At 64.7% G+C, this 56437-nt stretch carries 54 protein-coding genes, 3 tRNA genes and 5 pseudogenes (2 of these 62 running past the window's edge); 38 read left to right on the top strand and 24 right to left on the bottom strand.

Annotated features, from left to right (window positions below):
* On the bottom strand, positions 1–2232 hold the 5' portion of the coding sequence (locus K368_RS27615) for a hypothetical protein (protein ID WP_155935214.1). 1983 nt of this gene lie to the left of the window's left edge; 2232 of the gene's 4215 nt are visible here — the first part of the coding sequence; it begins with the start codon at positions 2230–2232; its stop codon lies beyond the left edge, outside the window.
* A 615-nt stretch (positions 2233–2847) separates the two neighbouring features.
* Between K368_RS27615 and K368_RS26810 the strand changes: the two are divergent.
* Positions 2848–3015 (top strand): annotated as a pseudogene (locus tag K368_RS26810) (IS3 family transposase); the annotation flags it as partial.
* Positions 3016–3039: 24 nt separating this feature from the next.
* Here the strand turns inward: K368_RS26810 and K368_RS26195 are convergent.
* Together K368_RS26195 and K368_RS27115 are read right to left on the bottom strand one after the other, a co-directional pair.
* Positions 3040–3706: pseudogene (locus K368_RS26195) on the bottom strand (IS3 family transposase).
* Between the two features lie 30 nt (positions 3707–3736).
* Positions 3737–4033 (bottom strand): DUF6538 domain-containing protein, encoded by a 297-nt coding sequence (locus K368_RS27115; RefSeq protein WP_197031029.1) that lies wholly within the window; start codon positions 4031–4033, stop codon positions 3737–3739.
* Between the two features lie 219 nt (positions 4034–4252).
* On the opposite strand from K368_RS27115, the gene K368_RS26800 reads away from it, so the two are divergent.
* The 9 genes from K368_RS26800 (at position 4253) to K368_RS0116790 (ending at position 13413) form a co-directional block, all read left to right on the top strand.
* Entirely contained in the window at positions 4253–4519 is a 267-nt protein-coding gene (locus K368_RS26800; protein WP_155935212.1) for a hypothetical protein, read from the top strand.
* Entirely contained in the window at positions 4516–4704 is a 189-nt protein-coding gene (locus K368_RS0116835; RefSeq protein ID WP_027173341.1) for a hypothetical protein, read from the top strand. Before K368_RS26800 ends, K368_RS0116835 begins: the two co-directional genes overlap by 4 nt.
* 788 nt (positions 4705–5492) lie before the next feature.
* On the top strand, positions 5493–6077 hold the full coding sequence (locus K368_RS0116820; protein WP_155935210.1) for a hypothetical protein: 585 nt from the start codon (positions 5493–5495) through the stop codon (positions 6075–6077).
* A 950-nt stretch (positions 6078–7027) separates the two neighbouring features.
* Positions 7028–7681 carry a recombinase family protein gene (locus tag K368_RS0116815; RefSeq protein ID WP_027173339.1) on the top strand — a complete coding sequence of 218 codons (654 nt, stop codon included), beginning with the start codon at positions 7028–7030 and terminating at the stop codon, positions 7679–7681.
* 109 nt (positions 7682–7790) lie between these two features.
* Complete coding sequence (locus K368_RS24905) at positions 7791–8069, top strand: hypothetical protein (RefSeq protein ID WP_036266430.1); 279 nt, start codon at positions 7791–7793, stop codon at positions 8067–8069.
* 2 nt (positions 8070–8071) lie between these two features.
* Positions 8072–8659: a hypothetical protein gene (locus K368_RS0116805; RefSeq protein ID WP_027173338.1), complete on the top strand. Its 588-nt coding sequence runs from the start codon at positions 8072–8074 to the stop codon at positions 8657–8659.
* A complete protein-coding gene (locus K368_RS24900; protein WP_051439904.1) occupies positions 8652–10058 on the top strand; it encodes a phage terminase large subunit in 1407 nt (468 codons plus the stop codon). Before K368_RS0116805 ends, K368_RS24900 begins: the two co-directional genes overlap by 8 nt.
* 23 nt (positions 10059–10081) lie before the next feature.
* Positions 10082–10768 (top strand): hypothetical protein, encoded by a 687-nt coding sequence (locus tag K368_RS0116795; RefSeq protein ID WP_155935208.1) that lies wholly within the window; start codon positions 10082–10084, stop codon positions 10766–10768.
* Between the two features lie 11 nt (positions 10769–10779).
* The gene (locus K368_RS0116790; protein WP_197031027.1) at positions 10780–13413 is read left to right on the top strand and encodes a phage tail length tape measure family protein; all 2634 of its coding nucleotides are present in this window, start codon (positions 10780–10782) and stop codon (positions 13411–13413) included.
* Here K368_RS0116790 and K368_RS0116785 read toward each other — a convergent pair.
* Positions 13410–13652, bottom strand: a complete 243-nt coding sequence (locus K368_RS0116785; protein WP_027173335.1) for a hypothetical protein — start codon at positions 13650–13652, stop codon at positions 13410–13412. The two genes, K368_RS0116790 and K368_RS0116785, sit on opposite strands and share 4 nt — an antisense overlap.
* 118 nt (positions 13653–13770) lie before the next feature.
* Between K368_RS0116785 and K368_RS0116780 the strand changes: the two genes are divergently transcribed.
* Both K368_RS0116780 and K368_RS26795 read left to right on the top strand, forming a co-directional pair.
* Positions 13771–13983, top strand: a complete 213-nt coding sequence (locus K368_RS0116780) for a hypothetical protein (protein WP_155935206.1) — start codon at positions 13771–13773, stop codon at positions 13981–13983.
* An 85-nt stretch (positions 13984–14068) separates the two neighbouring features.
* Entirely contained in the window at positions 14069–14680 is a 612-nt protein-coding gene (locus tag K368_RS26795; protein WP_155935204.1) for a hypothetical protein, read from the top strand.
* A 432-nt stretch (positions 14681–15112) separates the two neighbouring features.
* Here K368_RS26795 and K368_RS26790 read toward each other — a convergent pair whose 3' ends face one another.
* On the bottom strand, positions 15113–15310 hold the full coding sequence (locus tag K368_RS26790) for a hypothetical protein (protein WP_155935202.1): 198 nt from the start codon (positions 15308–15310) through the stop codon (positions 15113–15115).
* A gap of 11 nt (positions 15311–15321) precedes the next feature.
* Positions 15322–15552 carry a helix-turn-helix transcriptional regulator gene (locus K368_RS0116775; protein WP_027173333.1) on the bottom strand — a complete coding sequence of 77 codons (231 nt, stop codon included), beginning with the start codon at positions 15550–15552 and terminating at the stop codon, positions 15322–15324.
* Positions 15553–15964: 412 nt separating this feature from the next.
* Here K368_RS0116775 and K368_RS26785 point away from each other — a divergent pair, with 412 nt between their 5' ends.
* Genes K368_RS26785 through K368_RS0116750 form a run of 5 tightly spaced genes read left to right on the top strand, consistent with a single transcriptional unit; the run spans position 15965 to position 18668 of the window.
* Positions 15965–16507: a hypothetical protein gene (locus K368_RS26785; RefSeq protein ID WP_155935200.1), complete on the top strand. Its 543-nt coding sequence runs from the start codon at positions 15965–15967 to the stop codon at positions 16505–16507.
* Positions 16504–16734: a hypothetical protein gene (locus tag K368_RS24895; protein WP_036266427.1), complete on the top strand. Its 231-nt coding sequence runs from the start codon at positions 16504–16506 to the stop codon at positions 16732–16734. The genes K368_RS26785 and K368_RS24895 overlap by 4 nt, the downstream gene beginning before the upstream one ends.
* Positions 16731–17438, top strand: coding sequence for a hypothetical protein (locus K368_RS0116760; protein ID WP_027173331.1), 708 nt, complete (start codon positions 16731–16733; stop codon positions 17436–17438). The genes K368_RS24895 and K368_RS0116760 overlap by 4 nt, the downstream gene beginning before the upstream one ends.
* Positions 17439–17440: 2 nt before the next feature.
* The gene (locus tag K368_RS0116755; RefSeq protein WP_027173330.1) at positions 17441–17629 is read left to right on the top strand and encodes a hypothetical protein; all 189 of its coding nucleotides are present in this window, start codon (positions 17441–17443) and stop codon (positions 17627–17629) included.
* A complete protein-coding gene (locus K368_RS0116750; RefSeq protein ID WP_027173329.1) occupies positions 17619–18668 on the top strand; it encodes a site-specific integrase in 1050 nt (349 codons plus the stop codon). Before K368_RS0116755 ends, K368_RS0116750 begins: the two co-directional genes overlap by 11 nt.
* 40 nt (positions 18669–18708) lie before the next feature.
* On the opposite strand, the gene K368_RS0116745 is transcribed toward K368_RS0116750, so the two are convergent.
* A tRNA-Gln gene (locus tag K368_RS0116745) sits at positions 18709–18782 on the bottom strand.
* A gap of 580 nt (positions 18783–19362) precedes the next feature.
* Here K368_RS0116745 and glpD point away from each other — a divergent pair.
* Together glpD and glpK are read left to right on the top strand one after the other, a co-directional pair.
* Complete coding sequence (gene glpD, locus K368_RS0116740; RefSeq protein ID WP_036267081.1) at positions 19363–20889, top strand: glycerol-3-phosphate dehydrogenase; 1527 nt, start codon at positions 19363–19365, stop codon at positions 20887–20889.
* A 35-nt stretch (positions 20890–20924) separates the two neighbouring features.
* The gene (gene glpK, locus K368_RS0116735; protein WP_027173327.1) at positions 20925–22430 is read left to right on the top strand and encodes a glycerol kinase GlpK; all 1506 of its coding nucleotides are present in this window, start codon (positions 20925–20927) and stop codon (positions 22428–22430) included.
* A gap of 55 nt (positions 22431–22485) precedes the next feature.
* On the opposite strand, the gene K368_RS0116730 is transcribed toward glpK, so the two are convergent.
* Positions 22486–22559 (bottom strand) — tRNA-Cys (locus K368_RS0116730).
* Between the two features lie 206 nt (positions 22560–22765).
* Here K368_RS0116730 and K368_RS0116725 point away from each other — a divergent pair.
* A tRNA-Asn gene (locus K368_RS0116725) sits at positions 22766–22841 on the top strand.
* A gap of 288 nt (positions 22842–23129) precedes the next feature.
* Here K368_RS0116725 and K368_RS27110 read toward each other — a convergent pair.
* The gene (locus K368_RS27110; protein WP_197031026.1) at positions 23130–23711 is read right to left on the bottom strand and encodes a hypothetical protein; all 582 of its coding nucleotides are present in this window, start codon (positions 23709–23711) and stop codon (positions 23130–23132) included.
* A gap of 1004 nt (positions 23712–24715) precedes the next feature.
* On the opposite strand from K368_RS27110, the gene K368_RS26780 reads away from it, so the two are divergent.
* Complete coding sequence (locus K368_RS26780) at positions 24716–24925, top strand: hypothetical protein (protein ID WP_027173326.1); 210 nt, start codon at positions 24716–24718, stop codon at positions 24923–24925.
* 1538 nt (positions 24926–26463) lie between these two features.
* Here the strand turns inward: K368_RS26780 and K368_RS0116710 are convergent.
* The gene (locus K368_RS0116710) at positions 26464–26907 is read right to left on the bottom strand and encodes a hypothetical protein (RefSeq protein WP_245259604.1); all 444 of its coding nucleotides are present in this window, start codon (positions 26905–26907) and stop codon (positions 26464–26466) included.
* Positions 26908–26917: 10 nt separating this feature from the next.
* Between K368_RS0116710 and K368_RS0116705 the strand changes: the two genes are divergently transcribed.
* The 3 genes from K368_RS0116705 to K368_RS0116695 all read left to right on the top strand — a co-directional run bounded on the left by K368_RS0116705 (position 26918) and on the right by K368_RS0116695 (position 29625).
* Positions 26918–27121, top strand: a complete 204-nt coding sequence (locus K368_RS0116705; protein ID WP_027173324.1) for a hypothetical protein — start codon at positions 26918–26920, stop codon at positions 27119–27121.
* Between the two features lie 535 nt (positions 27122–27656).
* On the top strand, positions 27657–29129 hold the full coding sequence (locus K368_RS0116700) for a DUF2252 domain-containing protein (protein WP_027173323.1): 1473 nt from the start codon (positions 27657–27659) through the stop codon (positions 29127–29129).
* Between the two features lie 118 nt (positions 29130–29247).
* A complete protein-coding gene (locus K368_RS0116695) occupies positions 29248–29625 on the top strand; it encodes a hypothetical protein (RefSeq protein ID WP_027173322.1) in 378 nt (125 codons plus the stop codon).
* 70 nt (positions 29626–29695) lie between these two features.
* On the opposite strand, the gene K368_RS0116690 is transcribed toward K368_RS0116695, so the two are convergent.
* The 4 genes and pseudogenes from K368_RS0116690 to K368_RS0116680 form a co-directional block, all read right to left on the bottom strand.
* Positions 29696–29971 carry a hypothetical protein gene (locus K368_RS0116690; protein ID WP_027173321.1) on the bottom strand — a complete coding sequence of 92 codons (276 nt, stop codon included), beginning with the start codon at positions 29969–29971 and terminating at the stop codon, positions 29696–29698.
* Positions 29972–29997: 26 nt separating this feature from the next.
* Entirely contained in the window at positions 29998–30252 is a 255-nt protein-coding gene (locus K368_RS0116685) for a hypothetical protein (RefSeq protein ID WP_027173320.1), read from the bottom strand.
* A 29-nt stretch (positions 30253–30281) separates the two neighbouring features.
* Positions 30282–30371 (bottom strand): annotated as a pseudogene (locus tag K368_RS27450) (thermonuclease family protein); the annotation flags it as partial.
* A 379-nt stretch (positions 30372–30750) separates the two neighbouring features.
* Positions 30751–31404 carry an SOS response-associated peptidase gene (locus K368_RS0116680; RefSeq protein ID WP_027173319.1) on the bottom strand — a complete coding sequence of 218 codons (654 nt, stop codon included), beginning with the start codon at positions 31402–31404 and terminating at the stop codon, positions 30751–30753.
* Between the two features lie 71 nt (positions 31405–31475).
* Between K368_RS0116680 and K368_RS0116675 the strand changes: the two genes are divergently transcribed.
* The 3 genes from K368_RS0116675 to K368_RS26170 all read left to right on the top strand — a co-directional run bounded on the left by K368_RS0116675 (position 31476) and on the right by K368_RS26170 (position 33714).
* Positions 31476–32354 (top strand): SDR family oxidoreductase, encoded by an 879-nt coding sequence (locus K368_RS0116675; RefSeq protein WP_027173318.1) that lies wholly within the window; start codon positions 31476–31478, stop codon positions 32352–32354.
* 314 nt (positions 32355–32668) lie between these two features.
* Positions 32669–33223 (top strand): DUF2059 domain-containing protein, encoded by a 555-nt coding sequence (locus K368_RS0116665; RefSeq protein WP_027173316.1) that lies wholly within the window; start codon positions 32669–32671, stop codon positions 33221–33223.
* 257 nt (positions 33224–33480) lie between these two features.
* Positions 33481–33714 carry a hypothetical protein gene (locus tag K368_RS26170; RefSeq protein WP_245259602.1) on the top strand — a complete coding sequence of 78 codons (234 nt, stop codon included), beginning with the start codon at positions 33481–33483 and terminating at the stop codon, positions 33712–33714.
* Between the two features lie 219 nt (positions 33715–33933).
* Here K368_RS26170 and K368_RS27445 read toward each other — a convergent pair whose 3' ends face one another.
* Complete coding sequence (locus K368_RS27445; protein ID WP_245259713.1) at positions 33934–34176, bottom strand: hypothetical protein; 243 nt, start codon at positions 34174–34176, stop codon at positions 33934–33936.
* A gap of 18 nt (positions 34177–34194) precedes the next feature.
* Positions 34195–34380 (bottom strand): annotated as a pseudogene (locus tag K368_RS27610) (KilA-N domain-containing protein); the annotation flags it as partial.
* Positions 34381–35264: 884 nt separating this feature from the next.
* Here K368_RS27610 and K368_RS0116655 point away from each other — a divergent pair.
* The 8 genes and pseudogenes from K368_RS0116655 to K368_RS0116620 all read left to right on the top strand — a co-directional run bounded on the left by K368_RS0116655 (position 35265) and on the right by K368_RS0116620 (position 45393).
* On the top strand, positions 35265–36566 hold the full coding sequence (locus tag K368_RS0116655) for a glycosyltransferase family 1 protein (protein WP_027173314.1): 1302 nt from the start codon (positions 35265–35267) through the stop codon (positions 36564–36566).
* A gap of 399 nt (positions 36567–36965) precedes the next feature.
* Entirely contained in the window at positions 36966–39170 is a 2205-nt protein-coding gene (locus K368_RS0116650) for a polysaccharide pyruvyl transferase family protein (protein WP_027173313.1), read from the top strand.
* A gap of 229 nt (positions 39171–39399) precedes the next feature.
* Positions 39400–40698 carry a glycosyltransferase family 1 protein gene (locus K368_RS0116645; RefSeq protein WP_027173312.1) on the top strand — a complete coding sequence of 433 codons (1299 nt, stop codon included), beginning with the start codon at positions 39400–39402 and terminating at the stop codon, positions 40696–40698.
* A 70-nt stretch (positions 40699–40768) separates the two neighbouring features.
* Complete coding sequence (locus K368_RS0116640) at positions 40769–41770, top strand: NAD-dependent epimerase/dehydratase family protein (RefSeq protein WP_027173311.1); 1002 nt, start codon at positions 40769–40771, stop codon at positions 41768–41770.
* Between the two features lie 150 nt (positions 41771–41920).
* Entirely contained in the window at positions 41921–42163 is a 243-nt protein-coding gene (locus K368_RS0116635) for a hypothetical protein (protein WP_036266422.1), read from the top strand.
* A gap of 413 nt (positions 42164–42576) precedes the next feature.
* Entirely contained in the window at positions 42577–44331 is a 1755-nt protein-coding gene (locus K368_RS0116630; protein ID WP_027173309.1) for an outer membrane beta-barrel protein, read from the top strand.
* 149 nt (positions 44332–44480) lie between these two features.
* Positions 44481–45000 (top strand): annotated as a pseudogene (locus K368_RS27680) (cysteine hydrolase family protein).
* 27 nt (positions 45001–45027) lie between these two features.
* Positions 45028–45393, top strand: coding sequence for a hypothetical protein (locus K368_RS0116620; RefSeq protein WP_197031025.1), 366 nt, complete (start codon positions 45028–45030; stop codon positions 45391–45393).
* 116 nt (positions 45394–45509) lie between these two features.
* Here K368_RS0116620 and K368_RS0116615 read toward each other — a convergent pair whose 3' ends face one another.
* The 6 genes from K368_RS0116615 to K368_RS0116590 form a co-directional block, all read right to left on the bottom strand.
* Positions 45510–46103, bottom strand: coding sequence for an AprI/Inh family metalloprotease inhibitor (locus tag K368_RS0116615; protein WP_018043853.1), 594 nt, complete (start codon positions 46101–46103; stop codon positions 45510–45512).
* Positions 46104–46263: 160 nt separating this feature from the next.
* Positions 46264–47517: a cytochrome P450 gene (locus tag K368_RS0116610; protein ID WP_027173307.1), complete on the bottom strand. Its 1254-nt coding sequence runs from the start codon at positions 47515–47517 to the stop codon at positions 46264–46266.
* Positions 47514–48809, bottom strand: a complete 1296-nt coding sequence (locus tag K368_RS0116605) for an FAD-dependent oxidoreductase (RefSeq protein WP_027173306.1) — start codon at positions 48807–48809, stop codon at positions 47514–47516. Before K368_RS0116605 ends, K368_RS0116610 begins: the two co-directional genes overlap by 4 nt.
* Positions 48806–49048: a ferredoxin gene (locus tag K368_RS0116600; RefSeq protein WP_027173305.1), complete on the bottom strand. Its 243-nt coding sequence runs from the start codon at positions 49046–49048 to the stop codon at positions 48806–48808. Before K368_RS0116600 ends, K368_RS0116605 begins: the two co-directional genes overlap by 4 nt.
* A gap of 82 nt (positions 49049–49130) precedes the next feature.
* Positions 49131–49643, bottom strand: a complete 513-nt coding sequence (locus K368_RS0116595; protein ID WP_027173304.1) for a GNAT family N-acetyltransferase — start codon at positions 49641–49643, stop codon at positions 49131–49133.
* Complete coding sequence (locus K368_RS0116590) at positions 49640–50467, bottom strand: DUF3750 domain-containing protein (protein WP_245259600.1); 828 nt, start codon at positions 50465–50467, stop codon at positions 49640–49642. The genes K368_RS0116595 and K368_RS0116590 overlap by 4 nt, the downstream gene beginning before the upstream one ends.
* Positions 50468–50605: 138 nt before the next feature.
* Between K368_RS0116590 and K368_RS0116585 the strand changes: the two genes are divergently transcribed.
* Positions 50606–52765: a TonB-dependent receptor gene (locus tag K368_RS0116585; protein ID WP_027173302.1), complete on the top strand. Its 2160-nt coding sequence runs from the start codon at positions 50606–50608 to the stop codon at positions 52763–52765.
* Between the two features lie 153 nt (positions 52766–52918).
* Positions 52919–53158: a hypothetical protein gene (locus K368_RS0116580; RefSeq protein ID WP_018043860.1), complete on the top strand. Its 240-nt coding sequence runs from the start codon at positions 52919–52921 to the stop codon at positions 53156–53158.
* Between the two features lie 157 nt (positions 53159–53315).
* On the opposite strand, the gene K368_RS0116575 is transcribed toward K368_RS0116580, so the two are convergent.
* Together K368_RS0116575 and K368_RS0116570 are read right to left on the bottom strand one after the other, a co-directional pair.
* The gene (locus K368_RS0116575) at positions 53316–53690 is read right to left on the bottom strand and encodes a DUF6481 family protein (protein WP_027173301.1); all 375 of its coding nucleotides are present in this window, start codon (positions 53688–53690) and stop codon (positions 53316–53318) included.
* Positions 53691–53904: 214 nt separating this feature from the next.
* Positions 53905–54114 carry a cold-shock protein gene (locus tag K368_RS0116570; protein WP_018043862.1) on the bottom strand — a complete coding sequence of 70 codons (210 nt, stop codon included), beginning with the start codon at positions 54112–54114 and terminating at the stop codon, positions 53905–53907.
* A 667-nt stretch (positions 54115–54781) separates the two neighbouring features.
* On the opposite strand from K368_RS0116570, the gene K368_RS0116565 reads away from it, so the two are divergent.
* A protein-coding gene (locus K368_RS0116565) for an autotransporter assembly complex family protein (RefSeq protein WP_036266416.1) crosses the window boundary here: on the top strand, positions 54782–56437 show its 5' portion. Its footprint extends 282 nt past the window's final position; 1656 of the gene's 1938 nt are visible here — the first part of the coding sequence; the start codon lies at positions 54782–54784; its stop codon lies beyond the right edge, outside the window.

Genomic DNA, 56437 nt, shown 5'->3' with positions numbered 1-56437 from the left:
CGCCGTGAGTTGCGCCTCGGTGCCGACGCGCAGGACGATGCTTCCCGGGGCCGGCGTGCCAAAATTCGCATCGGTGGCAGGCGCCGTACCGCCGCTCCCGGCCGGAAGGGCGAGTGCAGCGGACAGCACCGACTGGTTGCCCGAGGCGTCGGCAGCCATGGCCACGACGGGGCCGGTGCCGGCATCCGGCGGGGTATCGGGTGTCAGGGTGAACGTACCATTCGAGGTGGCGGTGGCAGTGCCGAGCTGAAGTAGGATGCCGGCTTGCGGCTGTAGTTGATAGAGGGTGACGGAGCTGCCGGCCTGAGTCTGCCCGGACAAGATCAGCGAGCCATCCGCACCGGTTGTCTCGGCCAACCCGGTCGGTGCCGGCATCGCCTGGGTCATGGTCAATGTAGAGCCGCCCTGGCCATCGCTCGCCACGGCAAAAGTAGCCCCTGCATTCAGGCCTTCGATCTGGACCGACTCCGCCTGCGTGCCGTTCGAGACCGTGACCTGTGTCGCGGTCTGCCCGTCCGTGGCCATCGCTCCGCCGACCGTTCCGACCGTGACCTGGGTCGCACCGGCGAGACCTGCGAAGTCTATTCGGTCGCCGGTTTGCATACCGCGCAGGCCGGTGTCGAGAAGGCCGCTGCCAGTTAGGGCAGAATCATCCACGCGTAAGGTCGCGCCGTCGCCCGCATCTCCGAAGGCGATGGTACCGGTGGCGCCTGCGGCCTGCTTTACCGTGAGCTCTAGCGTGGTGCCGTCATCGATGACGATGCCGCCCGAGAGGTCTTCATCCCCCGTAATCGCGACGGTACCGCCGCCCGTGGCCGCCACCACTGCCGCCCCGCCCTGACCGCTCGGATCACCGGTGCTGGACTGATCGGAAATTCCCCCGTTGAGGGCTGTCGTCTCACCTGGCTTGGCGAAGGCCGTCAGGACCTGATTGCCCGAAAGAAAGATCGAATCTCCGTATCCCTGGCCACTCCCTCCACCGCTCGCACCCTGGCCACCGGTCGCCGTGTCACCGGTGAAGCTGCCGCCTTCGATACTGATCTTGCTGGTGCCGTCAGCGAATGCACCGCCGCCAAGGCCCGCGCCGCCACCACCGCCTTCCGTGGCACCGGCACCGCCACCGAAACCGCCCTGGCCTGGGTCGACGCCCATGATGCCTACGGCGCCACCACCCCCGCCACCGCCACCGCCGTAGCCGGCGCCACCACCACCACCACCGCCGCCGCCGCCATACCCGCCACTGCCGCCGACGTCGTCGCTGTCGCCACCCCCGGCGCTTCCGGCGCCACCACCTCCCCAGCCGCCCTGAACGCCATTGGCGCCGAGGCCTCCACCGAAGCCTGCTGCGTCATTGTTGGCGGATGTGCCATCGTCCAAGCCCATGCCGCCATCTGCGCCGGTGAGGATGGAACTGTGCCCACCAGGTCCGCTCGCACTCCCCATCGCCGCAGTGCCGAGGCCACCGCCACCGCCGCTGCTGCCGTCCCGCCCATCGTCCTCGTCGGCCGGAACTGCGAGGTCGAGGTGCTGGCCGAGATCGCCGAGCACACCGCCGACGCTCGAATGCCAGGCGCTTCCCGCTCCCCCAACGCCGCCCATGCCACCGCCGCCGCCATATCCCGCGCTCCCCAGCAGGGCGCCAGCCTCCCTCGCACCGCCTTGTCCGCCAGCGGCGGCGTCGTTCGTGAACGAGACGTCATCGAGGGCGATCGCCGCATGGTTCACCGCAAGTACGCCGCCACCAAGACCCGCGCCACCACCGCCGCCAGACTTGCCAATGCCGCCGGCGCCCCCCTGTGCCACGGCGTCCTGAATAGTAAGGTCTTTCAGGAGAGCTTGTGTATCGTCCACCATCAGGCCGCGGTAAGTATCGGCACCGTCGAGCACATGTCCTTCGCCGTCGATCCGAACCACGCCGAGGGGCTGGTTCAGCGCCGGAAGATCCGAATTGAGGGTGATGTCGGCCGTGACATGAATCGCGTAGTTGCCGGGAGAAGTATTGACCGTCTCAATGGCGGCGGCGAGCTGGGCTTGATTCGCGACCGAGAGGACTTGCACTGCCTCATGGGTGGGGAGGATCGAAGGCGCCGTGGGCGTGCCGTCCGGGTTCCAGGTGGTGCCAGGTTGCAGCGTCGACACCTGCTCATCCGGTAACCCCTTGGCGATCGGATAGAGCAGGATGCCCGCCCCGACTGCGGCAGCAAACGGCCCGGCATCGCCACCGATCCTCACCACGTCTCCAAGGTACCCAAGTGCTCTAATGAAAGTTGCGGCTCCCTCTGGTGACAATGAGCTCGCGAAGTTGGCTGCCCAGTCATTGAAGCCTTGAGCGAACGCCGATCTAGTCCCGAAAGCCTCCGCATCCCTCAGGATCATGGAGCCATAGCCGCTCGAGTCGTCGAGCACGCTGTCTTCGCCTGCCTCCCCGACACTACTCTCGGAAACAGTGCGAGACGGGACGGTCGATGGGGCGCCGTTAGGCCCGACTGCCCTCCGGAGTCCCTGCAAAAGGATGCTGACTTCTGTGCCGCCGGCGGTCGTATTGACGGCCTCCTGTACAGTCCCGCCCTCAGGATTTGCCTGATTGTTGATAGTCACGCCAGACATGCTCGAACCTTTCGTCGTCACGTCTGGGGATGCGGGCCACCTTTAAAGCCCGTTCCTGAAGCGACGAGGCAACGTCGCAGCCAGACCTTGATAAACAATTGAATGCCGCAGCTCGATTGACGCCAAGGTGAGCGGAACATTAAGAAAATGACATGCGATGAATTCTTGTGCATGTGACCTGACCGGCTAGCTTTGGACTGGGCTGATTGAGAGGATCAGCCAGGACCGAAGGAGCTGGACATGAAGCGAGGTCAGAAGACGGGTGCGGAGCAGGTGGTTCTGAAGCTGCGGCAGATCGAGGTTCAGAAGGCGCAGGGCAAGAGTTTGGCAATAGCGTGCCTAGAGGCGGATATCTCCAAGCAACGTGACTATCGCTGGCGCAAGGAGTACGGCGGCCTGCAGATCGACTGACTGATCCTCCCCCCCCCGGTTTCACGGACACGGGGGTTGGCTCGCGTTCCGTTCGGCCTGCTCGGGCGTGATGCAGCCGAGGGCCGAGTGGATGCGCTGTCGATTGTAATAGCCTTCGATGTAGGCGAACACGTCCCGTCTGGCCTCGTCCCGGGTCGCCCATCGTCGCTGGTGGACGAGTTCGACCTTAAGGGTGTGGAAGAGGCTTTCCATCGGGGCGTTGTCGTAGCAGCAGCCGGTTCGGCTCATGGAGGGTGTCGCCTTCATGTCGGCAAGCTGCGCTCTGTAGGCCTCGGCGGCGTATGGGCTGCCGCGATCCGAGTGACAGATGAGCCCAGCGGCCGGTCGCTGCCGTTGGGTCGCCATCATCAGGGCGACCGATGTCAGCTCGGTCCGCTTTTAGGACGTCGCGCTCCATGCGCGTCCGGTCGAGTTCACGCCGCAGACGGGCGATCGCGACCGCCTGATCGGACGGCGATGACACCGGGCTCATCGGCGCGGTTCCTGGCAATCCCGCTGGCCGCGGTGGCGGGCAGCCGCCCATCAGCGCCGTGCGCCATTGCCTCAGCATCGACGGTTGGATCCCGAGTTCGGCGGCGATCTGCATCTGCGGCCGGCCGCTGCTTTCCAGCAGCGCCACCGCCTCGCGTTTGAACTCCGGGGTGAACTCGCGTCTCGTCTTTGCCATCAAACACCTTCCCCGCCCGCAAGGAGCGTATCAGAGGTGTCCGTGAAACCGGGGGAGGATCACTCGATCGAGAATCAGCCCGTAAAAATCCTGTACGAGGCGGGCGAGTTGGGCGTCGGTCAGCATCGGCGTCGCGTTCAGGGTCGAGAAGATACTCTTTGACGCGACGTATAGCTGACAGGCCCTTAGCTTGGCAGTCCGCGCGTCCGATGTCCCGAGGCTGCGCACCATTTCGTTGAGGCGCAAGGTCGCTCGCAGGCCGGTCGGTACGCGTCGGCGGAAATGAAAGGTTCGTCCACGCAGGACGACATTCGCGATCGGTGCCACTCCGCTCCTTCGGCACCTGGCTGGGTACCTTGTGTAGCAGCGGTGTGTAGCAACAGGCTCACTCCGCAGGGCGACTGCGCGAGGAGCTCAATGATCTGAATGACTTAGGTGTGACAGTGGCTGGGGGACGAGGATTCGAACCTCGACTAGAGGAGTCAGAGTCCCCCCTGCCCCATTGAAATAACAACGCTTTTTCTCCGAACGAGGAGAAAAGCGGTAATGCAATATCAAAGGGTTAGAAGCGGAATCCCGACCGATATCGAGCGGGAAAATGGCCCAGAAACAAAGAACGCCGTCGCGGGGGTTGGAGCCCGCAACGGCGCGAAACAGAAGGTCTCGGGTAAAGACTTCGGCGCAGAGGCTACAGTTCAGCGCCCTGCCCTGGCAAGCTGCTTCGTCGCACTGATCGAGCAGGATGGTACGGTCTCCGGCGTCTTCCACTGCCGCAACCAGGTGCGCGCCTTCCTACGGGGAGGCTACGCATGAGCGATATCGCCGCCGTGCTCGCCTGCGTCATCATCGAAACAAGACGCCTTCAGTGGCGCCACCGCGATGATCTGATCTGTTGGGCTATGGAACCCTACTTCGGTGCCACACGGGCCGAGGCTGAACGCGCGTTTCTGATCGCTGCCGAGATCTTCACGGTCGATCAGCTCGTTCCGGCGGGGTAACTCATTGGGCGCGGTTACCCTCATACAGAAATGGCAGCTGCTTCAGGCCATCATCGAGGACGATGCGCTGTCGCTCAAGGCGAAGGTGGTCGCTGCCCGTCTGCTTCATCACCACAACACCCAGACCAGCCAGTGCACACCCTCCTATGACACGCTTGCACGCGGTGCTGGCTTCGAGCGTCGTTCCGCCATTCGGGCGGTCGAGGAACTTGAGAAGTCAGGCTGGATTCGGGTCTCCCGGGTGAATGGTGGAGCCTCTAATGCGGCTAAAGGATTCGTAACCAACTCGTTCATGCCCTGCTTTTCACGGCTCGAATCAGGCCACCCCCCAGTGTCCAGCCAGACACTCCCCCCCGGTGTCCAGCCAGACACTGGGGGGAGTGCCCAGCCAGACACTACCCCGGTGTCCAGCCAGACACCCCCCGGAGTGTCCAGCCAGACACCCAAACAAGAGAAAGGAGAAACCGGGAAAGGAAACCGGGAGTCTCCCCCTACCCCCTCACCCTTCGCCGAGTTCTGGGATGCCTATCCCAAGCAAGAGGGCGAGGACGCCGCTCGTCGGGAATATGATCGGGTGCTGAAGGATCAGCGTGCCACTCATCATCAAATTATGGAAGGCGTCACAGCCTACGCTGCGGCCCGCGAGGGCGAACCCGCTCAGTACACCACAAGCCCCGGGCGATGGCTGAAGGACGGGCGGTGGCGAGACAGGCCAACTCCCGCCACCTTACCGCGCCGTGGCGGCTTCAGTGCGACTCGTGACTGGCTCCCCGCGAGGATGGACGTTGATGAGTAGCGAGATCACGAAAGCAAACACAGCAGTTCCCGTACACGCGCCTTCTCGAGGTTCGCCCGATTTGGGACAACACCTCGAGCCTGAGCGGTTAGTGAAAAGCTGCGGCGATGCCATCATCAAGAGTGCTTTGGCCTGGATGGATTCGAGCTTCCTTTATGCCGGCGCCGGGCAGCGCGAGCGGCTAACACGGGAGCTTGCTGAATGCCCGCCCGCCTCGGAATTGGAGAGCATCGCAGGAGCGGTGGCCGACGCTCTTGCGACAAAGCCCAGCCGCAAGGTTGTCCAGGCCACCGTGGCCATCCTGTTTGATTCGCGCGTACGCGGCCCTCAGAATCCCGAGGTCTACCTGGGGGCCCTGGTCCACGATCTTCTCGACGAAGGCTTCCCGCCGGCCGTTGTGGTCGCTGCGTGCCAGAAGCTGCGCCGGGAGCAGGTGTTTACCCCGGAGATTGCTGAGGTGATTGCGGCCTGCCGGGAGAAGCAGAAGTCGTACGGCGCAGTCCAGAGGCTGGCGGAGCGGCTTGTGGGGGTACGGGCGAAGGTGGAAGCGGTAGTCCTTATGGGTAGCCTGGATTGAATGCAGAGGATCTAGAGCAATAATAAACGGAAAGCGCCGCGTAAGTGTGTTTTATATGGCGCTATATCAAAATGTCTTTAGTGATGAATCGATCCCATCCCAGAAGATGTAAATATTCTATAAGCGTCTTATGCCCGGCGGCGGTTACCACGGCACACATATAAGTAGTTTTGCCGATAACATGCGTATTGACGTAGGATGGCAAGCTTTGACCAACGCAGAAATGCAGCGCTAGGTCAAGTAGATATGGCTCGTCAGTTTCGTCCAGCATGAAATACACGTAATTTGTGAAGTTAATTTTTGACACAGCCCGTCTTTCTAAAAAGCGTGGGCACTCAACATCGCCCACTTGATATGCAACGATGGCCTGTCGGCAGCCTGTAGCAGCCGTAGCGAGTAGCCCCTCTTTAAGAGAGGGGGCTACGCTACGCTACAGTGCTACGCCGTAGCGGTTGCTACGAAGATGCTACGGTTTTGCTACGCTACACGCGCCTGTGGGAGGCGTGAGAGGTCAGTTACTTAGATGGAACGATACGCGAGCCCAGAAGCGAAGGATGCCCTTCTCATCCTCACCTGAACCCCAGGATTCCACTCGCGTGGAGATCTTGCCAGTATTACCTGGGGCCAATTCTCTTGCATCTCCGTGAGCGTGCGCAAGTATGTCGTCCATTGTGTTGCCGAAGTACTGTTTTTCGCCAAGAATTGTCGCCATAGTATTTGCCCTTACTTCGTTGTAGGTTCGACGGTAGTGCCGGGCAAACGCGCTTAGGCATCCGAGGTTGCGTCAAAACAGGCTGTTCGCACTACGAGGGTGCGATCGTCATCAATCGCACACCTACGAAAGAGCACCTGCGACAAGGGCCGGGAGGAGGCGTGGCCGATTGCCCTTGACGAGCTTATGGCATTGCGATCTTATGGCTTTGCTAAAGCAAAGACATAAGGAGCGCGCCATGATGGTCTACGGGTACATCCGCGTTTCGACGGCTGAGCAGGCCAAGAGCGGCGATTCCCTCGACACTCAGCGGCGGCAAGTCGAGGCCTGGGCCATGCTGAAGGGCTGGGCTGTTGCGGACTTCTACGTCGAGGCCGGCGTCTCTGGATCAGTCCCCCTCAACGAGCGCCCTGCTGGCCGGAAGCTCTTGGCCCGACTGAACAAGGGCGATGTGGTCATCACCCCGAAGCTGGATCGCATGTTTCGGTCAGCTGCCGATGCACTCGGCACGCTGGAAGAAATGAAGGAGGACGGCATCGCCCTTCACATGATCGACTTGGGCGGGGACGTGTGTGGCAACGGCATCTCGAAGCTGGTTTTCACGATCCTGTCGGCAGTGGCTGAGAACGAGCGCGATCGCATCCGCGAGCGCATCCGCGACGTGAAGCGCAATCTCGCTGCTCAAGGCGTCTACAACGGCGGCAAGGTGCCCTTCGGTTTCGACCGGGTGGACGGCCGGCTTGTCCCCAACGCTGATGAGCATCGTGTACTGGATGTCATGGTCAGCATGAGGCGTGAGGGCCAGTCCTATGCCCGTATCGGCGCGGCTGTAGGCAAAGACATGAAGACGGTTGCACGCATTCTCGATAGGGTTACACAGTCGAAGACTTGACCGCGATAGATTTTCGCATCACTAATATCACCGCCAACGCCCTGGATGGGGCTAGGCGTACGGGCTGGATGGCTCACGGACTGACACCTTGTCACCGGAGCATCGCCCTATGCCATCGATCTATCAAACCCTGACCCCATCTGCGCCCGCTGCTACCTCGGCCAGCGTGTCGGCCGATCCCGCAGCCGCCGCATCCCAGATCAACACCGCTGCCGCCTCAACCTCTGCTGCCATGCGGATGCTCGTCGCCATGACGGCGCAGGCATGCCAGTGGGACGCTCAGGCCATCGCAGAGTGGTGCCGTCTGACCGGTGCCCCGCCCGATGAAGTGAAGGGCATCGTCGCTTCCGCCAGACTGGCGAAGGAACGTGGAGCAGCGTGGTTCTAGCCATGCCTCGCGCCACCAATCCCGAACGCCGCAGCCAGATCACCCGCCACCCCGACCGGGTCCGGATCGAACTTGCCCGTACGGCTGGCGTCAGCCTCGACAAGATCGCCAAGCGGTTCGGTGTGCACCGGGACGCGATCGCCCGGCACATGGAGAGCCTGTCGCCGGAGTACCGCGGGCAACTCGTGGCCGACGTGCCGATTGAGGAGCTGGCGCAGCGCGCACGGGACGAGGAAGGCTCTCTCCTCGACCACTTCGCCATCATCCGCATGACGCTGATGCAGCAGATGCTCGCGGCGGCCACCTGCAACGACCGGCACGCCACGGCGGCGCTCGCCAGGGCGGCCACGGAGGTCTCGCGCGAGATCGGCAAGCTCTCGGGTGAGATCCAGCGCCTGAACCCTGGCGTCACGATCAACACGACGGTCGCGATCATGAACAGCCCGGTCTTCCACGAGCTAGAATCAGGACTGATCGCCATCGCCCGGCAGCACCCGGACGCGAAGGACGACATCGTGAGCCTCGTCCGGCGCCTGAAGCACATGCCGGAGCCGGCCGGGCCGATGATCGAGGGCCGCGCCAATGCGTGAAGCCTTCGCCCGCCTGGAAGCGTCCCTGGAGGGGATGATTTCCCTCAGCCCCGGTCAGCAGGTGGCACAGGACACCATCACGGGCGAGGCCCGGCACTCCTGCCTCGTCGGCGGCACGCGCTCCGGCAAAACCTTCCTAATCGTTCGCGAAATCGTGGATGAAGCCAACCGTTTCCCAGGCACGCGCCACGCAATCTTGCGTTACCGCGGCAACGCCGCCCGCGCCTCGATTGCCCTCGACACCCTGCCGAACGTCCGGCGCAAATGTTTCCCGCATCTGCTCCTTGAGGAGCACAGCCGGGACGGGTTCTTCGAACTGCCAAACGGCTCGCAAATCTGGATCGGCGGCTTGGACGACAAGGATCGCGTCGAGAAGATCCTGGGCCAGGAGTACGCGACCCTCTTCCTCAACGAGGCGTCGCAGATCCCGTACCTCTCGGCCCTCACGGCCTTCACCCGCGTGGCTCAGGTCGTTCCCGGGCTCCGGCAGCGCATCCGCGTCGACCTCAATCCGACCGAGAAATCGCACTGGACGAACCGCCTGTTCGGCGAGAAGCGCGATCCGATCACGAAGCTGCCGCTGAAGAACCCGGAAGCCTACGCTCGAGCCTTCCTCAACCCCGTCGACAACCAGGCGAACCTATCGGCCGAGTACCTGGCATCCCTGGAAGCCATGCCGCCGCGCCAGCGCGATCGGTTTTACCTCGGCAAGTACGTGGACGAATTGGAAGGCGCACTCTGGACGGTCGATGTGATCGAACGGAGCCGCGTCGACCGTAAGGAGGTGCCCGACTTTGTGCGGGTCGTCGTCGCGATCGACCCGGCGGTGTCGACCGGCCAGACATCGAACGAGACCGGCATCATCGTGGCCGCGCTTGGCACCGACGGCCACGTCTACGTGCTCACGGACGGCACCGGACGATATAGCCCGACCGAGTGGGCCGCTCGCGCGATCAACCTCTACCGGGCGCACGATGCCGACAGGATCGTCGCCGAGACGAACCAGGGCGGCGCGATGGTGGAGGCCACGATCAGGGCTGTTGACCCCATGGTTTCCTACAAGGGCGTCCACGCGAGCCGGGGCAAGATCACCCGCGCTGAACCCGTCTCGGCCCTCTACGAGGCCGGGAAAGTCCACCACGTCGGCGACGGCTTCCCCGAACTCGAACAGCAGATGACGAGCTATGTGGCAGGCGGCCCGTCGCCCGATCGGTTCGACGCGCTGGTCTGGGCTGTCACCGCTCTTGCGGTGAAGCGGACGGTGCCCGTGGCAGCCTCCGGCACCTTCTCACGTGGCGGCGACCGCGGCCCATACGACCACATCCCGCCAGCCGAGGCCGTTCGCCTTGGGCTTTGTTCGGAAGAACGAGCGATCCGCATGGGCTGGATCAAACGATGACTGTCTTGCAATTGGAGCACCGAATGATGAACCCCCATCTCTTCAACACACTTCGCCAGAATGTTTCGGTAACCCGTCGTCACGCGCAGGATGTGCTTGCCGTGATTGAGGGCACCGAAAACATTGGAAGCAGCATCGAGGCAATTCGGGGCAAGCTCAAGAATGACAGCACGCTGTCTGATTTTGGTCGGAGGACGGGCGTCGCCGAACTGGTCAAGAGTGTGAAGATGAAAGAGCTTGCGGCGGCCTCGCGGCCCGTACGGCGCGCACTGGCCTACGCCCGATCCGAGCGGGAGGCTCTCCTCAACGGCAAAATCGAACGCCCCGATGCGGTCGGCGAGATGCGGGCACAGGAGACCCGGACATTCCTTCGGTCGCTCCCTCCGGCGCAGCGCGAACGGCTCGCGAGGGAGTTGTGTCAATCGCCCGAGGGTTCGGCCGCAGTGCTCGGCGTTCCGGCATTCATGTCCGGACTCGATGACGAGGCTATGCAGCGCCCACAGTATGGGCTGCAGGAGCGCCTGAAGGTGGAGCGGGCCGAAACCATCCACGGCCAGCGCCTTGAGGAAATCGCAGGAGTGGAAGAGGACTACCAGCTCGCCGAACAGGCCGTTGCAGTGGTTCGCAACGAACTCTTTGAAGCCTCCGGTCTCTCGCGTGACGGTTTCGAGCAGGCCATGGCGCCTCTCGAAGCCGCCGCAGACGCATAGGGGAGATGGCGATGGCGGATCTCGCGATACTTGGCCTCGAAATAGACAGCCGCCCAGCGGCGGACGCCTCGACGGTGCTCGACCGGCTCGCGGGATCGGCCACCAAGGCCGACACCGCTTCGGCCGCCTTCACCCAAGCCACCATGAAGACGGGGGCCGCTCTTGCCACCGTTTCCCGCGCCGCGAGCGACACCGCGTCGGCCATTGATAGGGTGCGCGACGCCTCCGGCCGATTTACCTCTACATCCAGCGTCATCGACAAGATGGCGAAGGACTGGGATCGGGCAACCAAGTCGGCCACGGCCTATGAGCAGGCACTTGCGCGGGGTGCCGCCGCCAATCCGCAGAATACACCGTCGGCGCTCCCGGCCCTCCCGTCCGCGAATGACAACCCGGCCGCACGACGCGGTCTCGACTCTAACCAGAAGCGCGATTTGATGTACCAGGGCGGCGATGTCGTCGCTTCCCTTGGTTCCGGCGCGGGCCTCGGCACCGTCGCATTCCAGCAGGGTCCGCAGATCTTGCAGGGCCTTGCTGGGGGTGAAGGCGGCCTCAAGGGTGGCCTCGCTGCCCTAGGCCAGAGCGCGATGGCCCTCGTCACGCCCGTAACCGTCGCGACGACGGCTGTGGCCGGCCTCGGCATCGCCTTCGGTGTTGCCGCTGCGCAGGCCCGGTCGGACCAGACCGCGCTGCAGAACGCTACGCAGGGGCTCGGCCGGGCGAGTGGCAACACCGCCGAGCAGCTCGACACGGTAGCCCGTGCCAACGCTGAGGCGGGCAGGGTCTCGACCTCGACCGCTCGCGAGATGGTGGCGGCGTACAATTCGACCGGCGAAATCGGGACGAGCGTCTTCGGCACCCTCATTCAGGTCACGGAGCGATATGCGCAGCTAACCGGTCAGGACGCCGCGAGCGCGACCCAAGAGCTTACCCGCACGTTCGCGGACATCGGCAGTGGAGCCGACGCGGTGGCAAGCCGGATCGGCGGCCTAGATGATCGCACGCGGCAGTTGATCCAGACGCAGATCGAGCAGGGCGACCGCTCGGCCGCCCAACAGACCCTCGCCGACAGCCTGAAGGCATCCATCGACGCCAACGCGGCGAGCACAACCGGCTGGGCCTCGGCCTGGAACACGGCCACGGCAGCCGCGAACGGCTACTGGGAGGCCGCCAAGCGCATCGCCGGCATTAAGCTAGGTGTGGCGCCTGAAGGAGCGCAGGAGGCCGTGACGCGGCTTCAGACGATCGTGGACAACACGAACAAGACCCGCACGGCGATGGGCATGGAGCCGCTGAACCCGCGGGACAGCAAGGATGCAAACCAGCTCGAAGTCGCCAGGGTCATCGCCGATCAAGAACGCATGATCGCCGAGGGAAGGGCGGCCGAGGCGCGAGCCGACAAAGCATCGTCCGCCGCGGGTGCGGTTGCCCGGCAGATCGACCCGAATTTCTCCCGCCTGTCGCAGCTACGCGAGCAGCAGACGGCTCTTCGGGATGGTCTGGCCGACCCGCTGGCCCGGAATCGCCTCGCCGATCAAGCGCAGACCGAGGAAGCCTATACGGCGACCACCCGCGCCATCACGACGATGACCGACGCGACCGGCAAGATGATCTCGGCCGAGGAGATCAGCCGCCGGTCGGATCAGCTTAAGATCGACAGTACGAACGCGAAGACCGAAGCCGAGAAGCGGAACGTGGCCGAGCGGCAGAAGGCCTTCGACCTTATCGGCAAGACCATCACGCCTGGCGACGCGCGGGGGCAGATTGCCCGGGCCGGCGCCATGTCGACGCTGGAAAGCGCGAGCAAGGGCGGCGGAAAAAGCGGTGGCGGGTCGGCGGATGCGCTGGACGATTACGACCGCGCAACGAAGCGGATCGAGGACCAGACGCGGCGCATGGAGGAGCAGAACACGACGTTCGGCATGGGCGCCGGTGTCGTCGCGAAATACCGCGCCGAGCAAGAGCTTCTGACTGCGGCCAAGCGCGCGGATCGGGACATCACCCCGCAACTCACTGCGCAGATCACGGACTACGCGACAAAGTCGGCGGCGGCAGCGACGGCTCTTGAGCAGACCCGGCAATCCGCGCAGCAGTCTTTTGCGCTCCAAGGCTTCGCCGGAAACGAGATCGTCAACGCCCTGGACGGCATGGCGACGAGAGGGGCGACCGTCTCTAGCATCTTCAGCAATATGACGGCGAGCCTAACCCGGGCGGCGCTGCAAGCGAGCGTCATGGGCACCGGTCCCCTCGCTGGTCTATTCGGCACCGCGGCGGCGCCGGGCACAAACGCCGCCGGCGGCCTCATCGGCAGCCTCTTCAGTAGCATGCCGAAGTTCGCCTTGGGCGGCATTACGGACGGCCCGTCTATCGCGGGCGAAGTGCCTGGGCAGCGCGAGGCCGTTGTGCCGTTACCGAGCGGCGGCCGAATCCCCGTGCAGTTTCAGGGTGGCGCAAGCGCACAGCCGATGAACCTGCAGGTGACGGTGAACAATGCCCCATCGCAGCCGACCGTGACACAAGCACCAGACGGGCGTGGCGGAAAGCGTCTCGAGATCACGTTCGATGAAATGGCGGCGGCTGCGGTCAGTCGGGATGGCTCACGAACCAAACAAGCCCTCAATCAGCGGACGCTTGCGACACGCTAATACTCCGGGAAATGCTCATCCATGCTGACGAACTCTTTGATCACGAAGGTGTATGGCGCACTGCCGTCTGTGATGGACATCTTTTGATTTCGGTCGAGCACCATGCGGATCAAAGTTCCATCGCTCGTCGTAATTTCAATGAGGCAGATTTTGTTTTCGGAGCGATATCGCCGTTCCATGCCTGGCGAAAAGGGGTCGATTCCTTCAACTTTGCCCGTGGTGACTGAGTCGTCGGCCATGCCTGTCTCCGCTCGCTTACTGCGTTCAGCATAACGCGTCCCGACAAGGAATAGCTCGCCCCTGCAGACTCAAATGTCGGGACTTGCCCAGGGGCGCTTGACGCGGCAGGGTCGAGGCATGTGGATCATGCTCTGGCTATTCATGTCGACGACCGGTGGCCTCACGTCCGGCTCCGCAGAGTTTCCGACGAAGGAAGCCTGCGAGGCCGGGCGAAAGGAATTGGGCGGGATGCTGGTCCGTGTGAATGAGGGCGGCGATGGGACGGCACGCCCGATGTTTGCCCCGCCCCCTGAAATCCGCTGCATCCAGAAGGCGACGGGGAAGCCGTGAGCAAAGTCTCGGCGGCGGAATTTGCGGTTGTTGCCCGCGCCGCATAAACCAGAGGCGAGTTTCCATAGCCATTTGAGAGATTGCCGTGGCTGACGCACTTCTGGGGTTGTCATGGCAAATACAGCTGGCCGTAGCGAGCGGTTACGCGGCGTACTTACTCTGCTACGTCGGTATTCGTGCAAAGCACAGCACGGTTGATGTCACATTTCTATCACTCATATTTGGCTTGATAGCCAGCGCATCGCTGTACATCGCACAACAGCACATGAACGTGGTGGCGGCTGGGGCGACCGCTTTCTTTTTAACATGCGGGTGCGGTCTGCTATGGCGTCGCTTCTTCCGATCCCTACTGAGAAAACTGCTTCGTAAATGGAATGTAAGCTGGAGCGACGATAGTCCAACTACTTTAGCGCTTATGCTTAGCGAAACTCATTCTTCCTTATCGCAAATATCTATTCAGCTTGAAGATGGTTCTTGGCTAATTTGCAACGATCTGCAAAGCTTTAAGAAGTCTCCATTTGGGCCATGCCTGATAGGTCAAGATGGCGATATGGCAATTTATTTGACGCATACTATATCGAAGGATGGCGTGGAGCGTGAAGTAAAAAATGTCAAAGATGCGGACTACGGAGATCGTATTACTTTCGTGCCCGCATCTAAGATTAAAATGATAAATTTTAGACACATCAATGGCTAGTCATGGTGCGCGGGCGGAGGCTTTCTTGGCTCTGATGAGCCACCTTGACTGGTCGTCAAAGGTGAGGGCGCAGGCTTTGGCTGGGTCGAGGCATCGGGGCCGCCTGACTTTGGCTGATTAGATTTTTCGAGTATCCCCGGAACCTTCGGAATTTGAGTGTCCTGGGCAAAGGTACGATTGACCTTTGTTTCCTTCTTATCGTCGCTCATCGTGACCCCTTCAGTGGCTTGCGCATGGCGAACTTATACCAAGGGAGCGGCTCGCTACGTCCCTCGCTTAACGTGACATAGGCGGTCGACCGCCAAAAGCCAGCGTCCATCCGTCATCGGAAGCCCGCTTCCGATGAAACCGCCGCCGGTATAGCAGCCGCAGGTCAGATGCTATGAAAAAGATCTAGCTTCTGTTTCGGATACTTTCCTTCAACTCTCTAATCTATTCAGCAGAAGCTCTGAGAAAATCTTCGACTTCCTGGTACGGTGCCGACAAATCACCCCCTGGACCTTTGACCGGAACGATGAACTCTATTTCAATTCCATCTTTTTCAAATACTACAGTTACATTGTGATAAATTGGCTCGATTAATCGGGCTGTTATATTAAATTTTTTCACACGAGAGATTTTAGATGCCATTAGCTTTGATCCTATTTACGGAGCCGAACTCCAGGCCCCTCGCCATTCTGCTCAATAAAGATGACGCCGGCGGCCTCGAGGACCTTCGCAATCGCTGCCCGAGCACTGTCCGAGACCGCTATGGCGCCGTTTGCTTCCGCTCGCTTGATCGTCGGAAGCGATAAGCCGGCACGTGCCGCGACTTCGGCCTGTGAGAGATCGGCGAGCGCCCTGCCAGCTCGAAGCTGATCCGAACAGATCATTTCGCTTGACCCCTTTAGATCATTCTGTATGATCCTTTTGTATCAGGGGTGGGCGACATAAGCAACGCGCTCGTAACCTGACGCCTGCGCGAAAGCGCGGCATTCCGCACAGTTCAGTCCCTGCAGCCCCGGAGCACACCGGTTATGGCAACGCCTTCGCTCGCCCCTTTGCATCTGAAACGCCGACCGACCGATGGCCTCTACGCTCGGCAAGCGCCTATTCTGGAGCCCGATGAGCACGGCCCCGATGCCGGGGAGGATTGGCGTGTCACGGCGCCTGTGCGTCCCGATACGGACCATGTGCGCGCACCTCGCTTCCTCGATATGGCCGGGGATCTCGTTTCGGCCGTCCTGATCATTGCCGGGGGCGTGCTCGCCTACGGCTTCCTGCAACTCGGTTGAGGGGGCAACGATGACCACAGCACACAAAACTGCCCCTGTGGACCATCAGGCGAGCCTTAAGCAGCGCGTCAAAGCTTCACGGCGATCGGTTGAGCGCGCGATGCAGCCGGCAGCAGCCCCGGCCTGCGAGCCGGTGCCAACGACCTGTGCAGCTGCAAAGCTGGGCGAGATCTTGGAGGAGGCCTGGGTTGAGTATAACCGCCTTCAGGATGTGATGACGGTCGAAAACGCGGCGTTGCTTGAACCGCTAGACCAGCACTGTGTGCGTCTTATCGATGAGTTGGAGTTGGCGGTCAGTTACACGCGAGCCGCATCACCCAGTGGCATGCTCACGCAGCTGGCCGTCACGTTTCATGCGGTCGATTTAGCTACAACGGGATCCGAAAAAGTAGTTCGCGAAGCAGCAGCAAGCCGGGCAGAGCGCTGTCTTCATTCGATTGCGGCCGCGCTATGCGGAATGACTGGAATCGATCGAGATGGCTCCTGCGGAGGCCGCTACATGTCCAGCAAGAATGACAAGTTAGCCTTCCTCTCTCCGAAGGTGGCCCGATGACCAACGTCGTACGCTTCCCGGCTTCTCGCCGGATCCAGGCGACTACCATCCCGCGCGAGGAGTTCGAGCGCCTGGCCGAGCTCGCTCTCGACGTCGTGGACCGCATCGTTGCGATCCTTGACGAGGAGAGCCGCCCAGCGGAGCCTAATTCCGACTATCGCGCAGAATCCCTTGCACGCACGAATTCTGTTCGATACACAGAGTTCGAACGCGGGGATCGGGTATGAAGCTTCCTGGCTTGGTGAAGGTGCTGGCCGAGGGTGACGAGCGCGGCGAAGCCACGCTGAACCACATCGCTCGCGTGATCCGTGAGGCTGGCCATCTGCCCACGACAAAGCGTGGGCCTGGCGCATCCGATATGGGGGTTAGGGAAGCCGCCAACCTGCTGATGGGGGCGAGCGGAAGCGATATCCCCGCCAATGCTGCCGCAGCTGTCGAGCAGTACCAGAGCCTCAGTCGATTCCACGGCCGACGGCAGAGAGATTTTGATCTCGACCGTTCAAGCTGGTGGACGCAGATCAAGGCGGCTTCGACCTTCGGCGAAGCTCTGCAGCACCTGATCAGCCTGAGCGGCGACGAACGGGACGAACTTCTTCGCGATTTTACTACCTACATGCCTACGCATGACGCGGTTCACCTCTACCGAAGTGTCACGTTCTCACGTCCTGAGCCACGGGCAACGATCACCCTGCACATCTCGAATTTAGCTGACTTCGAGGAGTCGGACCGCGTCACTCGAGAGGGGCAAGGTCTCCGATTCACATGCGTCTTCGCTTGGAATGGGGAGAAGGAACTTCAGCCACCGTTTCGCTCGGACGCAAAGGGCCGACTCGTGGAGGTTACCATCCAGGAGCCTACGCTTCGTTTGCTCACGGAGGCGTGTGCGCGTCCAGGCAACGCATCCGAAGTGCCTGATGAGGCTGGGGCCTGAACATGGCTCGCCGCCAGACGGTCACCCAAGCTGCCATCTCCCGTGCCGTGAAGGGCGCGCAAGCTGCCGGTCTCAAGATCGGCCGGGTCGAGATCGAAGGCGGCAAGATCGTAGTCTACTCCAGCGAGGACGTCCGGCAGGAGCCGGCGTCCGACTTCGATGCATGGAGGGCAAAGCGCGATGCGCGTTAGGCTAAAGGGTCTCAATTCCAAAACGAAGGTGCTGAGCGACGGCACCAAGCGCACCTACTGGTACGCTTGGAAGGGCGGTCCGAGGATCGAGGGCGAGCCTGGCAGCCCCGAGTTCATGGCGAGCTACAATGATGCGGTGTCCGAACAGCGGAAGCCGGCAGCTGGCGTCATGTTCTCAATCCTGAAAGGCTATCAGGCCAGCGCCGAGTTCTTGGGGCGCAGCGACATCACCAGGAAAGACTACATCCGGCACATCAAAGCGATCGAGGCCGAGTTCGGTGACCTCCCCCTTGGCGCCCTCACCGACCGGCGGGTGCGCGGCGAGTTCATGGCGTGGCGGGATCGTCTTGCTGTGCGGTCTCGTCGGCAGGCCGATTATGCCTGGAGCGTTCTCGCCCGCGTCCTGTCCTGGGCCCTCGATCGTGGCCTTGTGCTGGTGAACCCCTGTGAGAGGGGCGGTCGCCTCTACCGCGCCCAGCGCACTGACAAGGTGTGGACGGCGACGGACGAGGCCGCGTTCCTGGCAAAGGCGCCCGTGCACATGCGCCTGCCCCTTATCCTGGCCCTCTGGACTGGTCAGCGGCAGGGCGACCTGCTCCGCCTCACCTGGTCGGCCTATGACGGCGAGACGATTCGCCTGCAGCAGAGCAAGACCGGCGCGCGCGTCGTCATCCCGGTCAGCGGACCACTGCGCGAGGCCCTGACGGCCACGGTGCGCAAGAGCCCGATCGTCCTCGTGAACTCTGAGGGTCGCCCCTGGACCAGTGATGGCTTCCGTTCGTCGTGGCGGAAAGCCTGCCAAGCTGCCGCGGTGAGCGGTGTGACGTTCCACGACCTGCGCGGCACGGCGGTGAGCCGTCTGGCGCTCGCTGGATGCTCTGAAGCTGAGATTGCGACCCTGACCGGGCACTCGCTGAACGATGTGCGCTCGATCTTGGATGCTCACTACCTGAACCGTGATCCGGCACTCGCCATCGCGGCCATCAGGAAGCTCGAAACAAGAACGCAGTTTCCCGACCGGGTACCCGACCGGGCCTAGCTGTTCTTGTACTGAAGTGGAAAAAGCGTAGTTAAATCAGTGGCTGGGGGACGAGGATTCGAACCTCGACTAGAGGAGTCAGAGTCCACTGTTCTACCGTTAAACTATCCCCCAACGAACCCAAAAAAGACACGGCGTTTTTTGCCGCCGTTCTTCGAGCTGGGCCGGAAGCTTCGTGAGCGCTTCCGAACGAGGTTGTTCGCATAAGGCACTGTTCCTGTCCGGTCAACCACCCGGATGATGCCAAACAGAGCGATCGCTCGAAGGGAGGGGAGTCCTGCTGTTGCGTTTGACAGGATTCATGGAGTGCCTGTCACGTCGTAGCGGCATGCGGTCTGCGCGTCCGGGCCACTCGTCCGCACGCTGCGGCACAGCGGCGCGTCGAAGCGCGAGATCGAGGCCGAGACAAACGTGCGAGGCATCCGGCGCGCGCGAATGAACCGGACGCATGGCGGCCGATCGGCTGCTGGTCGGCGGGAAAGGATCGTGCCGGAACGTTGACCCGGCGAAACGCGCATGCCGTTCCGCCTGTAGCGAAAACATCTTGAGGCCCGATGACTTCTCGTGTCGTCTCGATCCGGGCCGGTCGCCGGACATCTCCGATCCCGCGATCTCCGGCGCCAGCATCCTGACGGAGGCGGCCGTGCCGGCTCGGCCTGTCCTCTCCTTTCGTCAGAATGGCTTTTGGGGACGAATGAGAGAGGTCAAAGGGTTGGACGCGAACGATTACGATCTCCTCGTCATCGGCGGCGGCATCAACGGCGCGGGCATCGCGCGGGATGCGGCGGGGCGCAGTCTTCGGGTCATGCTTTGCGAGCGCGGGGATCTTGGCGAGTTCACCTCGTCCTCCTCCACCAAGCTGATCCATGGCGGCCTGCGCTACCTCGAACATTACGAGTTCCGGCTGGTGCGGGAGGCTTTGGCCGAGCGCGGGCGCCTGCTGCGGCTGGCGCCCCACATCATCTGGCCGCTGCGTTTCGTCCTGCCGCATGACGAGGGCCTGCGCCCCGCCTGGATGCTGCGGCTCGGGCTGGTCCTCTACGACCACCTCGCCCGTCTGCGCGCCCTGCCCGGCTCTGCGTCGGTGGCTCTGCGACACTCGGATTTCGGCCTGCCGCTGCAGTCGCGTCTGACGCGGGGCTTCGCCTATTCGGATTGCTGGGTCGAGGACAGCCGCCTCGTGGTGCTCAACGCCATGGATGCGCGCGAGCGCGGCGCCGTCATCCGGACGCGTACCGCGGTCGAATCGGCTCATCGCGACGGGACATCCTGGGCCGCGACGATCCGCGACGCCGCGACCGGCCGCCGCGAGACCGTGCGGGCTGGGATGATCGTCAACGCGGCGGGCCCCTGGGTGAGCGAGACCCTGGGGCACACCCTCGGCCTCGCCAGCCGGGCGGCGGTCCGGCTCGTCAAGGGCAGCCACATCGTCGTCGGCAAGCTCTACGACGGCGCGCACGCGTACATCCTGCAGCAGCCCGACGGGCGCATCGTCTTTGCGATTCCCTACGAGGGCGCCTTCACCCTCATCGGCACCACCGACGTGCCCCATGTCGGGGAACCGGGCCCGGTCCGCATCTCCGAGGACGAGACCCTCTATCTCTGCGACTGCATCAACCGGTCGTTCCGGGCCCGGATCGGCCCCGACGACGTGGTCTGGAGTTTCTCGGGCGTGCGCCCGCTCTTCGACGATGCCGCTGCGAATGCCTCCGCGGTCACCCGGGACTACGTCCTCGACGTCTCCGACCGGGATGGCCGCCTGCCGGTGCTCTCGGTCTTCGGCGGCAAGATCACCACCTACCGGCGCCTGGCCGAACACGCGTTGGGCAAGCTCGCCCCCTATCGCCCCGGGATGAAGCCCGCCTGGACCGGCGATGCGGTTCTGCCTGGCGGCGACATGCCGGGCGCCGATTTCGAGCGGTTCCTCGCCGACCTCATGGCGCAGCGGCCCTTCCTGCCGCCGGGGATGGCGCGTCGCCTCGCCCGTGCCTACGGCACGCGGACGGACGAGCTGCTCGGCACGGCGCGGACTCTCGCCGATCTCGGGACGGCTTTCGGGGAGGGGCTCACCGAGGCCGAGGTGGAGTATCTGATCGAGCGGGAATGGGCGCGCAGCGCGCCCGACATCCTCTGGCGCCGCTCGAAGCTCGGCCTGCACCTGCCGCCCGAGGGACGGGCGCGGCTCGAAGCCTATATGGAAGCCGGGGCGGAGGCGGCCTGACCGGGGACGCGCACCATCGAAGGGGGGAGACGGCCATGTCGCGCTATGTCGGGGCGATCGATCAGGGCACGACCAGCACGCGCTTCATCGTTTTCGATCGCGGCGGCGCGATCATCGCCTTGGCCCAGCGCGAGCACGAGCAGATCTACCCCCGTCCCGGCCATGTGGAGCACGACGCCAACGAGATCTGGCGCAACACCCGGACCGTGATGCGCGAGGCCCTGCAGACGGCGGGGCTGCAGCCTTCGGACCTCGTCTCCATCGGCATCACCAATCAGCGCGAGACCACGCTGATCTGGGATCGCGCCACTGGGCGCCCGCTCCACAACGCCCTGGTCTGGCAGGATACGCGGGTGGACGGGCTCGTGGCCGAGTTCGCCCGCGACGGTGGCAAGGATCGTTTCCGCGCGGTCACCGGGCTGCCGCTCGCGAGCTACTTTGCCGGTCTCAAGCTCGCCTGGCTCCTCGACCGGGTGCCCGGTGCCCGCGCGGCGGCCGAGGCAGGGGATGTCCTGTTCGGCACTATCGACACTTGGCTCGTCTGGAACCTCACCGGCGGCCCGCAGGGCGGTCTCCACGTCACCGACGCGACCAATGCCAGCCGCACCCAGCTCATGGCCCTCGACACCCTCGACTGGGATGCCGGCATGATCTCGGCCTTCGGCATCCCACGGGCGATGCTGCCGAGGATCGTTTCGTCGAGCGCGGTCTACGGCGAGACGCGGGGCGCCCTCCCCGGCGTGCCTATCGCCGGCATCCTCGGGGACCAGCAGGCGGCCCTGTTCGGTCAGGCCTGCTTCTCGCCCGGCGAGGCCAAGAACACCTACGGCACCGGCTGCTTCGTGCTGATGAATACCGGGACAGTTCCGGTGCCCTCCACCTGCGGCCTCGTCACCACCCTCGCCTATCGGCTCGGCGACGAGGCGCCGGTCTATGCCCTCGAAGGCTCCATCGCCATCACCGGCGCCTTGGTGCAGTGGCTGCGCGACAATCTCGGTCTCATCCGGGACAGCGCAGAGATCGAGTCCCTCGCCCGCACGGTGGAGGACAATGGCGACGTGTATTTCGTGCCGGCCTTCTCGGGGCTCTACGCGCCGCATTGGCGGGAGAGCGCGCGCGGCATCATCGCCGGCCTCACCCGCTACGCCAACAAGGGCCACATCGCCCGTGCCGCCCTGGAGGCCACCGCCTACCAGACCCGGGAGGTCATCGAGGCGATGGAGACGGATTCGAGAATTGCGATCGCGGAATTGAGGGCCGATGGCGGCATGGTCGGCAACGACCTCCTGATGCAGTTCCAGGCGGACCTTCTCGCCGTGCCGGTGCTGCGACCGAAGGTGACGGAGACCACGGCGCTGGGTGCCGCCTATGCGGCCGGCCTCGCCACGGGGTACTGGGCCGGCACCGGCGACCTCGTGGCCAATTGGGGCGTCGACCATCGCTGGCACCCGCGAATGGACGAGGGCCGGCGCAACCGGCTCTACGCCGCCTGGGGCAGGGCCGTGACCCGCTCGTTCGGATGGATCGAGCCAACGGGATGAGCGCCCGGGCCATGACCGAGTACTCTCTCCACAAAGTCGGGGATCGAGAAAGATTTGGAGGCCTCGCCCGGAATCGAACCGGGGTGCAAGGATTTGCAGTCCTCTGCGTAACCACTCCGCCACGAGGCCTCTGCCACATCCCATCGAGGAGGGAATGGCGCCTCCGGATCGGGCGGTCGATCCAAGGTGACGGGTCTCTTACAGAGCCTGGGCCTCGTTCGCAACGGGGATTCCGCGCCACGAGGCCAAAGCGGGGCGAGGCCGTAAACAAAGCCGACAAATATGCGAAGAGGCCTTGCGTCCCGCCAAAGCCGTGTGTAGAGACCCCGCCGTGGTCCCCGATAGCTCAGTTGGTAGAGCAAGCGACTGTTAATCGCTTTGTCGTAGGTTCGAGTCCTACTCGGGGAGCCAGCCTCTTTTCAAGCGATTGATTTTCCTCGCTTTTCCGGCCCGATTCCTGCACCGGATTGGAAGGTGCGGGGATTTCCCTCTCCGCCATATGGGTCGCCAGACGGTCGGCCAGCTTCACGCGATTGGCGCCCCGCACGTAGGTCGCGCTCTCCCGGCTTCCCTTCGTCCAGCCGAACCAGGCGTTCAACTCGGCCTCGGTCGCGCCCGCCTTGCGCAGACCATGTGCCGCCCCTGGGACGCCGGCGGCCCGACACGCCTCCCTGAACCAGTTCCCGAAGCTCTCCTTCGTCATCGGTCGGCCGCGCTCGCCGGTGATGAACGTGAGGTCGCCGATCGGTGCGGCCGCGATCGAGGCGGCCAGCGGCGGCATGATGCGGACGGAAACGTCCTGCCCGTCTTCTCGGTCGTGACCCGCAGGACACCGTTGCGGACATGCGGACGCCCGACCCGCGCGGCGTCACCGCGACGCAGGCCAGTGTAGAGGAGGAGATCGAGAGCCAAGCGCTCGCGTGTGCCGAGCTTCCACCGAGCCTCGAAACGGGCAACTTCCTCATCGGTCCATGTGTGGAATCCGTTTCGGTCGTTGACGCCGGCAAGGAGCGTCACGCCGCGCGTCGGATCCGCCGGGATGAACTCGCGGTCGACGGCCCAGCCGAAGAGCCCCCGCATCGTCTTGAGCCAGTCGTTCGCGCCGTGCGGCTTTTCCTTGCGCCGATCCATACCTTCCTGGATCGAGCGCCGGTTGATGTCGGCGAGGCGCTCGTTCCCCGCGATCGCCACCATGGCCTGGAGCAGGCCGTGTCGTTGGGCGCGCGTGGCCCCTGACAGCCCCTCGCTCCACTGCGCGCTGTTCACGTAGCGGTCGACCACCCAGGCAACGGTCCCGGTCGCTATAGCCGGAGCCGGCTTGTTCGGGCGCCCTTCGACCGCCGCGCGATACTATTGCCAGAATGCCTGCGTGTCGTATTCGGCCCGCGGCCGAACGCGCGGGCCCGCTCCTCGTCGGACGTACCAGACGACGGTGCCATGGCGGGTTGTCTCGCGGACAAGGTGAGGGGGGCGGCGGCGCAGCATGTCGGGCGTCATAGGACCACCACCCTGCCCTCTCCGGCAAGCTTCGGATTGCTCTGGACTTCGGGACGGGCCTCTGCTCTGCCCGTCGTCTCGACATCGCCGAACAGGTCGCTCGCGTCCTGCGTTCCAACGCAGAGACGCAGAAGTTCGTTGAAGAGTAGGCCAAGCTCCGCGCCGAAGCCGCCAAGCGGGATCGCGATCGCGCGGTCTCCGTCTGGCAGGTCGCGCTGTCTGGCAGGTCGCGCTGTCCTGCCTCGCTGCCGGAGCCGCCTTCTTCGGTGCGGGCGCCGCCTTCATCAAGCTCCTCGGTTCATGACAGCCCAACGTCTCCGCGACATCCTTGCCTTGCTCCGCTGGTCTCAGCGGAGCTTGGCCGAGGCTCTGGACTGCGATGGCCGTCTCGTGCGCCGCTGGCCGTCCGGAGACGGGTCCGTGCCCGAGCCTGTGGCCGAGTGGCTCGAAGCTCTGGCGAAGGCGCACGCGGCGATTCCTATGCCTGTCGAGTGGAGGCGGCGGCCATGCTCGATCGCTGACAGTCGCAGCAGCCGCGCGCCAGCGGATCGCCCGAGGCGAGTTCTGGCAGCGCCAGACCCATACGTGGGCTCTGTCGTGCTGCCGCGAATACCGGGCCGAGATCACCCGCTTGTCCGCCCGAGCCTGAGGAGAAGCCGACTCGAACAGCCCCGCCGATCCGACCACGACCGCGCCTCTCCCCGAGGCGCCCTTCCCGGCCTCGATCCCCTCGCGGCCAGACCATCCCCCGCCCTGCCCCATTCTCATCGAGCCTGGAGTCCAGTCCGATGGCAACGCCCCTGCTCACCCTCGTTCCCGCCGCCGCCGATCCGATCCTCGCGGCCATCGCCGTCCATCGCGACGCTTGGAGGGATTTCGCCAACGCCACGCCCGAGAGCGTAACGGAGACCGCACTCGCCCAGCGCACCGCCATGGCCGATCATGAAAGGGCCGAAGCGGTCCCTGGCTGGCAGCAGTCCCATGATGCGGAGGCCTGATCGCCCGGCACGGACGCCTTCCCAGGCCTTCCGTGCCGCACACAGGCAGCGGCATTCCCTCGATGCCGTTGCCGTCAGGCAGGTTCGCCGATCCCTCGTGAAGCTCTGCCGCAGCTGTCCAGGGCTGCAATGAGGCGCTTCCCTGTCCAGAGGGAGCCGAAGGCCGATGGAGCATCACCATGAGATGAGGCCCGCTTCCGATCTGAATGCCCGTTCCAGGTCCCCACCTGTCCCGACCATCCGGCAGCGTCGTTCCTGTCCAGGGGATCGTTGCCGCTGGTGCGTGTCTCGGCTCGTGCCAATGCAGGAGAAATGGTTATGTTAAAGCTTGGATTCGATAGCAGAGGCAAGAAAATCTGAAGATCAGACGCTAAGACGCGCCTATGAACGAATCATAATTAAGCAACACCAAGCGTCTTGCCCATTTTTCACTTGGCTATGCTCATCCATGGCGGCCTATAGCTTCTGCACAGGCGCGGGCGCCATGGCGGTTTTCTCGACCTCATCGGAAGGGGCAAAAACCGACATCCATCCGCCCCGTCCCATTGCGGGTCGCCAGCCGCTTGGCGGGTTCTCTTTCTGCTAACCGCCCTGGCCCATCCTCCTTGTCGAGCCAAGTTGCGTATCGGTTCGCGTGAGATGGACGACCCACCCCGCCGACCCCGTGAGCAGATCGGGGGCGGCGGGGCTGAGCGTTTTGACGGCTGGATACTTCTTACATCGTGCATGAGTGGGACTGATGCCGAGCTAGCTTGGCTGCTCCTCGGTCTTTTCGATCTCTGGATCGTCTTCTTCCGGCATCGAGGGCGGCTTCCGCTCAGGCGGTTGGGACGTGGCTGGCGGATTGTCGATGGGCTGCAAATCGGCGCCTGGCTGCGGTGTATCGGCTGCGGTCACGGGTTCGTTCCCTCATCGTTGCAAGAAGCAAAGCCCTCCATGATCGGAAGCGTTCCAAAGCGTGACCGAAGCTCGGCCCTGCCCGCTGGAGCATCAAGCACATCGTGGAGGAAAAGGCCGGCATCAGCACTGGCTTCCGGCCGGTCTCTGTACTTCGACACGCCGCACCAGTTCCGGTTCACCCTACGAGCCAATTCGCAAGAGTGAGACCTTACTCTCCACAGTCGGCCCCGAGCTGGATTGCATCAGGCTGCTGCTGACTTTCGCAATCTAGTCCCGCCAAGGAGGAACACCTCAATCCCGCTCCCGTTGAAGTGGAAACAGGGAGTGAACCAATGGTCGATGACGTCGCGTCAGGTGAACCTAAAACCCCGTCACCGCTCGACCCCGCCGAAAAGGCTAAAGTCCCCGATGGCCTTACCGACGCCGGTCCAACAGGGCCGCGCTCTGTAGAGCCTTCGACGGATAAGGGGCCTTCGACAGGGGGGTATGACAACCATTCACCGAGCAACCACTCAACCAACGAAAAGGGTGGCTACGGCGCGGGTTAATCCTGTTCCTCCACTCTGTCTCAGATGTAGCCCCGCGGCCATAGACGTCGCGGGGCTTCGTCTGTCACCTTGGTTGGACCGACTAGATCATCAGCAGTCGTCGCTGCCGGGCTTCACGACCTGCCCTTCGGCCGGCTTCTTCTCGCCGGCGGCGGGCTGGGTGTTCGAGCCGACATTGTTCATGGCACCGACCGTGCCGGGCGACTCGGCCTTCGCGCCGGGGGTCACCTTGGCGTCGGAGCCGCCGTCTACCTTGGAGCTCTTATCAGCTGCGCTTTGCTTGTCCTGACTGTTGGACGTCGTGCCGACGGCGCAAGGGGCTGCGATCGTGGTGGCGGCCGTGAGCGTCAGTATGGCAGTGGCAGCGGCGAGCGAACGGATGATCGTCATGTTTCCTCCCGGATCGTTGTCCAGGCGACCAACCATGTGGGGAGGTGCCTGTTCCTCCACGAAGAAGTCGCACCCAGAAAGCCCTAAAACTCGATAGGCGTCGTGACCCTTTTCAGCGCCGATGCGTTGGCTGCTGCCGAACAAGGAGACCTTCATGGCAGCGAACGACAAGGCCACGACTTACACCCTGAAACAGGCTCTCGCGGCGAAGGTTGGCGACCACGTCGAGATCGCTGTGGAAGCCAAGGACGGTACCAAGTTCAAGATCGTGGCGACCGCCGAGCAGCTCGACGCTCTCACCGGCGATCTGGAAGGCATCCTCGACGAGGACGACGCCAAGGCCGAGGCTGCGGAGTAGCAGATTAGGGCTCCTCATTGATCGATAACCATATGATCCCCATATGGGAGTCATGCCGATTGCGACCCACGTCGCTTGATCGGGAACGGCCACGATGCCGGATTAGGGTGACGCCGGATGTACGCGCACCTTGGCCCAGCGTCTGTGGCCGTTAGCTTTGATAGGGCCTGAAAGCTCTTTATTAGGGCGCACAATGCCCTTTCCATTCTTTCGATCTGTCGATTCCATCGACGGGCGCGAAGGCAGGCGCCACCGAGCGGTCGCCCTCCCCCTTGATGCATTTCGTTCATGATCGGTGTTCCACGGTAGCCCGATATGGCGACGGCTTTCGATCACGGGAAAATCAGGGCTCCAGCGCCGGTGCGCTGACGAGCGATGCGTCTGCCCTCAAGGATCTTGAAGTCTGTTCTCGATGATGTGTTTCGCCAATCGCCGAATTTCTGCGCCCGCCGCCGGCATTGCGTTAATCGCGGTCCGTCTCCCGTTCTAATCCACCGCTTTGAGAAGGATCTGCGACTTGGATCGATCGACGGATATCTCGGATGTCACGCATGTCGAGCCGAGCGAGACCGTCAAGACTGCGCCGGACGCAGTCCTCGAGCCGCTGGCGGACTTCCCTCATATTGATCTTCGCACCGGCGTAGAGCCCTGGGAAAAACGCCGGGCCGCCGGCAAGACCCTGCGGGCGAAAGTGCCTCATGCAGTCCATGCCGCTCTCAACACGGGCTCTGACCGCCCCGATCCGGTCTCGCTGATCGAGGGCGCGCATGAGGGCAGGCAAACCCATCTGATCCCGCTGAGGATCGCCCGGATGGCGAGTTCTCCTTTCGCATTCCTACGCGGTGCAGCGCATGTGATGGCCTGGGACTTGGCACAGGGCGCACGCGGTGCGATCGACGTTGTCATGAACGGTGACGCGCACATCTCGAATTTTGGGTTGTTCGGGACTCCGCAGGGCGAAGTGGTGTTCGATCTCAACGATTTCGACGAGGTGACGATCGGACCTTGGGAATGGGATCTGAAACGGCTCTGCGCCAGTGTCGAAGTGGCGGCGCGTGACGATGGTGTACGGGGCTTGGAACGGCGGGAGGCCGTGCTCGCGGCCGTGGCCGGGTATCAGCATACCATGGACGATCTGGCGCCCCGCGGCTCCCTTGATGTGTGGCAGCGAGCGGCGCGAGCCGACCAGCTCGAATTTTCGGGTATCGAGATCGACGCGCAATCCCAGACGGTGGTGCGCAAGGCCGTCGAGAAGGCGCGCCGCAAGAACAACAAGAGCCTGCTCGACCGGGTTGGCGAGCGGCGCACGGATGGCAGCTGGCGGTTTCGCGAGGAACCGCCAATCCTAATGCGCGTCGACGAAGCCACGCGCCAGAACGTAACCTCGGGCCTCGAACGCTATGCCGAGACCTTACCGCGCGAGCGCCGATTCATGCTCAACCGCTATCATGTGGTGGACGTGGCCCATCGGGTGGTCGGGGTCGGAAGTGTTGGAACCCGGGCATACGTGGCCCTGCTCTGCGGCAATTCCGATCAGGATGCGCTCTTCCTTCAGGTCAAGGAGGCCGTTCGACCGGCCCATGCGCCCTATCTCGTTGGCATGCCCGAACCTTATGCGAGCCACGAGGGCGAGCGCGTCATCTACGGACAGAAGCTCCTGCAGGCGGTGGGAGACCCCCTGCTTGGTTGGACGTCGATCGACGACCGGCCCTTTTATGTCCGTCAGATGAAGAACATGAAGGGGGAGATCCCCATTGCCAGGATGGCAGGGCAACCCCTGCTGTACTTTTCCCACGCCTATGGAGCGCTCCTGGCCCGCGCACATGCCCGCACGGGCGATGCGGCGGCGATTGCTGGCTATTGTGGTCATGACGGACGCGCGGATCTGCGCGAAGCGTTCGCGGATTGGGCACACGCTTACGGGGATCAGAACGAAGCGGACTATCATGCATTTCTGTCCGCGATCTCTGCTGGCAGGCTCGAGGTTGCACAGGACGCCTGCCTTTGACCAAAGGGACGGCTATTCAGTGTCGGACGTCTAAAACCGGCAGGCGCAGTGCCGCATGTCCTAGCGTGGTCGATCCTCACCCTCTATCCCGTCCTGCCCATCACAGCCGCCGGGCCTCATGTCAGCGTCACCAGCCTTCAAGATCGAACCCGGTAGCCCGCAGGCGCGGCGTGAAGCCTTCCTCGGCATGAAGCCCAGTGTGGTTCCTTGTGCCGGCCTGAAGGCGCAGAGCTGGCAGGCCGTCCACCCTGCGACTCTCGACTTCCTCGACAAGCACGCCGACGAGGCCGTCCGGCTCGGGTGGACGACGTTGCAACTCTTCGACGCGCATCCCGACCTCGGCGTGATCCGTTCCGACTTTTGCGGGGCCATGGTGCTGAGTGGTGAGGTGGTGTCCGCCGTCGAGGCGAATGCCATCCCGCTCAAGCGGACGCGGTACTTTCGGAACGTGCCAGGCCGGCCGAAGGGGGCCGTGCCGATCTGGTCGGCGAAGTAGGCCCGTCCGCCTGGTGCCACTGGCCTGGATCGTTGCAATGGCCGCGCGAGCCCCGTCGTGGCAAGAACGTTCAGGCAGCCCCGATCTCGAATTCCATGCCCCTGCCCGGGCCCTGGTCGGCATAGTCGATCAGCGCATACCCACGCTCTGCGAGGTCGGCTTCGAGGATGTCGCGGTGTTTCCGGTACATCTGGCCGATTGCCAGGGGCGTCAGTCGCGGATTGCCCCGCCGCAGCTGATCGACACCGATACTGACCGGCGTGCCCTCGCGATCCGCGATCCTGACGAGGGCCGATGCCAGATCGGCGGCCTTCGTTTCCGTGGCCGATTTTGCTTTGAACGCCATGTGGTCTCCCTGATCCGGTGGCGAGCCTACCCGCCCTGAAGGCTCTCGTCGAAATCGTCCGGGATCTCGCCGAACTGGCCGAGGATCGTCGCGCTCTCCAGCTCGCCGGTCTCGTCGTCGGCCATGACCTTGATCGCTGCCGTGCCCGGCATCCGGCCGGCCATCGCCTCGGCCTTTTTCAGTGCTCCGAACTCGGTCGGTGCGAGCTCGCGGTCGCCGGGAACGAGGTGCTTCCGCTTGATGGTGAAGGTCTGCACCAGGAACGTCGTCTTGATCGCCATCGTCGTGCTCCTCGTCGGTCGGTTGCCCTATCCTGGCAGAACTGTCCGCTCTCGGGCGCATCGATCCCATGGAGGCGAATGCGGGTGCCGCCGATGTCGAGGGTGTCTCCGTCGACCAGGCGAAGATTTCAGAAGCGCGAATGGGATGGACCAGCCGCGCTATTGGTTCCAGTTTAAAGGCATGATGCGACTTATGATTCTATGCCTTCTCATACCATTTCCCTCGCAAGCAGCATGGATCGACACTGGAGATGGTCCTTGGGTGCCGGGAACTGTCAACACAGCAAAGCCTGCGCCTGCGTACCCGTCTCGGTGAAGGGGATGCGTATGAGCAAGAGTTGCGGAGAGCCGTTAAGAGCAAAAGCTGCCGTCCAATGCCGGATCAGGCCCGTGTCGACATCAAAGAGCGAAGCGGCCCTTTCGTGTGCGTGAAGGCTGCGGATACAGACGGGCGATGCGAATGGGTTGAGGCGGTCGGAGTTGCCCAGTAGGGCAGGATCATTCTGCAGGGTCCTTCCGCGCTCCGGCCGCCACCACCTTCATCATGGCGTCAGGCAGCGGGCGCTGTAGCTCAAGGGCGACCTCTGTCGGCGCCTCCAACCACGTCCGCCACTCCTCTGGCGTCGTTAGCAGGACGGGCATTGCCTTAGGGTGGACCGGGCCGACGATTCCATTCGCGTCACAGGTGAGGAACGAGAACAGTCGATGCCCGGCCTCCTCCCGGTCGGGGTTCTCGGCCTTGGTGCCGCGCACGCCGGTCCAGGGGCGCCAGATCCCAGCGAATGCGAAGAGCGGGCGGTCGTCATCGAGGGCGAACCATGTCGGCGTCTTCTTCGGCTTGGTGTCCGCGTACTCGCTGAACGACGAGACCGGGACTAGGCAGCGGTATTCCGGCTTGAGCCACGGCCGCCAATGCGGGCTCTTTACGTTCCGCACGTTGGTGACGGGATGCTCGCCGTACTGCTTCGGCCCCGGGATGCCCCATCGGAACATATCGAGCGTGGGCCTGCCGTCTTCGACCCGGATGATCGGCGCCATCTGATCGGGGAAGATGCCGGGCATCCTCGGCAGGTTGCCGCCGCGATCCTCCTCGACCCCGAATGCCTTACGGATCTCTGCCTGCGAGGTGATGAGGCTGTAGAGGTTGCACATTCCAGCACCATTCTGCCGCAGCTACGATCCGCCGTCTGTCACGTTAGCCGAGACCTTCGGAAGGACAGACGATGACCTCAGACCCGCGCACCGCCGGCCCTCGACCACCCTTTCCGGGAGACCAGCAGCAGGAACGGCCTGGCTTAACGTCGAAGATGACACCAGTGCCGGACCACGGCGAGGACAGCTATGTCGGCAAGGGACTGCTGATCGGCAAGGTCGCCTTGATCACGGGTGGCGACAGTGGAATTGGGCGCGCAGTAGCGATTGCCTATGCCCGTGAAGGAGCGGATGTCGCGATCTCCTATCTGGCAGTCGAGCAGTCCGATGCGGAGGAGACCGCTCGGTGGATCGAGAAAGCCGGGCGACGCGTTGTATTGTTGCCGGGCGACCTGCGGGATGAAGCGCATTGCCGCGATCTTGTCGCTCAGACCGTCGAAGCCCTCGGTGGCATCGATATCCTGGTGAACAACGCTGCCGCGCAGACGGTCAACGAGGATCTCGACGATGTGACGGCCGAGGATCTCGAAGGGTCGTTCAGAGCCAACGTCTTCGCCATGTACTATCTCTGCCAGGCGGCGGTGCCTCACATGAAGCCGGGCTCGGCGATCGTCAATTCGACCAGCCAGCAGGCCAAGATCGCCGACAAGACGATGCTGATCTATGCAGCGACCAAGGGCGCGATCGCGAGCCTCACCATTGGTCTATCGAACTTGCTCGCACCTAAGGGCATTCGCGTGAACTGTGTGGCGCCCGGCCCGATCTGGACACCCATCCAGCCGATCGTGAAAAGCCCCGAGCAGATCGAGAAGCTTGGCGATGATACCCCCCTTGGGAGAGCTGGCCAGCCCGCCGAACTCGCGCCGGCTTATGTTCTTCTGGCGTCGCGCGAGGGCAGCTACATGGCCGGCGCGTTGGTGCCGGTGACAGGTGGCACTCCCATGTTCTAGCCAATCCGCGCGTCCTGGCATCGTCGAGAACGGCCAGCACTTCACTGCGGGCCAGGCCGTCTCGCCGGCAGCAGGGTGCGCGACCGACCTCCAAAACTTAAGGAGCGGGTTGACGCGACGTTATCCTCGGTGCGGGAGAAGATGCGCGCAAACCTGGGAGCCACGCTGAAGGCGTTCCTCGACCGCCCGCCGAGGTAGCTGCCCCCGCTATCCACAGCCCCGTGTAACTGCTCCTGCCCCGCCTGGCTCATGCCGAGGCGGGTTTTTCATTTGAATTGCCCTACCTCTCCAGTTCCACAACTGGAGGAACCCTCTTGCTGAATCGTATCGGCCGCTTAGCCCCCCTCATTGCAGGCCTTTCCCTGTGTATTCCCCTCGCATCGGAAGCGTTTGCCCAAGCCGCAGCGCCAACGGTAAAGCCTACTGCAACGGCAGTACAAGATCCGGCGACGCTGAAGGTGGCGCGTGAGGTTGTGGCGCAGATGCAGGGGGATCGCGAGACTACGTTGTCCTCAATGGCCGCCCCCATGGCTGGTATGATGCAACAGATGGGAATCAAGGAGGCAGGCCGGGCGCAGGTCATCGTCCAAGAAGCCGTACTGCCAATGATGACGGCTCATTACGACGAACTCCTTGACATCCAGGCCCGCAGCTTCGCCGGTGTCCTGAGCAAAGAGGATCTGCAAGCGGTAGGAACGTTCTATGCTTCTCCGGCGGGCCGACGTCTGGCCGCTGCACAACCTCAACTCGTTCAGGCCCAGATGACCGGCACGACACAGTGGATGCAGGGCCTGATGCCCGAGATGCAGACGAAGATCGTGCAGGTCATCAAAGCGAAGGGGTGGGGGCCTGGCGACAAGCCCAAATGATGGCTTTCGCTTGGGTGCCAACACTCTGCGTGAGCGGCCATGACCTGCCCGGCTTAGGCTGGGCGGGATTTCTCCGTTTTCCGTCTCACGAGAACGTGGTTGAGCGCGGCAGCCTCAGCAATCCCCCGTTCATTCTGTGGAGCCCATCACTGCGCCGTTGGAACTTCAGGGAGGCAATCGTGCGCATACGTTCAAGCAAGATCCTTTTGACGATCGCGGCCTGTGTCGGCTTAGCCTCAATTGCCGAAGCGGCGCCTATGCCTATCGCTGGGGCCAGTCACGCCTCGCATGAAACGATCGAGGCCGTGCAGTACTACGGCGGTGGCTATGGCTATGGAGGGGGCTACGGCGGCGGCTATGGCTACGGCCACTCGCCCGAGCACCGCTACCGGCAACACGTTCGGCGTCAGATGCTCCATGAGCGCCGCTACGATGCCCACCTGCGCCGACAGGATCAGCATTATCGTCGCGCCTATCGCTACGGGTACTGAGCCGCGGCATTCGCCCCGCCAGATCCTAGCATCCTTCATCCGCCCGGCTCACGCCGCGGCGGGTTTTTCGTTTAAGGGTCCTATGCCTCAGGCAGCCTTCGGCTTCGCCAGCGGTCTCGGAAGATACTGGAGAGCCTCCGCATCACGCTTGCGGAAGTAGTCATAGGCATACTTCGGGATCCAGACCTGGCGCACATGGCGGCGGAAGTCCGCCAGGTGCTATTCCGGATAAAGCTTCGCCGGCACGCGGCGCCCGTCCTCGTAGCTGTGCCAGTAAGTCGGTAGAGCATCGGTATCGACACCTTTTGCCCGAAGCTCCTTGCAGTAGATCCGTCCGTAAGAAATGTCGGGGACCATCTCAGGGGGCAACCGGTAACCAAGCCGTTCCAACGGAGCGATGAGCAGGATCGACAACTCTGCCAGAACGGAGAAGTAGCCGGCTGGAACACGCTCGCTGTTCACCAGATGATGAATCGCAACCTGAGGATGAGCCCAGGTGCCCTGCAGGTGAGGCTCACCCCCGACAAGTGACTGAATTAGTTCCGCTATCGGTACACCGAGGGCGGCCGATAAGGCCTGGGTATACTCCTTAAAGCTGCGAGCTTCCCAATACCGGCTCCATGGGCGACCAACCGCTTGGCACATAGCGGTTGCGTTGATGTAGCCGTCCTTGACGCGCTGCTAGACGATCTCACGCTCGACGACGTGAGGGATCAGTTCGAAATGCTGTTGCAAAGCTGTGACCAATTCCGGTTCGCTGCGAAAATCGCCGACCAGGGTCTGGACTCATCCGCCGGATCAAAGCTTTTGATCCGCTTTCACCGAATGGTCCGGCCCTGGCCGACCCCTAAACGAGAGGCCATTGCCGGATCGGTGGTGGCCTTTCTCGTTTTGGGACGCCAACCTTCCCGAGTCGTGGTTCACGGTCCATTACCAGTACCACGCCCGACGCAATGGCCTGTGGAGAGGGACGGGCGGACTACGTCATTCGAGCCCGGCCGCCGTCATGGCGCGCCGGGCTTTTTCGCGTCCAGACAAATCGCTGACGACCCTGATTCGGCGCCGCGCAGGGTGCGGGGGGGGCAGCGAAAATTCTCCTTATGGGTCAATAGGCACTCTGGGAGCAGGTGCGGGAGTCATAGATTTGAAATCATTGAGTTATTTCAGACCTGCTCGGGGAGCCAAAGACCTTCTCCGGTCCTGGCTGCGCTGGATGAGACGTGGGATGAGGGGCGTGGACCTGTCCGTCTCAAGCATCACTGCTACCATTGTAATGCCAGCCATCGGGATCGATGGGGGCTCTGATTTCGCCTGACCGGCTATGCGCGGTTGGTCCGATGCATTAGCCTCGTCCGGCAGTGGGGTGACGTCATATTTTCGACGCGTCGTGCACGCACTTGGCCGCTGCGTTTTTGAATGGGCGGGGCGTTCCGAACGATGGAAAGAATCGCTGACTCAGGGGGCGGTCAGAGAAGGATGCATGTCATGCGGCGATGCTTGGCCATCGTTGGAACCAAAATGCAGGTTCCATGACAGCTTCGAACATTCTGATGGACTACACGGATCTGGTCTCCTTCTTCAAAAGAGGGCTGCCGATCACGGGGATCCAGCGGGTCGTCTACGAAATCACCAGCGCGATCCAGGCGGACGATCTCGACTGCGTCATCACTCCCATCGGCATCACGCCGTTCAAGCGGCGGCTCGCACCCATCAGCGCTCCGATGCTGGAGCTGATCGAGGCGTATGGCCGGACCAACACCGTCCAGGGCCGCTCCCTCGTCGCCAAGGCGGTGGAGGAGCTGAGCTACGTCCGCATCTTCAAGAACCAGCCGGCGGCGGCCGCCGACCGTTCCATGCCCCGGTCGGCTCCGTGGCTGGTCATGCTCGGGGCGAGCTGGTCGCGCTCGAACTATGCGGGCATCGTCAGCGCGCTGAAATCCGCCGACATCTCATGCCGCAAGGCGATCCTCGTCCACGACATGCTGCCGATCGAGCGGCCGAAGCTCACCTTCCGCTCAGCCCATGCCACGTTCAAGCGCTGGATCGACCTCGTACTCGAGACCGCGGATGTGATCTTCACGCCGTCCCGCGCCACGGCGGACGCGCTCATCGCCTATCAGGGGTTCGATTGCGGGCGGATCGTGACGCTCACCTTCGGTGTGTCTCAGATCGGCGACAACACCCCGCCGAAGCCGCTGAAGGTCAAGGAACCCTTCATCCTCTACGTCTCGTCGGTGCACCCGCGGAAGAACCATCGCGTCGCCATCAAGGCCTGGTCACTGGCCTTCAAGGGCAACGAACAGGCCGCTCCGAGCCTCGTCTGCGTCGGGCACAGCAAGCGCAAGAAGCGCATGATGCTGCGCGCCATCGTCAGGCGGACGCCGCTGGCGCGGAAGCTCCACTTTCTCGCCAAGGTCGACGATCTGGCGCTGCGGACCCTCTACAAGAACTGCCAGATGTTCGTGTTTCCCTCCCGCTACGAGGGATGGGGCCTGCCGGTGGCCGAAGCCCTGAGCTTCGGCAAGTTCGGCATCGTCTCGAACACCACCTCTCTGCCCGAGGTCGGCCAGCATTTCGTCGACTATGCTCCTGCCCATAAGCCGAGCGAATGGGCCGCCAAAATCAAGACCTACGCCACCGACCCCGAATTGCTTCGGGAAAAGGAGCGCGAGATCGACAGGAATTATCGGCCCGCCACCTGGACGGAGACCGGCCGGCAGATCATCGCGGCCTTGAATCGCGTCGACGAAGGGGCCAAGACCACGCGGGTCGCCAAACGCCCAGACCCGCCCCGACGCGTTGTCCCGACGTCGGGCGCAGCGAAGCCGCGCGTCCCACAGACCACGCCGTGATGACGGCCGTACCCTCCCCGCCTTGTCGCCGTCCGGAGCGAGACCGATGGCATCCTACGGTTTTGCCGATACCGCGACATCCCGCCCTGGACACCCCACGGAATCAGCCTTAATCAGGCGCACCAATGACTTGGGAGGGGCGGCGGACTTGGCATTCAGGCAATCAAATGCAGGATGACCTCGGTGTCCGCCAGCAGGACGAGTTTGGCGATTGCGTCGAACTACCGAAAATATAGTCACTCGAGCGTCGATGGCATTTTTTGCGCAGCCCTTGTTACTGGTTGCGGTGGGGCGAGTCCGAGAGCGTCAATCGTGTCGATGCTAGCGGATCTGAAACACACCATCACGATACGATCATTGTTTTTGTTCTAGAAAATCCGAGAACCAAGGACGCGATCTATGGCGACATCCATCACCCGGTACGTGCGTGAGAAAGGCGAGATTCCGCTGGCCTGGGCCGGTTCGACCCTGGACATGAACTATCTCAACTTCGGCGACGCTCTGAGCCCGGTGATGATCGCTCTGCTCTCGGGTAAGCCGATCCGCAGAGCACCGATGAAGTCGTTCGCGCCTCGCCTGTCCTGCGTCGGTACGATCGGGCATGGCTTCGCCAACGGCGAGGTCTGGTTCTGGGGCACGGGCTGCTCGAATTGGGCCAACCCCTCCGCGCCCGCGGCTGAAAAGAAACCCTTCGTCCCGTCCGCGGAGTCGCAATTCACCGTGACCGCCACTCGCGGCCCGGTCTCGGAATCGCTTCTTTCGGCCAAGACTCTCTCGCACGCCGTTCCCTACGGCGACCCGGTCTGGCTGCTGCCCCGTTTCTACAAGCCGACCGTCAAGAAGCGCTACAAGCTCGGCGTCATCCTTCACCTGTCGGAACTCGCCAACCGCGAGATGGAGGCGGTGCCCCGCAAGGAGATCGCGCGCTTCAGGATCCCGGCCGAACTCGCCGATGACATCCATCTCATCACGACCGTCACCGAACTGCATGTCGGCGCGCTTCAGTCGAAGATCGACGAGATCCTGTCCTGCGAGCGCATCGTCTCCACGAGCCTCCACGGCATGGTGATCGCGGAATCCTACGGTATTCCCTGCCTGTATTTCGCGCCGAGCCTGAGCAAGGACGGGCTGCAATCGGTGGAGCTCACCCCCGGTGGCGACGTCGACCTGCGCATCGTCGATCTCTATACCGGCCTCGGCCTGCCGAAGATCGACGTCTACAACCAGCCGCGGCCCAAGCCGAGCGACTGGCCCGCGATCATGAAGGCCATCGACAAGAGCTGGTCCCCGAAGACCTTCGATGGCGATGCCCTGATCAACGCCTTCCCGGTCGATCTGAGCCCGATCTCCGCCGCGCCCGGCGAGACGATCTGGGAGCACAAGGCGCTCACCGACCTTAAACTCCGCCACGATGTCGGCGAGCTGAACCGCCTCGACCGCAAGGAATTCCCGGGAGGTGCCAAGGTGGCCGCTGCCCGATTTCCTGACGAATCTCCCCAAGGCGCTTCCAAAGCCGCTGCAAGAGCTGTGGCTGAAAAGACTGTCTCCGAGCCGGCTGGCGAAGATGCTGCGGCGAAGCTAGAAAAAAAAAAGAGCTCCGTCGCTCTCCTGAAGCGCATTAAATCGACCCTGCCGCCCGGTTCGGTGCCCCTGGCCTGGGCGGCCAGTTCGCAGAAGTTTCCCTACGCCAATTTCGGTGACGCGCTGAGCGCCGTCATGGTCGCCGCCATCTCTGGGCGCGTCGTGCGGCATGCGGCCTTCGACAGCAATTCCGAGCGCCTCGTCGCGGTCGGAACCATCGGCCATGCCATCAGCAACGGCAAGGTGCACATGTGGGGCACCGGTCTCGATGCCCAGCGCTGTCCGGGTAATCCAAATCCGGCGCCCTATCAGCGCCCGGCGGGAACCGAGTTCCACGTCCATGCCGTGCGCGGCCCCAAGACCGGCGCCGTACTGAGGGCGCAGGGCATCGCGGTGCCGGAGATCTACGGCGATCCGGTCTACCTGCTGCCCAAGTTCTGGCCCATGGACCATGTGGCAAAGACCCATGAGATCGGCGTCATCGTTCACCTGACCGAGCTCGCTTCCCAGGATCCCGCCGCCACCGTTCTCGACGTGATGACGCGGTACGGCATCCCGCCCGAGCGCAAGGGCGATATCCGGATCATCAATACGATCACCGAACGCGATGCGTCGTCCCTGCGTGCCAAGGTCGAGGAGATCGTATCCTGCCGGCACATCCTCTCCACCTCGCTCCACGGCCTCGTGATCGCGGAATGCTACGGCATTCCCAGTGCCTGGTTCGCCACCTATGGCCAGGGCGAGGGCCGTGAGCTCAAGCTCGACGACGATGAGGAGAAGGTCGATCACCGGGTGCGGGATTTCTATCTCGGCGCCGGTGTGACCCGCCTCAACGCATTCTGCCTGGAGCGGCGCGCCAAGCCCGAGTGGGACAAGGCCGTCGACTGGATCAAGGCCACATGGCGGCCCCTGACCTACTCGCCCCAGGCATTGTTCGACGCCTTCCCGCTGCCGAAGGCGGTCGAGTTCGAGGCGACCCCCTGGCCGGTGGAGCCGAAGGTGCTCAAAGCGCTGAAGTTCTAGGCGTCCGGCCCTACGGGACGCGTCGTATCGTCGAGGCCACGCGGCGATCGAGAAGAGCCGAACTCCGTCCTCCCGGAGGCGTCAGCGCCCGAGGAGGAGGAACGGGGTTCGGACGGCACGAGGCCGAGCCACCGGCGGGTGAGACCGCATGTGGTCCGAGTCTTCTATTCCTGTCGCCAACGACCCATCGCAGAACCATCCGAGGAAGTCCGGAATGCCTAAAAGTGTGATGTTGGATGGGTACAATCTCGGCCTGGAGAAGGGGACCGGCGTCGCCACCTACGCCCGCAACCTGAGCTACGAGTTGCACGAGCTCGGCTACCGGACCGACGTCCTCTATGGAACCCGCGCCTCGCCGGGCATCGATCCGCTTTTGCGTGAGATATCGTTCTTCGATCCGGCGGTGGGCGTCCCGCCGCAATGGCTGGTGATCCTGCGCTATCTTCGCGATCAGCTCACCTCGCCCCTCGGGCGGCGTGCGGTGAAGGTGCCGATCACCGGCACCGTCATCAGCAAGACGTTCGAATCGCGGATGCCGTATTTCGACCAGATCTGGAACAGCGTGAACCTGTTCGACGTCGCGCTCGCCTATTTCAAGACCTACAACCGGACCCTGCGCGTCAGCGGCCTGCGCACGCCCGACATCATGCACTGGACCTATCCTCTGCCGATCCGGATCCCGGGCGCCAAGAACATCTACACCCTGCACGACCTCGTTCCCCTGCGCCTGCCCTTCACCACCGGCGACATCAAGCGGCGCTACCTGCGCCTGATGCGGCGCATCGTGAAGGATGCCGATCACATCGTCACCGTGTCCGAGACCTCGCGCCGTGACATCATCAACCTGCTCGGCTGCCCCGAGCACCGCATCACCAACACCTACCAGTCGGTGGAAATCCCCAAGAAGTTCTCCGAGAAGCCCGACGACGTGGTCCGCCGCGAGATCGAGGGCGCCTTCGGCCTTCCCTACAAGGGCTATTTCCTGTTCTTCGGTGCCATCGAGCCGAAAAAGAACGTCGGCCGCCTCGTCGAGGCCTATCTCGCGAGCCAGGTCTCGGCGCCCCTCGTCATCGTCGGCGGTGCGGCTTGGAAATCGGATGTCGAGTTCAAGTTCATCAATCCGACGACGAACTCGTATCTCGAGCAGATCGACAACATGACCTACCAGCGCGACCGCATCCGGCGGTTCGATTACGCGCCGTTCTCGCTCCTCGTCAGCCTCATCCGCGGTGCCAAGGGCGTCGTGTTCCCCTCCCTCTACGAGGGCTTCGGCCTTCCCGTGCTGGAGGCCATGCTGCTCGGCACCCCGGTCATCACCTCCAAGGAGGGCTCGACGCCGGAAGTGGCGGGCGACGCGGCCCTGCTGATCAACCCCTACGACACCCGCGACATCGCCGACGCGATCCGCGCGGTGGATTCGGATGCGGACCTGCGCGGGCGCCTCTCCGAGATGGGCAAGGTCCAGGCGGCGAAGTACAGCCCCGAGATCTATCGCGGGCGCCTCAAGGAACTCTACGAGCGACTCTGAACGGACCTTTCCGGATCGCCGCCGGCCTCGTCGGCGGCGATCCGGGCGACGGTGAGGCCTCGACCCGACAATGGCGATTCTCGTGACCGGAGCCGCGGGCTTCATCGGCTACCATGTGGCCGATCACCTGCTCGCGCGTGGCGAGACGGTCATCGGCATCGACAATCTCAACGATTACTATTCCGTCGCGCTCAAGCGGGACCGGATCGAGGATCTCGCGACGCGCCGGGGCGAGGCGTTCCGCTTCCTGCCCATCGATTTCTCCGATCACGAGGCCCTGGACAGGGGGCTCAAGGGGCAGGGGATCGACAGGATCGTCCATCTCGGCGCGCAGGCCGGGGTGCGCTACTCCATCGAGAACCCGCGCGCCTACGTCCAGGCCAACGTGGTCGGTCACCTCAACATCCTGGAATTCGCGCGCCACCGGGGCGTGGCGCATCTCGCCTATGCCTCGTCCTCCTCGGTCTATGGCGGCAATACCTCCCTGCCCTTCCGGGTCGAGGACCGCGTCGACCATCCGGTCTCGCTCTATGCCGCCACCAAGAAGGCGGACGAGCTGATGAGCGAGACCTACGCCCATCTCTATCGACTGCCCCAGACGGGCCTGCGCTTCTTCACTGTCTACGGGCCCTGGGGACGGCCCGACATGGCCTTGTGGCTGTTCGCCAAGGCGATCTTCGCGGGCGAGCCGATCCGCGTGTTCAACGACGGCGCGATGCGCCGCGACTTCACCTATATCGACGACATCGTCGTTGGCATCCTCGCCTGCCTCGACAATCCGCCCCCCGATGACTGGGCGGAGAAGGCCGGCGGCAGCCATGCGCCGCACCGGCTCTACAATATCGGCAACAGCACGTCCGTGCCGCTCCTGCGGATGATCGACGTGCTGGAGGAGGCCTGTGGGCGCCCGGCGATCCGCCGGTCCGAGCCGATGCAGCCCGGCGACGTGAGGGAGACCTACGCCGATCTCGGCGCCATCGCCCGCGACCTCGGCTATGCCCCGACGACGCCGATCGAGGTCGGCATCCCGGCCTTCGTGCACTGGTTCAAGGCCTATCACCGGCTCGGGTGACGCGACCCAGGCGGCCGGCTTCTGTCCAAGGTACCGATCCTCCGGCGGGACAGTCGCCATCCCCCATATGGGGGATGGCAGGACTGAGCGGGACGGTAGTGTTTCCGTGATCCAGGGGCGCGATCTCGCCTAGTACCATGGGGAACAGCGATGTTCATCGATTGCCGTATCACCTACGATCTCCGTTCCGATGACCGGAGCCTCGATAGGTGGACCGTCTTCGACACCAAGACCGGTCGGCCGGCATGGGTGAAGGGTCTGCGGCAGGTCGGGCTTGCCTTCGCCGAGGCCGACGCACTCGTCGACACATTGAACGCCATGGAACGCGCGGCACCGGGATCGTCGGTGACCTGGTCGGAACGTTTGAGTGGGCCGCTCCTCGCCCCCGTGTGATCCGCTCGTCCCACCGTGCCGGTTCCGGCTTAGCCGTCGGCTGAGTCCACCGGCCGCTCCCGTCAGGCCCGGTCACGGTCCGGCCTGGGCGGAGGCTGGCCGCCATCATGGCCATCACTTGGCGCCGTCCTCTCCGCGCCGTCGGTCGCTTGGCCCGGCCTCCGCCCTCTCGATGGTGCGGCCTTAAGACAACGCTAACCCTGTTCTTTTACCACGTTGGGGTCGGCGAGGAGCCGTCCCGATATGGTGGCCGTGCGCCTTGAACGTGCGCGATCCCCCGGGACGAACCTCGGCTGCCGCGTCCGTCGCGCCGGTCCGGGATGCGCGAAGGGACGTCCGTGAAACATCCCGGGCAGCGGTCCTGTCGCGCGCACCGCTCGAGGCGGGGACCCGCGGAGAGACACTCGTCCGTGATGCGTGCAGGGCCGATCGCAGGATGGCGCAGGAGGGGGCTTCACGGCCTGATCCTGACGGCCGCCGTCGCCCTGCCGGGGACGCAGGCCGAGTCTCAGTCGAGCCAGGCGCCGCGGCCCGCCGCATCGACCTTCGGCAGCACGAATCCGTCCTCGGCCACGGGTGCCGGTAGTACCGGAGGCCCGACTTTGCGGGGCAGCGGGGCCTCCGGCGACGTATCCACCGGCGCCGCCTCCCCGAGCGACGGCGCTGTCTCGCAGACCGATGACGGCTCGGCCGGCACCCCCGCCCGACGGCGCTCCCTCGCTCCTGTCGCGCGTCCGGCCACGAGCGCCGGCAACAACCGCAATCCCACCGATCTCCTGCGCCTGCGCGCGATCCCGCCGCGCCGCTTCGGCGTGTCGACGGCGCGACCGGTCCGCTCCATCGTGCAGACGCCGCCACCCGACCTGCGCCTCACACCTGTGATCCGCAACGCTGTCGTCGGCGCGCCGCTGCCGACCCCCTCGCCCGTCCCGTCCCCGGCGCCGTCCCTGACCCTGTTGCCATTGGCCGGGATCGGCACGCCGGGCTCCTTCCTCGGCGCGGCCCTGCGCAGGCCGCTCGCTGTGGACGAGGCCTATGCCCCCCTCGGCATCAAGCTCGGGACCTTCACCTTCCTGCCGGTTTTCCAGCAGAGCGTCGGCTACGACACCAATCCGGACCAGATCACCGCCAACCGCGCCAAGGCGTCGCTCGCCCTGCGCACCGAGGGCGAGCTCGCCTTCCGCAGCGACTGGTCCTCGCATGAACTCGCGGGCGAACTCCGCGGCGGCTATCTCGACTTTCCCGACAACCAGGCCGCCAGCAGGCCCAATGGCGCGGGCACCGTTCGCCTGCGCCTCGACGCCAACCGCAGCACCACCGTCGACGTGGAGACCCGCTTCCTCGTCGAGACGCAGCGGCCGGGCTCGCCGGACATCAACGCCACGCTCTCGAACCGCCCGATCGTGGCCAGCTACGGCACGACGATCGGCGTCACCGAGACGTTCAACCGGCTGCAGGTCTCCCTGCGCGGCCTCATCGACCGATCGGAGTTCGAGAACGCGACGCTGTCGAACGGGGCGATCCTGAACCAAAGCGACCGCAACCTGAACCAGTACGGCCTGCGGCTGCGCGCCTCCTACGAGATCTCGCCGGTCATCTCGCCCTTCGTCGATGTCCTGGCCGATACCCGCGTCTACGACCTGCGCACCGATTCCAACGGGATCCGCCGGAATTCCGACGGCATCACGGTCACGGGCGGCGCCCGTGTGGCGCTCACCCGTTTCGTCAACGGTGAGGTCTCGGCGGGCCTCCAGCACCGGACCTATGTCGATCCGGGCCTGAAGGACCTCACCGCCCCGATCGTCAACGCGGCCCTGATCTGGACGGCGAGTCCGCTCACCACGGTGCGGCTCAACGCGGCCACCGGCATCATCGAGACCGCCGTTCCGGGATCGAGCGGCGTGCTGACAAAGGCGGTGACGCTGGAGGTGCAGCACGACCTCTTGCGCAACCTGTCGATCACCCTCGGCGGCGGTTACCTCGCCAGCGACTACGACAGGGTCGACATCACCGAACGCGGCTTCTCCGCCACCGCCCGACTCGATTACCGCTTCAATCGCTGGCTCTCCCTGCGCGGCAGCTACATCTACCAGCAGATCGACAGCAGCTCCGCCGGGTCGAGCTTCAGCGCCAACACTTGGTTGCTGGGGCTGCGGGTCACGCCCTGATCGGGCGTATCCCGAACATTCCGAGAAACTGCAGGCTTCGTCATGTGGCGAGACCAGTCCCAGACGGTCAGGGCCGAACGGATGTCGACCATGCTCTGGGGCCGATCCCAACCCTTTGCAGCCAGTCGGCGCGTTCGCTACCATATCGCATGAAACAGGCCCTCCTGATCATCGACGTGCAGCCCTGCTTCAATCCACCTGACTGGCAGGTCGAGCGGATTCGGTCATCTGGCATCGACCATGCACGCCATAGCGACGGTCGAGCGACACGACGAGGCGGTGACGCCATTCTGGCAACAGCTTGGCTGGAAACCGTCCCCCAACGATGATCCACTCGTGCACGCCGACAAGATGTTCGTGAAGCACGGCGACCTCCCACCCGTCGAACTCATCGGATACGCGAAGGGGCTGCACATCGAGCGTGTCATGGTCTGCGGCCTCCAGGCTGACACTTGCTGCCTTGCTGCGGGCTTCATGCTCTTCGACGCGGGGCTACGGCCGACCCTGCTCAAGTGGCTGACCGTAGGGTCATCGCTGGATCGATCGGCAGCTTTGGGAGCGGACCTCTGGCGGCATCATTTCGGCGCGGGAAGCGTCCTCGACCATCCTGACGATACGGTGCGCGTCCCATCCGTTGCGGATCTTCGCCCGCGAGGCGATGGACCCTAGAATCCCCATCGAAGCAGGGTTGGGGATGTGCTGATGAGAGCGTTCTGGGACGATTGCGGAAGCGGCGTCACCTCTGATCGTGCGAGGAATGTCGATCTTCGAGAGGCCGGGAAGATCTGGTCCGACGAGGTTCGCGGCGTGCAAGGCAACTTCTTCGGGCTGATCGACGATCTCGAGAGGACAATCCAGTTCTTGTTCGAGATGGGGATTCCGGACGGTGTCGACGATGCGAGGCATCTTCGGATCGTCCTGATGGAATTTCCGCAGCCGGAACTGAACGGGTCCTATGGAAGGCGAGTGGCGATCGGCGACGTCCAACAATTGATCGAGCTTGCGTTCGCAAGCGGGGCGGACCATCGCCAGTTTGGCGAACTGACCTTCACGGCCTGGTAGCGGGCCGGTCCCTCCGCCGGATCTGCGACAGCGCACCGTCATCGTGCCCGTAGGCGATTGGACGGCGCGCCGTCCGCGACCGTTTCGGCGATGGGTATCGAGGGGAGCTGCGGCCCCTACCGCGCCAGGGCCAGCGACGCGCCGGATTTGGACAGCGCCCCGTCCAGCGCCCCGCCGCCCTGGCGCAGGCGAGCCGTCACGGTGCCGCCGGGCTGGTAGAGATAGACTTCGCCGTCCCGGTAATCCCAGGCGGTGACCTTGGCGAGATCCTTGTTGGCGCAGCCGGAGGCGTTCGCCTTGTAGAGGTCGAGGGCGGGGGCGCTCGACAGGGAGACCTTGCAGGTCGCGCCCGTGGCGTCCTTGGCGTTCCAGCTTCCCACTACCGAGGAGCGGCCACTCGACACGATCGGCGGAGCCGGCGGCGGAACGTAGACCGGTTCGGCGACGACCGGGGCGGGCGCGAGAGCCACGTCCGCACCCACCGGAGGCGGGGCATCGACGGGGGCGGCGCTGGCGCCGGGCGGAGGCGCGAGGGGAGCGGAGGTCACCGGGCCGGCGGGCATGGCGGGAGCAACCGGTTCGAGGGCGGCCTGGGCACCGAGGCCGGCGCGGCTGCCGCGGCTCGGCCCGTCGAGGCGCGACGAGCTGCAGGCCCCGAGGCCTGCGGCAAGGGCGACGAGGGCAACGGTCGACAGGAACTGACGCGGCATCGATCTCTCTTCCCGGCGGGGACTTTGGCAATGGACTGGTGCGTCACCGCCAATTGCGCTGACGGCAAGGCAATGCCGCAGGCCGAAGAAGGGAAAGGCACGTCACCCCGGCTTTTCGGACACGGTGTGGCGGCAAGGCCGCAATCGTGCCCGAGCGACCTCAGCGGCGGGGTGCTACTCCGTCGATGGCGAGCCGGAGATGCATGGGGCCGCGCAGGGCCGCGCCCGAGCGATAGGGCGGCGGGTCGTCGATGAGACGCGGATGGACGAGGCGCTGCGCCAGCGCCACCAGGGCCGCTTCGGCTTCGAACCGGGCGAGCGGGGCGCCCGCGCAGTAATGGAGCCCGCCGCCGAAGCCGAAATGGCGGATGTCGGGTCGGTCCGGGTCGAACCGGTGGGGATCGCGGAACACCGCCGGGTCGCGATTGCCGGAGGCGAGGAGGAGCACGATATCGGCGCCCTCCGGGATGGTGGTGCCGGCGATGTCGATGGCGCTCAGTGCTTTCCGCGTCCGGAAATGCACCGGTGGGTCATAGCGCAGCATCTCCTCGACGAGACGCGGGGCGAGGCCCGGCTCGTATGCGAGCCGCGCGAGGATGTCGGGGTGCCGCACCAGTGCCAGCATGCTGTTGGCGATGAGGTTCACGGTGGTCTCGTGCCCGGCCACCAGCAGCAGGATGGCGGTGGCGATGAGGTCGACCTCGCCCATCCCCGCTCCGCCGTCCTTGCCCGATCCGCCGCTCATGCCCGACAGCATGTCGTCCTGCGGATGCCGGCGCTTCTCCTTGATCAGGCCGCGCATGTAGGTGGAGATCTCGTCGAAGGTAGTGATGTTCTTGGCGCGTGCCTCTCGGTTGCCGAGATTGTCCGGCTCGAGGGCCGAGGCGAGCTGCGTCGCCCAGCCGTGGAATTGCGGTTCGTCCTCCGGCGGCACGCCGAGCATCTCGCAGATCACCGTGACTGGAAGCGGGTAGGCGACGTCGCAGACGAGGTCGAGGCTCGTCGCATCGCTCTGTTTATCCAAGAGATCGGCCACGAGGTCATGCGAGCGACCGCGCATGGCGTGGACCCGCTGATGGGTGAACTGCCCCATCACGGCCATCCGCAGCCGGTCATGGTCCGGCGGATCACGGAAGATGAACGGGCGATGGGTGTTGGTGAGGTGGTCCTTGACCGGGTTGACGATCCAGTCCGAGAGCGGGTTGCCGGTCCGTGGACGCTCGCTCGGCGGAAGAGTCTCCGAACTGATCCGCGGATCGTGCAGGAGGCTCGTGATCGCCGCATGGGTCGAGACCACATAGGTGCCGTCGTCCTGGCGCGAGACCGGCGTCTCGCGCAGACGGGCATAGAGCGGATAGGGATCGGCCCGGTTGGCCTCGTCCTTGACCGCCTCGAACAGGCGTCCGGCCTTCATGACGATGTCCATTCCTCGGGAAAGCCTGGCTGCAGCACCGCGAGACCGTGTAGGTCGACCCCGACGCGGATCGGCGGGAACGGGGCATGGGCTGCGATAAGCTCGGCATAGGCAGGGAGCCAGCGCCCTGAATCGAAGGACAATGCGGCGATGCAGCGTCCCTTGGCGCCATAGACCACGACGAAGCGGCCCTCCTTCGGGCTCCCCTGCGCGAAGACCATGGCATCCGCCCCTTCGGTCAGGCCCACCGACTTGATGGTGACGCCGCCCTGCGAGGACCAGAAGGCGGGCATCTCGGCATAGGCCGCGCCCGTGGCCGCTCCGGCCAGGAGGCGCCCGGCATGCTCGCCCTGGGCCACCGCGTGGCCCCAATGTTCGAGGGAGACCGGGCGACCGTCGTAGAGCGGATGGGGAAAGCGCGCCACGTCGCCGGCGGCGGCGATAGCCCCGTCGGGGCGTCCCTCCGTGTCGAGGGCGTAGCCGGCCTCGTCGCAGACGACGCCGCCGGGGCCGGCATCGAGCCCCGATCCACTCAGCCATTCGGTGTTGCGCACGGCGCCCAACGCCACCACCACGAGGTCGGTTTCCACCTCACTGCCGTCATCGAGATTGGCCCGGACCACCTGGCCTGTCTCATTGCCTATGAGCCGCGCGACCTTGGTCCGGCTGCGCAGGTCGACGCCGAGAGCTCGGTGCAGGGCGGCGACGATCTCGCCCACCGGCTGTCCGAGGATCCGGGCGAGGGGCGCCGGTCCCGGATCGATCAGGGTGACGGCGCATTCGAGGGCCCGGCAGGAGGCCGCGACCTCGCAGCCGATGAAACCCGCGCCGATGATGAGGACGCGCTTCGGGCCGGCGGCGAGCGCCCGCCGGAGGGCGGCGGCATCGCCGCGCCCACGCAGGGTATGGACCCCGGCAAGACCCGCCTCAGTCGGATTCGACCAGGGTCGGGCGCGCGATCCGGTGGCGATGAGGAGCCGGTCGTAGGACAGGGTGGCGCCATCGGCGAGGCGGACCTCGCGGGCCTCCCTGTCGAGACCGATGGCGGCGACGCCGAGCCGCCATTCGGCATCCAGGGCATGGAGGTTCGGCAGCGTTGTCGCTTCAGGCGCGATGTCGCCGGTCAAGACAGCCTTCGAGAGCGGCGGCCGGTCGTAGGGACGATCTGGCTCATCGCCGATCAGGGTGAGGCGGCCCGCAAAGCCCGCGCGACGCAGGGCTTCTGCTCCGCGCAAGCCGGCGAGGGACGCGCCGACCACCACCGCATGCCCTTCGGCATTGATGTTCTTCATCGGCCTTGCCGCTCCGGATCCTCGACGCGGATCGCCTGGACCGGGCAGGATACCCGTGCCCGCTCGATGGAGAGACGGTCGGACGCGGAGGGCGCGGGGTCGTAGAACAGCGCCTCGCGCCCATGCAGCACGAAGTGCTCCGGCGCCGCGTAGCAGCACTGGGCGTAGGCCTGGCATCGGTTGAGATCGACGGTGACGCGCAGGGGCGAGCCGTCCGGCGGCGGTGGGAGATCGGGCATGGGGCTCGCTGAAGACGTTGCGCGACAAGGCGCTCGGGCTGCCGATGTTCCGTCCGGGGCACCGTGACGCGGCGTTCGACCTCTACGAATCTCGGTGCGCCCCGAGTGTCCGATGCATCACCAGGGCATCGATCAGTCCAAGGCTGGGGTGCCGGAACGCCCCGGGCAGGCAGGCGATCCGCAAGAAGCCGAGGCTCTCCCACAGGGCCACCGCGCGGGTGTTGCTGGCGACCACGAAGTTGAACTGCATGGCGAGGAAGCCCTGGCGGGTGGCGCCGTCAATCGCGTGCCGTCCCATGGCGCGGGCGATGCCGCGTCCGACCGCATCGGGATGGGTCATGAACCCGGCATTGGCCACATGGGCTCCGCCGCCCTGCTGGTTCGCCTTCAGCATGTAGGTGCCGAGCACCCTGTCCCTATCCACGGCGACGAAGACCTGGTTTGCCGGAGCGAACCAGTAGGCCAGCATGGCCTCGCGCGAGCCGTTGCGGGGCAGCGCATAGGTCTCGCCGGCCCTGATCACCGGCTCGAGGATGGACCAGATCGCATCGGCGTCGCCGGGTTCCGCCGGGCGGATGAGGAGGGGTGTCGTCATGCCGTTCCGATCCTGCCCCAGCCCGGAAGCTTGATCGCCGGGCGGCGCAGGTCGAGCCCCGCGACGAGACCGAGCAGGTTGAGCTCGATTCCCTCCACCCAGCCGATGGTGAGCCCGGCATATCCGCCCAGGGTCAACCGGATGCCGGTGCCGCTCGGCGTGCGCTCGACGATGCGGCCCGGCGGCGCCCAATCCTTGCCCAGGGCCGTCGGTGGCAGGGTCACCCGTGGCTCGGGCAGGCGGGCGAGGACATGGGCGGTGAAGCTGTTCGAGTTCGGGCCGGGCCAGGCCTGATAGGTGCCGAGCGCCCGGTAGGGATAATCGGCCACCGCCGCGCGGATCGCCGGGATGGCGCGGGCCGCGTCGTCCCCGTCGAGGGCGAGGACGGTCTGCGGATCGTTGCCGAACCAGCGTCCATCCGCGGCCCAGCCGTCCGTGCGGACCGGCATCCCCCAGCCGACCACGTCGTAGCGGGTGTAGCGGGCGGCACCGTCCGGCTTCACCACGATCCAGCTGTGATGAGCGAAGATCCCCCGCCAGCGCCCGACCCGGGCCGCATAGACCCGGACGAGGGCCGGGTCCGACGCTCTGGGCGGGCGCAACAGCCCGGCGCTCGACCAGTCGGCCATCGCCCAATCCGCCGCGCCACCGCCCCGCGCCATCCACCACAGGGCATGGCTGCCGAGTGGCAGAAGGAACAGACCGAGCAGGAGGAGGCCGAGCACGCGAAGACTCGCGCCGAGGAGGGAGAGGGAGATCACGACGGGGATCTTTGCCTGCGCGAGGCCTCGCGCAAGCGCCGCCTTCGTCGCATCCACAATCATCGCCCGCCGCCGGCCGTTTCGGCGATGATGCGCATCGGCCACAGTAGGGTCTCAACGGCGACGCGGCCCATATCCCCCCCTTGCCGCATGAAACGCACTCAGTAATGAAACATTATAACATACTGATTTCGGGGCGTGATGCGGATGAGACGATCGAGGATCTGGCTGGCCGGGACGATGCTGTCCGGCGCGATGATCGCCCCCGCGGCGGCTCAGCAGGCCGAGGCGACGCTCTCTGAACTGAGCGTGACTTCCGCGAGCCCGATCCTCCCCGCCCCCGGCCCTTCCGCCGTCGGGGGCTTTCCCACCGGTGTGCTGCCGGTCGTCGGCGACAGCCTCTCGCCCGTCACGGTGGTCACCCGCTCAGAGATCCAGCGCAACCAGCCCCGCACCCTCGGCGATGCCCTCTCCGACCGCCCCGGCATCTCGTCCTCGACCTATGCGCCCGGAGCGGCTTCGCGGCCGATCATTCGTGGCCTCGACAATGCTCGGGTGCGGATCCAGGAGAACGGCATCGTCAATGGCGGCGTGTCCGATCTCGGCGAGGACCATGCGGTGCCGGTCAACCCGCTCACCGCCGACCGGATCGAGGTGATCCGGGGCCCCGCGACCCTGCGCTACGGCTCGGGCGCCATCGGCGGCGTGGTCTCGTCCGAGAACAACCAGGTACCCACCTTCATCCCGGCCCGGGGCGTCTCCGGCCAGGTCACCACCGGCTATTCCAGTGTCGATAACGGACGGCTCGGCGCGGCGAGCGTCGATGCCGGGGCCAACGGCATCGCGGTCCATGCCGACGGTTTCAAGACGGCCACCGATTCCTACGCCATTCCCGGCGGTATCCAGCGCAACTCGGCCACCGAGACGCAGGGCGGCTCCATCGGGATCTCGGCCATCGGCGATCGCGGCTTTTTCGGCGTGTCGTTCAGCCATTACGAGGCGATGTATCAGATCCCCGGAGGCGAGTCGGAGGAGACCCGCTCGCGCCTGAACCCGAACCAGGACCGCGTGCTCGCCCGTGGCGAGTACCGCCCGCTCCAGGGGCCGTTCGAGGTGCTGCGGTTCTGGGCCGGCGGCTCGGTCTACCGCCACGAGGAGATCGGTCTCGCCCATCACGACCATGAGCATGATCACGACCATGCGGAGGTGGCCGGTCCCGAGGGCGTGCAGGCGATCTTCAAGAACCGCGAGGTCGAGGCCCGGTTCGAGGCGCAGCACGTGCCGGTCGTCACCGCGCTCGGCACCCTGACCGGCGCGGTTGGCCTGCAGACCAGCCGGCGCGTCCTCAATTCGCAGCTCGAAAGCTTCCTGCCGCCCACGGAATCGCGCTCTCTGGCCGGCTATCTGTTCGAGGAACTGGCGGTGGGAGGCGGCCTGCGCTTCCAGGCGGCGGGCCGGATCGGGAACGACCGGCTCAACAGCGTCGCCACGCTATTCCCCGCCGACTACCTGCCCGGCGGCATCGATCCGACGAGCTTCGCGCTGACGCGCCGCTTCGCTCCCAGGAGCCTGAGCGTCGGAGCGCTGCAGGACCTGCCCTACGGGTTCGTGGCGAGCGTCAACGGCTCCTATGTGGAGCGCGCGCCGACCAGTTACGAGCTGTTCTCGCAGGGGCCGCACCACGCCTCCGCGACCTTCGAGATCGGTGATCCGACCCTGAAACTGGAGCGTGCCCGCACGGTGGAGCTCAGCTTGCGCCGGACCGAAGGCCCCCTGCGCCTGGATGCCACCGGATATGTCACGCGCTATACCGGCTTCATCTACCGCCGGGATACCGGCAACCGCTGCGACGACGATTTCGCCTCCTGCGGCAGCGGGGACGAGTTGCGCCAGATCGTCTACTCGCAGGCCAACACGACCTTCTACGGCGCCGAGATCGGCGCACAGCTCGACATCCTTCCCGTCGGCGACGGCTGGGCCGGGATCGAGGCACAGTACGATTTCGTGCGGGCGCAGTTCGACGACGGTTCCTACGTTCCGCGCATTCCTCCCCATCGCCTGGGCGGCGGCGCCTTCCTACGGGCGAACGGCTGGTTCGGCCGCGTGAACCTGCTCCACGCCTTCGACCATACGGAGATCGCTCCGTTCGAGACACTCACGCGGGGCTGGAACGATCTGCGCGCCGAACTGGCGTATACGCAGTCCCTCGATCCGGCGATCCACGGTGCCAGCGAGGTGACGGTGGGGCTCCAGGGACGCAACCTCCTCGACGATGACATCCGCAATTCGGCCTCGTTCAAGAAGGACGAAATCCTGCTGCCCGGCCGCAACGTCCGGCTGTTCCTGACGGCCCGGTTCTGAAGCCGGACCCGGTCTCGCAGGAGACCGGAACGGTCCGGCGCCGGACCGTCGCATGCCGTGTCGGACAGTTAACTGCCCGCTCGGCGGCAAACCGTGCTAGAACACGGCCAACCCCGCACGAACCCGTGCCCTGGGCAACTCCATGAGGCCCAAGTGGCGAATGCGTTCAAGAGTGGTGCGTCCCAGTCGCGCACCACCAACGATTTCAACGAACGGGCCAAGCAGCTCTCCGAGCGTCTTGGCGCCATCGAGAAGCCGGCGCAGATGAAGCGTGGCAACGCTCCGCGTCGTTCGTTCAAGGCCGGCCCCCGTCCCGAGGCGGATACCGAGCCGAAGGGCGAGGTCGAGACGACGTCCGAGAAGGACGAGGGCGAAGCCGAGAACGAGGCCTGAAGCCGACGCTCTCGTTCGGCTTCGACGTGAGTCGAGGCGACGACGCGAAAGGGCCCGGATAGAAGCACCGGATACGAAATCCGGTGCCACGATCCGAGCCCTTGCAGTCATTGGGACAACCGAGGCCTCCCTCACGAGGGACGGTCCATTCAGGCCCTCAGCGACGGGCCTTGGCCTTGCGGGCAGCATAGCGTGCATCGCGCTGGGCCTTCTTCTCGGCCAGGTCGATCGCCTTGCGTTCGGCGGCGAGACGAGCCTCTTCCTCTTCGCGGGCGATCTGAGCGGCGAGCTCTGCCTCTTCGCGAGCGCGCTTTTCTTCAGCGGCCTTCTTTTCGGCCGCGATACGGGCGGCCTCGCGTTCACGAGCCCTTTCGTCCCGGGCGCGGGCAACCGCGGCGCGGGCCTGGGCCTTGGCAATCATGTCCGGATCATCCGCCGGGGGACGGGCCTTGAATTTTTCCAGCAGCATCTGCTTGGCGCTGGCGGAGTTCTTACGGCGGTCGTCGAAATTCCTGTAGTCGAAGGCGCTCATCTGACCTTTCTCGGGTGGTGCGTCTCGGCCCGTTCCGCGAGCGGAAGCGCGCGGCGCTGAGCCTTGCTGTGAATCATCGAAAGACGGGATCGAATCGCAAAGCCCAATGCCTCACGATTCGGTCGGAATCAACAGAAGCCGCCCATGGCAGGGCGGCTTCTTACACATGTGTTGAACGAAGGCCTCACCGGGACAACCTTCGCTCGTCCAGGCCTCAGGCCGCCTGGAGGTTCCCGGCGGATTGCTTGCCGGTGCGGCGGTCGTTCTCGATCTCGTAGGAGAGCTTCTGCCCCTCGATGAGATTGCGCATGCCGGCGCGTTCCACGGCCGAGATATGGACGAACACGTCCTTTCCGCCGTCATCCGGTTGAATGAAGCCGTAGCCCTTGGTCTCGTTGAACCATTTCACGGTGCCCGTGCTCATGGAAATGTCCTTCTCGCCGTCGGGAGAAACGCGATTGCAGGGGTCGCGCTCTCGTCTCGAATAAAGTGTGGAGGGGCCTCTCGGGCCACGGTAACGCTACGCGCGGCCGACAGGGCGCAGGATCTCGGAGATGCGATAGGATCGAAGCGACGGCCCGCGGCAGTTCTGCAGCGACTGCTGGGCGTGCGACCCGGAATGAACCGGCAGGGGATCGTGGAAGACAAGGTCCGATAGGTGAAAGTTAGGGTGCCTGCGATGCTCAGACAAGGCTCCCGACCGTTCCGGGTTCCCGACATAGCCTGCGATTTCCGCCGACAAAGCAAGCCGACTGAATGACGGGCGGTTCCCGTGCCGAGGACAGTACGGGCCGGGCTGCGGCACTGCCCGAGGTTGCCCCCGCCGGGGGCGACGGCTAGGCTTGCCACTCTGCGACATGAGGCGAGGAACGACCTTAACGACCCGGTGAGGGGTCGTCACGGAAGGTTGACCGGCATCGAAGCGGGGGCGGGATGACGGAGTTGAATGTGGGCGGACGAACCTCCGGGGTTGCGTCGCCGCGGGTGCTGAGAGCGGGCCGGCCGGGATCGCGGGCGGGTCGCGCTTCGTGACGTCGAGCACACGGAATTCCAAGGGCAGAGGCATCAGACACGGCTGTGCTGGCGTGGCCATGGCCGTCCTCGGCGGCGTGTCGATGACCGCCCTCTCCTGCTCTCCGGCCGTCGCCTTCGATCTGTTCGGCCTGTTCGGTTCCGAGGAGGAGCCCCCGGCGCCGAGCCGCGAGGCGGTGCCCTATTCGGTCAAGTTCCAGGGAATCGAGGACGACGACGTCCTGCAGGCCCTGCAGGACACCTCGACGCTCTATCGCCTGCGTCAGGACGCGCCGCCCGATGGCGAGGGCATCGTGCGGAGGGCGGAGGCGGACCTTCGCCGCCTGTCCGACGTGCTCTCCGGCTACGGTTACTATCAGGGCAAGGTCGGCATCCGCATCGACGGGGTCGAACTGACGGGTGAGGCCTCGGTCGCGGCCGCGGCGCGGGCTGCCGAGGGCGGCCGGAACCGCGCTCTGGTGCCCGTGAAGATCGTCGTCGATGCCGGCCCGCTCTACAAGCTCCGCACCGTGGCGGCCTCCGATCCCCGCGGCAACGATTTCCCGTCCGAGGTGTTGCCTGAGCGTTTCATCCGGGTGGGCGACGATATCCCAGCCCGCTCGGCCACTGTGCTCGCCCGCGAGGCGAAGATCGTCGACCGCTTCCGGGCGTTGGGCCATCCCTTCGCCAAGGCGGTCTCCCGCGATCCGGTGGTGGATGATGCGGCCCATGTCATGGACGTGCGCTTCACCATCGATCCGGGCCCCATCGCGGGGCTCGGCGAGGTCGCCGTGCGCGGCACCACCGGCATCGACCCCGCTGTGGTGCGCTCTTTCATCTACAGCGAACCGGGGGATCCCTATTCGCCCAAGGCCGTGGCCGACATTCGCCGGTCCGTCGCCAAGGTCGAGGCCCTGGGCTCCGTCCGGGTGCGCGAGGGCGAGGCCCTCGACGCGCAGGGCAACCTGCCGATCTTCGTGGACGTGACCGAGCGCGACCGCAACCTGATCGGGGTCGCGGCCCGCTTCTCCACGGTCGATGGCCCGGGCATCCGCGCCTACTACGCCAACCGCAACCTGTTCGGCGGCGGCGAGACCCTGCGGCTCGACGCCGACATCTACTATCTCGGCAACGACCTCTACGCTGCGCAGCGCAAGGCCGCCGGGATCGACTCGAACGGGCTGGGCGGCCGGATCTCGGCGACCTTCGTCAAGCCGGCTCTGTGGGGTACGCGCAACGACCTCGTCGCCAATGTCTTCGCGGGCCGCGAGGCCCAGCAATCCTACGTCTCGGACGCGGCCGGCGGCACGATCGGCATCCGGCACCGGTTCTCCGACACGTTCTACGCGCAGATCGGCGTCGACGGTCAGGCCGGCCGCTCGCAGGACGCGCTCGGCAAGGTCGACTATCGACTCGTCGGCGTGCCGCTGTCGGTAGCCTACGATTCCACCGACAATCTGCTCGACCCGACGCAGGGGTTCAGGGCGACCGCCTCGGTGACCCCCTATGCCGGATTCCTCGGTTCGGATCCGTCGATCTTCGTGGCCAAGGCGCAGGGCTCGACCTACTACGCCATCGACGACGAGGCCCGCTACATCCTCGCCGGCCGCATCGGCTTCGGCTCGATCTCCGGCGCGAGCCTGGAGGACATCCCGGCCAACATCCGCTTCTTCGCCGGCGGTGGTGGTTCGGTGCGCGGCTTCCCCTACCGGACACTGGGCCCGCGCGGGCCGTTC

Origin of the sequence: Methylobacterium sp. 10 (assembly GCF_000519085.1) — a bacterium.
GTDB lineage: Bacteria > Pseudomonadota > Alphaproteobacteria > Rhizobiales > Beijerinckiaceae > Methylobacterium.
The sequence above is the reverse complement of the archived record's forward strand: the minus strand, read 5'-3'. Positions and strand labels throughout refer to the sequence as shown.

Coding starts and splice junctions, on each gene's coding strand:
- K368_RS26800 (WP_155935212.1), top strand. CDS start 4,253: ATGCAATATCAAAGGGTTAGAAGCGGAATCCCGACCGATATCGAGCGG.
- K368_RS0116835 (WP_027173341.1), top strand. CDS start 4,516: ATGAGCGATATCGCCGCCGTGCTCGCCTGCGTCATCATCGAAACAAGA.
- K368_RS0116820 (WP_155935210.1), top strand. CDS start 5,493: ATGAGTAGCGAGATCACGAAAGCAAACACAGCAGTTCCCGTACACGCG.
- K368_RS0116815 (WP_027173339.1), top strand. CDS start 7,028: ATGATGGTCTACGGGTACATCCGCGTTTCGACGGCTGAGCAGGCCAAG.
- K368_RS24905 (WP_036266430.1), top strand. CDS start 7,791: ATGCCATCGATCTATCAAACCCTGACCCCATCTGCGCCCGCTGCTACC.
- K368_RS0116805 (WP_027173338.1), top strand. CDS start 8,072: ATGCCTCGCGCCACCAATCCCGAACGCCGCAGCCAGATCACCCGCCAC.
- K368_RS24900 (WP_051439904.1), top strand. CDS start 8,652: ATGCGTGAAGCCTTCGCCCGCCTGGAAGCGTCCCTGGAGGGGATGATT.
- K368_RS0116795 (WP_155935208.1), top strand. CDS start 10,082: ATGATGAACCCCCATCTCTTCAACACACTTCGCCAGAATGTTTCGGTA.
- K368_RS0116790 (WP_197031027.1), top strand. CDS start 10,780: ATGGCGGATCTCGCGATACTTGGCCTCGAAATAGACAGCCGCCCAGCG.
- K368_RS0116785 (WP_027173335.1), bottom strand. CDS start 13,652: ATGGCCGACGACTCAGTCACCACGGGCAAAGTTGAAGGAATCGACCCC.
- K368_RS0116780 (WP_155935206.1), top strand. CDS start 13,771: ATGTGGATCATGCTCTGGCTATTCATGTCGACGACCGGTGGCCTCACG.
- K368_RS26790 (WP_155935202.1), bottom strand. CDS start 15,310: ATGGCATCTAAAATCTCTCGTGTGAAAAAATTTAATATAACAGCCCGA.
- K368_RS0116775 (WP_027173333.1), bottom strand. CDS start 15,552: ATGATCTGTTCGGATCAGCTTCGAGCTGGCAGGGCGCTCGCCGATCTC.
- K368_RS26785 (WP_155935200.1), top strand. CDS start 15,965: ATGACCACAGCACACAAAACTGCCCCTGTGGACCATCAGGCGAGCCTT.
- K368_RS24895 (WP_036266427.1), top strand. CDS start 16,504: ATGACCAACGTCGTACGCTTCCCGGCTTCTCGCCGGATCCAGGCGACT.
- K368_RS0116760 (WP_027173331.1), top strand. CDS start 16,731: ATGAAGCTTCCTGGCTTGGTGAAGGTGCTGGCCGAGGGTGACGAGCGC.
- K368_RS0116755 (WP_027173330.1), top strand. CDS start 17,441: ATGGCTCGCCGCCAGACGGTCACCCAAGCTGCCATCTCCCGTGCCGTG.
- K368_RS0116750 (WP_027173329.1), top strand. CDS start 17,619: ATGCGCGTTAGGCTAAAGGGTCTCAATTCCAAAACGAAGGTGCTGAGC.
- glpD (WP_036267081.1), top strand. CDS start 19,363: ATGAGAGAGGTCAAAGGGTTGGACGCGAACGATTACGATCTCCTCGTC.
- glpK (WP_027173327.1), top strand. CDS start 20,925: ATGTCGCGCTATGTCGGGGCGATCGATCAGGGCACGACCAGCACGCGC.
- K368_RS26780 (WP_027173326.1), top strand. CDS start 24,716: ATGGCAACGCCCCTGCTCACCCTCGTTCCCGCCGCCGCCGATCCGATC.
- K368_RS0116705 (WP_027173324.1), top strand. CDS start 26,918: ATGGCAGCGAACGACAAGGCCACGACTTACACCCTGAAACAGGCTCTC.
- K368_RS0116695 (WP_027173322.1), top strand. CDS start 29,248: ATGTCAGCGTCACCAGCCTTCAAGATCGAACCCGGTAGCCCGCAGGCG.
- K368_RS0116690 (WP_027173321.1), bottom strand. CDS start 29,971: ATGGCGTTCAAAGCAAAATCGGCCACGGAAACGAAGGCCGCCGATCTG.
- K368_RS0116685 (WP_027173320.1), bottom strand. CDS start 30,252: ATGGCGATCAAGACGACGTTCCTGGTGCAGACCTTCACCATCAAGCGG.
- K368_RS0116680 (WP_027173319.1), bottom strand. CDS start 31,404: ATGTGCAACCTCTACAGCCTCATCACCTCGCAGGCAGAGATCCGTAAG.
- K368_RS0116675 (WP_027173318.1), top strand. CDS start 31,476: ATGACCTCAGACCCGCGCACCGCCGGCCCTCGACCACCCTTTCCGGGA.
- K368_RS26170 (WP_245259602.1), top strand. CDS start 33,481: ATGCCTATCGCTGGGGCCAGTCACGCCTCGCATGAAACGATCGAGGCC.
- K368_RS0116655 (WP_027173314.1), top strand. CDS start 35,265: ATGGACTACACGGATCTGGTCTCCTTCTTCAAAAGAGGGCTGCCGATC.
- K368_RS0116650 (WP_027173313.1), top strand. CDS start 36,966: ATGGCGACATCCATCACCCGGTACGTGCGTGAGAAAGGCGAGATTCCG.
- K368_RS0116645 (WP_027173312.1), top strand. CDS start 39,400: ATGTTGGATGGGTACAATCTCGGCCTGGAGAAGGGGACCGGCGTCGCC.
- K368_RS0116640 (WP_027173311.1), top strand. CDS start 40,769: ATGGCGATTCTCGTGACCGGAGCCGCGGGCTTCATCGGCTACCATGTG.
- K368_RS0116635 (WP_036266422.1), top strand. CDS start 41,921: ATGTTCATCGATTGCCGTATCACCTACGATCTCCGTTCCGATGACCGG.
- K368_RS0116630 (WP_027173309.1), top strand. CDS start 42,577: ATGCGTGCAGGGCCGATCGCAGGATGGCGCAGGAGGGGGCTTCACGGC.
- K368_RS0116615 (WP_018043853.1), bottom strand. CDS start 46,103: ATGCCGCGTCAGTTCCTGTCGACCGTTGCCCTCGTCGCCCTTGCCGCA.
- K368_RS0116610 (WP_027173307.1), bottom strand. CDS start 47,517: ATGAAGGCCGGACGCCTGTTCGAGGCGGTCAAGGACGAGGCCAACCGG.
- K368_RS0116605 (WP_027173306.1), bottom strand. CDS start 48,809: ATGAAGAACATCAATGCCGAAGGGCATGCGGTGGTGGTCGGCGCGTCC.
- K368_RS0116600 (WP_027173305.1), bottom strand. CDS start 49,048: ATGCCCGATCTCCCACCGCCGCCGGACGGCTCGCCCCTGCGCGTCACC.
- K368_RS0116595 (WP_027173304.1), bottom strand. CDS start 49,643: ATGACGACACCCCTCCTCATCCGCCCGGCGGAACCCGGCGACGCCGAT.
- K368_RS0116590 (WP_245259600.1), bottom strand. CDS start 50,467: ATGATTGTGGATGCGACGAAGGCGGCGCTTGCGCGAGGCCTCGCGCAG.
- K368_RS0116585 (WP_027173302.1), top strand. CDS start 50,606: ATGCGGATGAGACGATCGAGGATCTGGCTGGCCGGGACGATGCTGTCC.
- K368_RS0116575 (WP_027173301.1), bottom strand. CDS start 53,690: ATGAGCGCCTTCGACTACAGGAATTTCGACGACCGCCGTAAGAACTCC.
- K368_RS0116570 (WP_018043862.1), bottom strand. CDS start 54,114: ATGAGCACGGGCACCGTGAAATGGTTCAACGAGACCAAGGGCTACGGC.